61 protein-coding genes (2 of these 61 only partly in view) are annotated in these 57671 nt (G+C 39.9%); 48 read left to right on the top strand and 13 right to left on the bottom strand.

The features are described from left to right. The 3 genes from K331_RS30540 to K331_RS0125245 all read left to right on the top strand — a co-directional run. Positions 1-532 carry the 3' end of an ATP-binding protein gene (locus tag K331_RS30540; protein ID WP_051290026.1) on the top strand. It extends 1736 nt beyond the left edge of the window, so 532 of the gene's 2268 nt are visible here — the last part of the coding sequence; the start codon falls outside the window, past its left edge; its stop codon occupies positions 530-532. A 95-nt stretch (positions 533-627) separates the two neighbouring features. Further along, on the top strand, positions 628-1167 hold the full coding sequence (locus tag K331_RS0125240) for a hypothetical protein (protein ID WP_051290027.1): 540 nt from the start codon (positions 628-630) through the stop codon (positions 1165-1167). A 69-nt stretch (positions 1168-1236) separates the two neighbouring features. Next, positions 1237-1977 carry a hypothetical protein gene (locus K331_RS0125245; RefSeq protein ID WP_028592426.1) on the top strand — a complete coding sequence of 247 codons (741 nt, stop codon included), beginning with the start codon at positions 1237-1239 and terminating at the stop codon, positions 1975-1977. Positions 1978-4032: 2055 nt separating this feature from the next. Here K331_RS0125245 and K331_RS0125265 read toward each other — a convergent pair. From K331_RS0125265 to K331_RS0125285, 5 genes are all read right to left on the bottom strand, one after another. Then, positions 4033-4740, bottom strand: coding sequence for a ZIP family metal transporter (locus K331_RS0125265; protein WP_028592428.1), 708 nt, complete (start codon positions 4738-4740; stop codon positions 4033-4035). Further along, complete coding sequence (locus tag K331_RS0125270; RefSeq protein WP_051290028.1) at positions 4740-4955, bottom strand: helix-turn-helix domain-containing protein; 216 nt, start codon at positions 4953-4955, stop codon at positions 4740-4742. Before K331_RS0125270 ends, K331_RS0125265 begins: the two co-directional genes overlap by 1 nt. Next, the gene (locus tag K331_RS31730) at positions 4952-5116 is read right to left on the bottom strand and encodes a YvrJ family protein (protein WP_084165569.1); all 165 of its coding nucleotides are present in this window, start codon (positions 5114-5116) and stop codon (positions 4952-4954) included. Before K331_RS31730 ends, K331_RS0125270 begins: the two co-directional genes overlap by 4 nt. After that, complete coding sequence (locus K331_RS31225) at positions 5109-5537, bottom strand: sigma-70 family RNA polymerase sigma factor (protein WP_028592430.1); 429 nt, start codon at positions 5535-5537, stop codon at positions 5109-5111. The genes K331_RS31730 and K331_RS31225 overlap by 8 nt, the downstream gene beginning before the upstream one ends. 341 nt (positions 5538-5878) lie before the next feature. Next, on the bottom strand, positions 5879-6196 hold the full coding sequence (locus tag K331_RS0125285) for a hypothetical protein (RefSeq protein ID WP_028592431.1): 318 nt from the start codon (positions 6194-6196) through the stop codon (positions 5879-5881). 191 nt (positions 6197-6387) lie between these two features. On the opposite strand from K331_RS0125285, the gene K331_RS0125290 reads away from it, so the two are divergent. Beyond that, the gene (locus tag K331_RS0125290) at positions 6388-6996 is read left to right on the top strand and encodes a hypothetical protein (RefSeq protein WP_028592432.1); all 609 of its coding nucleotides are present in this window, start codon (positions 6388-6390) and stop codon (positions 6994-6996) included. A gap of 155 nt (positions 6997-7151) precedes the next feature. Here K331_RS0125290 and K331_RS0125295 read toward each other — a convergent pair whose 3' ends face one another. Both K331_RS0125295 and K331_RS0125300 read right to left on the bottom strand, forming a co-directional pair. Next, positions 7152-7598: a hypothetical protein gene (locus K331_RS0125295; protein ID WP_036635748.1), complete on the bottom strand. Its 447-nt coding sequence runs from the start codon at positions 7596-7598 to the stop codon at positions 7152-7154. A gap of 41 nt (positions 7599-7639) precedes the next feature. After that, the gene (locus tag K331_RS0125300; RefSeq protein ID WP_028592434.1) at positions 7640-8023 is read right to left on the bottom strand and encodes a hypothetical protein; all 384 of its coding nucleotides are present in this window, start codon (positions 8021-8023) and stop codon (positions 7640-7642) included. Positions 8024-8789: 766 nt separating this feature from the next. Here K331_RS0125300 and K331_RS0125305 point away from each other — a divergent pair. From K331_RS0125305 to K331_RS0125385, 16 genes are all read left to right on the top strand, one after another. After that, the gene (locus K331_RS0125305; RefSeq protein WP_028592435.1) at positions 8790-9740 is read left to right on the top strand and encodes a ParA family protein; all 951 of its coding nucleotides are present in this window, start codon (positions 8790-8792) and stop codon (positions 9738-9740) included. Positions 9741-9761: 21 nt separating this feature from the next. After that, positions 9762-10088 carry a hypothetical protein gene (locus K331_RS0125310; RefSeq protein ID WP_036635751.1) on the top strand — a complete coding sequence of 109 codons (327 nt, stop codon included), beginning with the start codon at positions 9762-9764 and terminating at the stop codon, positions 10086-10088. Positions 10089-10091: 3 nt separating this feature from the next. Beyond that, positions 10092-10775, top strand: a complete 684-nt coding sequence (locus tag K331_RS0125315; protein ID WP_028592437.1) for a hypothetical protein — start codon at positions 10092-10094, stop codon at positions 10773-10775. Between the two features lie 229 nt (positions 10776-11004). Then, a complete protein-coding gene (locus K331_RS0125320) occupies positions 11005-11466 on the top strand; it encodes a hypothetical protein (protein ID WP_028592438.1) in 462 nt (153 codons plus the stop codon). 69 nt (positions 11467-11535) lie between these two features. Then, positions 11536-12075: a hypothetical protein gene (locus K331_RS0125325; protein WP_028592439.1), complete on the top strand. Its 540-nt coding sequence runs from the start codon at positions 11536-11538 to the stop codon at positions 12073-12075. A gap of 71 nt (positions 12076-12146) precedes the next feature. Next, on the top strand, positions 12147-12923 hold the full coding sequence (locus K331_RS0125330) for a hypothetical protein (protein WP_028592440.1): 777 nt from the start codon (positions 12147-12149) through the stop codon (positions 12921-12923). Positions 12924-13080: 157 nt separating this feature from the next. Then, a complete protein-coding gene (locus K331_RS31230; RefSeq protein ID WP_051290029.1) occupies positions 13081-14298 on the top strand; it encodes an SIR2 family protein in 1218 nt (405 codons plus the stop codon). 158 nt (positions 14299-14456) lie between these two features. Continuing rightward, on the top strand, positions 14457-14843 hold the full coding sequence (locus K331_RS0125340) for a hypothetical protein (RefSeq protein WP_028592441.1): 387 nt from the start codon (positions 14457-14459) through the stop codon (positions 14841-14843). 168 nt (positions 14844-15011) lie between these two features. Next, on the top strand, positions 15012-15551 hold the full coding sequence (locus K331_RS0125345) for a hypothetical protein (RefSeq protein ID WP_028592442.1): 540 nt from the start codon (positions 15012-15014) through the stop codon (positions 15549-15551). Between the two features lie 412 nt (positions 15552-15963). Continuing rightward, positions 15964-16422 (top strand): hypothetical protein, encoded by a 459-nt coding sequence (locus K331_RS0125355; RefSeq protein ID WP_028592443.1) that lies wholly within the window; start codon positions 15964-15966, stop codon positions 16420-16422. Between the two features lie 88 nt (positions 16423-16510). Next, the gene (locus K331_RS0125360) at positions 16511-17410 is read left to right on the top strand and encodes a DUF6744 family protein (RefSeq protein ID WP_028592444.1); all 900 of its coding nucleotides are present in this window, start codon (positions 16511-16513) and stop codon (positions 17408-17410) included. Positions 17411-17448: 38 nt separating this feature from the next. Next, the gene (locus K331_RS0125365; RefSeq protein WP_028592445.1) at positions 17449-17808 is read left to right on the top strand and encodes a DUF4258 domain-containing protein; all 360 of its coding nucleotides are present in this window, start codon (positions 17449-17451) and stop codon (positions 17806-17808) included. Positions 17809-17879: 71 nt separating this feature from the next. Beyond that, entirely contained in the window at positions 17880-18179 is a 300-nt protein-coding gene (locus K331_RS0125370) for a hypothetical protein (RefSeq protein ID WP_156897712.1), read from the top strand. A gap of 101 nt (positions 18180-18280) precedes the next feature. Next, positions 18281-19366, top strand: coding sequence for an AAA family ATPase (locus K331_RS0125375; protein ID WP_036635902.1), 1086 nt, complete (start codon positions 18281-18283; stop codon positions 19364-19366). Positions 19367-19369: 3 nt separating this feature from the next. Continuing rightward, positions 19370-20737 carry a vWA domain-containing protein gene (locus K331_RS31735; protein ID WP_028592448.1) on the top strand — a complete coding sequence of 456 codons (1368 nt, stop codon included), beginning with the start codon at positions 19370-19372 and terminating at the stop codon, positions 20735-20737. Between the two features lie 56 nt (positions 20738-20793). After that, positions 20794-21783: a DUF262 domain-containing protein gene (locus K331_RS0125385; RefSeq protein ID WP_028592449.1), complete on the top strand. Its 990-nt coding sequence runs from the start codon at positions 20794-20796 to the stop codon at positions 21781-21783. A gap of 299 nt (positions 21784-22082) precedes the next feature. Here the strand turns inward: K331_RS0125385 and K331_RS0125390 are convergent, their stop codons facing one another. From K331_RS0125390 to K331_RS0125400, 3 genes are all read right to left on the bottom strand, one after another. Next, complete coding sequence (locus K331_RS0125390) at positions 22083-24086, bottom strand: CHAT domain-containing protein (protein WP_028592450.1); 2004 nt, start codon at positions 24084-24086, stop codon at positions 22083-22085. A gap of 654 nt (positions 24087-24740) precedes the next feature. Next, entirely contained in the window at positions 24741-25268 is a 528-nt protein-coding gene (locus K331_RS0125395; RefSeq protein WP_028592451.1) for a hypothetical protein, read from the bottom strand. Beyond that, positions 25261-26217: a hypothetical protein gene (locus K331_RS0125400; RefSeq protein ID WP_028592452.1), complete on the bottom strand. Its 957-nt coding sequence runs from the start codon at positions 26215-26217 to the stop codon at positions 25261-25263. Before K331_RS0125400 ends, K331_RS0125395 begins: the two co-directional genes overlap by 8 nt. A gap of 362 nt (positions 26218-26579) precedes the next feature. On the opposite strand from K331_RS0125400, the gene K331_RS31240 reads away from it, so the two are divergent. From K331_RS31240 to K331_RS0125500, 19 genes are all read left to right on the top strand, one after another. Next, on the top strand, positions 26580-27290 hold the full coding sequence (locus tag K331_RS31240) for a DUF1643 domain-containing protein (RefSeq protein ID WP_051290030.1): 711 nt from the start codon (positions 26580-26582) through the stop codon (positions 27288-27290). Positions 27291-27564: 274 nt separating this feature from the next. Next, positions 27565-27972 carry a hypothetical protein gene (locus tag K331_RS0125410; RefSeq protein ID WP_028592453.1) on the top strand — a complete coding sequence of 136 codons (408 nt, stop codon included), beginning with the start codon at positions 27565-27567 and terminating at the stop codon, positions 27970-27972. Positions 27973-28162: 190 nt separating this feature from the next. Continuing rightward, entirely contained in the window at positions 28163-28348 is a 186-nt protein-coding gene (locus K331_RS0125415; RefSeq protein ID WP_028592454.1) for a hypothetical protein, read from the top strand. Positions 28349-29317: 969 nt separating this feature from the next. Then, on the top strand, positions 29318-29653 hold the full coding sequence (locus K331_RS0125425; protein ID WP_028592456.1) for a YolD-like family protein: 336 nt from the start codon (positions 29318-29320) through the stop codon (positions 29651-29653). A 65-nt stretch (positions 29654-29718) separates the two neighbouring features. After that, positions 29719-30552: an imm11 family protein gene (locus K331_RS0125430; protein ID WP_028592457.1), complete on the top strand. Its 834-nt coding sequence runs from the start codon at positions 29719-29721 to the stop codon at positions 30550-30552. A gap of 545 nt (positions 30553-31097) precedes the next feature. After that, on the top strand, positions 31098-32219 hold the full coding sequence (locus tag K331_RS0125435) for a hypothetical protein (protein WP_028592458.1): 1122 nt from the start codon (positions 31098-31100) through the stop codon (positions 32217-32219). A gap of 205 nt (positions 32220-32424) precedes the next feature. After that, a complete protein-coding gene (locus tag K331_RS0125440; protein ID WP_028592459.1) occupies positions 32425-33825 on the top strand; it encodes a hypothetical protein in 1401 nt (466 codons plus the stop codon). A gap of 807 nt (positions 33826-34632) precedes the next feature. Beyond that, positions 34633-35778: a pentapeptide repeat-containing protein gene (locus tag K331_RS30560; protein WP_051290031.1), complete on the top strand. Its 1146-nt coding sequence runs from the start codon at positions 34633-34635 to the stop codon at positions 35776-35778. Then, positions 35775-36299 carry a hypothetical protein gene (locus tag K331_RS0125450; protein WP_036635757.1) on the top strand — a complete coding sequence of 175 codons (525 nt, stop codon included), beginning with the start codon at positions 35775-35777 and terminating at the stop codon, positions 36297-36299. The genes K331_RS30560 and K331_RS0125450 overlap by 4 nt, the downstream gene beginning before the upstream one ends. Before the next feature lie 43 nt (positions 36300-36342). After that, positions 36343-37032: a hypothetical protein gene (locus tag K331_RS0125455; protein WP_028592461.1), complete on the top strand. Its 690-nt coding sequence runs from the start codon at positions 36343-36345 to the stop codon at positions 37030-37032. Then, positions 37029-38462 (top strand): phage baseplate assembly protein V, encoded by a 1434-nt coding sequence (locus K331_RS0125460; protein ID WP_028592462.1) that lies wholly within the window; start codon positions 37029-37031, stop codon positions 38460-38462. Before K331_RS0125455 ends, K331_RS0125460 begins: the two co-directional genes overlap by 4 nt. Before the next feature lie 151 nt (positions 38463-38613). Beyond that, positions 38614-39057: a DUF4280 domain-containing protein gene (locus K331_RS0125465; protein WP_084165572.1), complete on the top strand. Its 444-nt coding sequence runs from the start codon at positions 38614-38616 to the stop codon at positions 39055-39057. Between the two features lie 64 nt (positions 39058-39121). Next, positions 39122-42070, top strand: coding sequence for an EndoU domain-containing protein (locus tag K331_RS31245; protein ID WP_051290032.1), 2949 nt, complete (start codon positions 39122-39124; stop codon positions 42068-42070). Between the two features lie 21 nt (positions 42071-42091). Further along, complete coding sequence (locus K331_RS0125475; protein ID WP_028592464.1) at positions 42092-42505, top strand: hypothetical protein; 414 nt, start codon at positions 42092-42094, stop codon at positions 42503-42505. 378 nt (positions 42506-42883) lie between these two features. Continuing rightward, the gene (locus K331_RS32545; protein WP_156897713.1) at positions 42884-43039 is read left to right on the top strand and encodes a hypothetical protein; all 156 of its coding nucleotides are present in this window, start codon (positions 42884-42886) and stop codon (positions 43037-43039) included. 195 nt (positions 43040-43234) lie between these two features. Next, positions 43235-43858 carry a hypothetical protein gene (locus K331_RS31250; RefSeq protein WP_051290033.1) on the top strand — a complete coding sequence of 208 codons (624 nt, stop codon included), beginning with the start codon at positions 43235-43237 and terminating at the stop codon, positions 43856-43858. 15 nt (positions 43859-43873) lie between these two features. After that, the gene (locus tag K331_RS30575; protein WP_051290034.1) at positions 43874-44239 is read left to right on the top strand and encodes a hypothetical protein; all 366 of its coding nucleotides are present in this window, start codon (positions 43874-43876) and stop codon (positions 44237-44239) included. Between the two features lie 199 nt (positions 44240-44438). Then, positions 44439-44897: a CdiA family toxin C-terminal domain-containing protein gene (locus tag K331_RS0125495; protein WP_028592466.1), complete on the top strand. Its 459-nt coding sequence runs from the start codon at positions 44439-44441 to the stop codon at positions 44895-44897. Between the two features lie 12 nt (positions 44898-44909). Beyond that, entirely contained in the window at positions 44910-45242 is a 333-nt protein-coding gene (locus K331_RS0125500) for a hypothetical protein (RefSeq protein ID WP_028592467.1), read from the top strand. Positions 45243-45631: 389 nt separating this feature from the next. Here K331_RS0125500 and K331_RS0125505 read toward each other — a convergent pair whose 3' ends face one another. Continuing rightward, positions 45632-46114, bottom strand: a complete 483-nt coding sequence (locus tag K331_RS0125505) for a helix-turn-helix domain-containing protein (protein WP_028592468.1) — start codon at positions 46112-46114, stop codon at positions 45632-45634. Positions 46115-46122: 8 nt separating this feature from the next. Between K331_RS0125505 and K331_RS0125510 the strand changes: the two genes are divergently transcribed. The 3 genes from K331_RS0125510 to K331_RS0125520 all read left to right on the top strand — a co-directional run bounded on the left by K331_RS0125510 (position 46123) and on the right by K331_RS0125520 (position 47900). Continuing rightward, positions 46123-46596, top strand: coding sequence for a magnesium chelatase subunit ChlI family protein (locus K331_RS0125510; protein ID WP_028592469.1), 474 nt, complete (start codon positions 46123-46125; stop codon positions 46594-46596). 327 nt (positions 46597-46923) lie between these two features. Next, on the top strand, positions 46924-47160 hold the full coding sequence (locus K331_RS0125515) for a hypothetical protein (protein WP_156897714.1): 237 nt from the start codon (positions 46924-46926) through the stop codon (positions 47158-47160). A 56-nt stretch (positions 47161-47216) separates the two neighbouring features. Further along, positions 47217-47900, top strand: coding sequence for a hypothetical protein (locus K331_RS0125520; protein WP_028592471.1), 684 nt, complete (start codon positions 47217-47219; stop codon positions 47898-47900). A gap of 455 nt (positions 47901-48355) precedes the next feature. On the opposite strand, the gene K331_RS0125525 is transcribed toward K331_RS0125520, so the two are convergent. Further along, positions 48356-49210, bottom strand: a complete 855-nt coding sequence (locus K331_RS0125525) for a helix-turn-helix transcriptional regulator (RefSeq protein ID WP_028592472.1) — start codon at positions 49208-49210, stop codon at positions 48356-48358. Positions 49211-49405: 195 nt separating this feature from the next. Between K331_RS0125525 and K331_RS0125530 the strand changes: the two genes are divergently transcribed. From K331_RS0125530 to K331_RS0125560, 6 genes are all read left to right on the top strand, one after another. Further along, positions 49406-49969: an NAD(P)H-dependent oxidoreductase gene (locus K331_RS0125530; RefSeq protein ID WP_025680467.1), complete on the top strand. Its 564-nt coding sequence runs from the start codon at positions 49406-49408 to the stop codon at positions 49967-49969. A gap of 772 nt (positions 49970-50741) precedes the next feature. After that, a complete protein-coding gene (locus K331_RS30580; RefSeq protein ID WP_051290035.1) occupies positions 50742-51422 on the top strand; it encodes a hypothetical protein in 681 nt (226 codons plus the stop codon). Between the two features lie 288 nt (positions 51423-51710). Continuing rightward, complete coding sequence (locus K331_RS0125540; protein ID WP_211237358.1) at positions 51711-52604, top strand: carbohydrate ABC transporter permease; 894 nt, start codon at positions 51711-51713, stop codon at positions 52602-52604. After that, positions 52604-53479 (top strand): carbohydrate ABC transporter permease, encoded by an 876-nt coding sequence (locus K331_RS0125545; protein WP_028592474.1) that lies wholly within the window; start codon positions 52604-52606, stop codon positions 53477-53479. Before K331_RS0125540 ends, K331_RS0125545 begins: the two co-directional genes overlap by 1 nt. Positions 53480-53514: 35 nt before the next feature. After that, positions 53515-54855 carry an ABC transporter substrate-binding protein gene (locus K331_RS0125550; protein ID WP_156897715.1) on the top strand — a complete coding sequence of 447 codons (1341 nt, stop codon included), beginning with the start codon at positions 53515-53517 and terminating at the stop codon, positions 54853-54855. 1336 nt (positions 54856-56191) lie between these two features. Beyond that, positions 56192-56707, top strand: coding sequence for a cysteine hydrolase family protein (locus K331_RS0125560; protein ID WP_028592477.1), 516 nt, complete (start codon positions 56192-56194; stop codon positions 56705-56707). 146 nt (positions 56708-56853) lie between these two features. Here K331_RS0125560 and K331_RS0125565 read toward each other — a convergent pair whose 3' ends face one another. Next, on the bottom strand, positions 56854-57671 hold the 3' portion of the coding sequence (locus K331_RS0125565) for an RsiV family protein (RefSeq protein ID WP_028592478.1). Its footprint extends 37 nt past the window's final position; the window shows 818 of its 855 coding nt (coding positions 38-855); its start codon lies off the right edge, out of view — the gene reads right to left on this strand; it ends in the stop codon at positions 56854-56856.

Below are 57671 nucleotides of genomic sequence, written 5' to 3' on the forward strand. Positions count from 1 at the left end.
CTACGAGACATTGCAGCATTCCACCATCTCGCGCCCAGGTCGCAAATTTAAAGTTATTAATTTGGGGCTTGATCCAGAGGAGGCAGTAGACATGGGGCTCCAGGTTGAGAGTTTCAAGCGGAGTAACCGTCATCGACCTACAGCAAGCTATGTTAATTATGAGTGGGAAGACTGGCTACAGGAAAATCGTGTTGAGCTGAATGCCATGACTACTCCTGAATTTATTCAGTGGCTTGAAAGTAAGATGGAGGAACATGGTCATAAAAAGATCGTTCCGAATGATGCTGTTCTTCAGAGCAAGCTTCAGGATGAGGCTACGGAAATTCTTCGGCAACGCTTGGCTCAAAAGCTACTTGCAGAAGCAGGCTTTGAACATCAGTTCGAGACAGCGTTAGGTGAACTGTCTGAATTGGTTGGTGAGTACGGTGAGCTGCGTAATGAAGTGGAAGAAGCATTGTCAGTGCGTCAAGATCGGCACTGGACAGCTCCTGTACAAAATCGAGCAGAGGATATTGTAAAGAAAATTTGTTAGGGTATTCAAATTAAACAATCTCATTGTACAAAGCTCCAGTCTAATCCGGCTGGGGCTTTGTCTAATTGCATGAGAATGTAAAGGAGGAAATGGAGTTGAATCATTGGTTTTATATCACGCCGGAAGAGTATGCTGAAGCCGAGAAGTTTGGGGTAAAGCCTGCCATGCTGGATCGTCGCGTTCGTGAACAAGGGTGGTCGAAGGAACGAGCAATGACAACACCACCTCGTGCCTTAACAGATCGCCGGAAGTGGCTACAATTGGCCCGAGAAAATGGTATTAGCAGGGACACCTTCTATAACCGAGTACGTCTTGGTTGGAGCATGGAACGAGCAGCAACCCAACCACGTCAGACCCTTGAAGAATTAAGGGAGCAGGGACTTAGAGGGACAGAATGTATACGTGTTCTGCCAAAAGCGTTTGTCGAGCTCGCTGAGAAGAATGGTATCCCTTATCCAACTTTCCACAATCGAGTGAGAAATAGCGGTTGGGACTTAGAGAGGGCAGCAACAGAACCGTTGTGGAGTCCACGACAATCAGGAAGACTAGGGGCGCAGCGTTTGCGAGAACGCGAGGGTGACTGGTCTGCTCTGATATTCGGCAAACCAGAATGTCGTTCAGCCCCAGGCACTTGAGAAGTGGTCATAACCAGCTCAATCGCTAAGAAAGAAGAATAGAATTCAAAATAGGAAGGAAGATCGAATATGGAAAATGAAGCAAAAGTCGTTTTAAATCCTGATCAAAAAGCAGTTGTCTTAAAAACTACAAAGGATTTGTTCTTCGCAGCAAAGCAGCTCCACGATTGGATCAGCGAGGACAATTTAACTCAGGAGATGGCTGGAATATTGCCGAATTTAATTGAAGGTCATTTCACGGATATATCTAAGCAGTTGAACTATGAGAGTGTGCTGACAAAGGAAAAGGAAGAACGACATCAGCGGCTCAGAGATGCCAACGGACGTATTCGGGAGCTTGAAAGTCAATTGGGAGAAAGTAAACCAATAAACGGTTTAAAGGAACAGCTTCAATTTCTCGCATCCACGGTTTCCAACTGGTGGAACCAATACGGATTCCATCATGTGTCAGACGAGATATTCACGGAATACGGACACTATAAAGCTCACTTTTGCTTTATGCTCGATCACTTGTATACGTTTAGCGATACACCAGAGACAGATAAGCGGGATCGTAAGCAGCGCATACAGGAACTGACAGAGGAAGGGTGGGATATTGTCTATGAAGAAGGTGGACGCAGCCCGAAGTTGGTAGAAAACGATAATAATCGTTCGAGACTGGTCAGACTGATTAAATCCAGATTTCCTTCAGCCAAGATTGTCAGAACACGAAATTGGTGCACGGATAACGAAAACGTGTTTATATACCGTGATATAGAGGTGTACATTTACGATCTGCATGAAATACCACAACAAATTAAAGCAGAATAATAGCTTGTCTTTATTAAATGATTTTGCTATGATTATAGTAATCTAATACGAAATCAAAGCGGAAGTACCGCTAACAATGCCCTACGGGGGTTGTTAGCGGTACTTTTTTTCGTTTAGATGCAAATTATTATAACAAAGGAGATATGAACTATGCCAAAGTTGTTTTCTAACATTAGTGATGGCCAGAGAGTGGAAGTGTGTCTGAAAGGTGGAGAGATTAGGGAAGGGAATTTTCGGAGATGGACTCGAACAGAAGTAGGAAACTATCTTACCTTGAAATGCGATGAGTATATAGAAGACGGACAATTATGTAAGGAGTTTTGCTTTTTGCATGAGGGGGATATTACATCAATGCGGTCACAGTTGTCCCATTAAGGGTAGGGGGATTTCTCAGTAATAACCAAATAAAAAGTACTAATATCTTTTAATCATTAGTGGACTCGCTTATAATATATCATACAGCTCGTGATAGGAATAATTCCCCTCTTTTCTTCGAAAGGGGGGATGAATATGGAAGAGACCTTAGCACTAGGAACCTTTGTTCTTGGTTGCGGAATGTTTCTGGTTGCTTTTTTGGGCCTTATCTTTCAGATAGTTCATTACATGACTTCAAAAAAACAATGACCCTACTGTCCCGCGTCGAAAACGATCAGTAGGGTCGATACCCTGAGGGGAATTCCTCCGGGCTGTATAAAAAGCGTACTTGTGCTTACGACACAAGTGCGTTTTTTTATGAGTAGATAAAGATAATACTGCACAAATATTATGTTATCTGAGGTGTTGTTTATGTTTTCGCATCTTGTCTTACTTCTAGACGTACTTCTAGACCTACTTGTAGGATTACATGTAATATTACATATTGTAATACAAGAAATACACTAAGGGCAATAGACTTGCCTATATTCATCAACATTTATCTATGTACATCTATATTCGTCTACAGATGTCTATAAAATACTGTGCATCATTTATTACAGGAATTACTACAGACGAATGTCTGATGCCAATTGAAAGTCATTTGTTGGAATATTAGATAATGCAGGATATAGGAGAAGAGTGGTGAAATTTCATTGAAGTATTTTTTGAATATACCAATATAGCTCTGAGAGACCAGTTTTAGACTATCAAATACGAATATATTTATAGCGTAAAAATTTAATGAAATGGGAGGAGGAGGCTTATGACAACCTATGACCAAAATCCTGCAGCTGGCATGGTGATCCTTACTGGTACGAGTGGACTATTGGGCAAAACTATGTAGTTGATATGCTCAACACTGATAACTAAATTGAATGTGTGATTTTACAAGTGACAGAAGCAAAGGGATTAGATGACGTTCATAAGCCCTCACGGATTGAACACTGAAGCATACATGATGTGCTGGAGAAATTGGTTTTTTTTGAATTTGTGAAGCATATGCAAGGCAAGGGGGCCGTATCCAGTATGCACAATCAAGGCAGACAAAAGTCCTTTTGTTGGACGAATCTCTTATTTCGGTGAAGAGCATAGGGTAAGAGTTGTGCAACAACCCATGAATCGTTATGCATTGCCAGAAGATGAGGCAACAGCGGTCTAAATTTTAGCAGCGAAAGAAGAGTTTGCGAAGCTAATACAGCAGAAATATGAATAAGTGATTCATTATAACTATGCTAATTTCATGCCAAGCTGTTGAAAACGCTTGGTTCTGACTACTTGGGGTGGGTACCATAATGGATCGACAGAGGAATCAACGTGCCCACTCTTGAACGGCAATTTTTTGGGAGAGCAGTCGCGGAGTGGGGTAGCCTTTGTTTATCCCAGGCATGATGCTCTCAGACTCTTTAGAGGAGGCCAAGACCTCAACGATGTATGGCCTCTTAGGTGTCCGTTGTTACTGCCTGAAGACAGTAATATCAGCCCTAGTCAAACGAAAACTGGGCTAAGAAGCATTTCCCCCTTTTGCACACTTCAATATGCTGCGGTTCTAAATATAACAACAACACTGATCATTTAGAATTCGGATTAAGCTACTTGATAGTTTCGTGGATTAAACGTGATTCTTTATGAAAGTGATTATTAATGCATAAAATAGTGCGCAGTAAAATAAATTAAACATCCAATGAGTGGATATATAGATATCAACTTCTGCTTGGAAACTTCGATCTCTTTTAAAATAGAGGTTAATGCCATATATATAAAAATCCCTGCTGAAAAAGCAATTGCTAAACCAGAAAACTCTCCTAGGAAAGTCCCAATCTTGCTTAAGAATAAAGTAGATGTAACCATCCCAGCTATAGTAAATATGCTTAAACTGAGTAGATATACAAAAAGTTTGGAGAAGCGCTTAACCAGTGGAAATAGCATCAAAGAAAAGATCATCATCTCAATAGATTTATGTATGAAAATTGACAAAAGAATGACCGTTCCTATCTTATTTTGGAGTAGTAGTCCAGTGGTCATAATTATTCCATCTACAAAGCTATGGAGACAAGCACCAGTCAGGACTAATTTTATGGAACAATGCACCTGCTGCTTCGCAGTATGGTTATGAATCTTATAATGAACTAAAAGTGGGATTAGCACCCCAAAGACAACGAAAACAAGTCCATCATGCGATAAATCTGCTGCGATTGGAATTAACTCTACGATAGTGAAACTAAGCAGAAGTCCCATATTTAACACGGAAACTTTAGAATAATTCTGTGCGATAATTCTATTATTTAGGTTTACTATTACTCCAGAAAGAACAGACAATACAATTAATCCAAAACTAATTAGTATCATCAAGGTTTACTCCTTTCTGTGCCTTCCATATCCCAACCATGTACCACCTCAATAAATTTGACGATCAGTTCTTGCTTTAAATCATCGCGATTTTGAAAATTAGTTTGCATCAGAGACTTTTTTAATTTTGGTTCAAATCTGTATATAATCTCCATCATAGCCTGTTGATTGTTTCGTTTGGCTTTCACAATTAATTCCCTAAGCGTTCCATTCACTTTCTCCCCTCCCCAGAATTCCTTTTGATAACCTCAATCAGATTAACTATTGATTCACTTAAAACATCAATTTTTTTCTCGAATCTAAGCAACAAGTATAATGTTACTCCTATTGGAAACCCCATATTAGCAATAATTTGCACCCAAGATGCGTCATCCATGTTCCTTCCCCCTTAATTTACTGATTCCCTCTCGCATTTTCGTTAAAGCGGTTCTCCTTGTTTTTGACACACTTTGCTGAGTGACTTGCAGCAGTATAGCTATCTCTTTATCCTTCAATTCTTGCATGATCCATAAATTCAACACTTGACGTTCTCTCGTTGTTAGATTCATGAAAACAGAGTACACATGAGGATCACTAAGTTCATTTTCTAATTTTCCAGAAGGATGATTCATATATTCGTCTTCAATGACTGATCCCAGGTTTGTATCATCACTGTTATCCATAATCAGTGCAAAACGTTCATTGAATTTCCGATTGCTTTTGTCGAAATTAATAGCATTGTAATGTAGCATACTAGAGATATATCCAACAAACCTTTTTTCTACCTCTTCATATTTTAGAGATTTATTGTGTGACATATACTATCCCCCCCTTAATATATAAAGAGATCTTCAATGAGGAATAAACAACCATAAATAGAACATTTGTTCTATTTATTGTACTATTTTTTGATCATTGGATGCATTAACAAATTATCGGACACTGAGGGAATGTTTCATTCGGTATACCGAGGGTTTGCCTCCAGCTTCCTTCAGATTCAACCTAGCAGTCGATACCCTTGCCTTCAACTAAAAGTTCCTACTACCAAGTCTGTAGCGGATTGACCCCGTCAAGTTATCGCCCATGCCGGGCTCACGCGCACAAAAAAAGTAGCTTGTTCTTTAGAGAACAAGCTACTTTTTAGAAAATATCAAGCTACTCAGACGAATTTAAAACCAGGTAACGAGGTGGTTTGGCTGTATCGCATCAAGTTTTTGTTGATAGTGAATACCCAGACAGAACCTTGGGCTCTACCAGAGATAATGCCACCTTGAGTAATATAGTAGCCAACGTACCATCCAGGAAAATGAGGGTAGCCGGATGTAACAATGTACTCACGGCAACCAGAGCATTGATAAAAATTACCACCAACAAGCTCCGTGACTTTGTTTCCATTTGAGTCTTCTACACGAGGTGCTTGACCTTTGATCTCCATGCGATGACCATTAGCCAATACTGGACATGGATTTTCTGCCATATCAATCTCTCCCTTTATAATTATTAAAGAGCGTTCAACTGCTGTTGTTGATCGCGCTTATGTTAGATAAAGAGATTTGGAACCATAAGAATACAACCTGTCGCAAAAACAAAATTATAAAGATCGAAACTCATTTGGATTTTAAACGTAAAATATGGTAGAGTTATCCTAAAATAGAAAGGAGTATTACAATGATGAAAAGATTATCATGGATACTGGGGTTAACTTTATTGTCAGCCGCATTAGTGGCCGGCTGTAGTCAAGATTCCAGTTCTAAACCATCTACCCCACAAACTACTGCTGAGAATCCAGGAACAGAAGCGGAGACTCCAGCCAATAATTCAAATATTGAAAATTCAATAGAAGAAGCCATCAAAGCCGCGGAGGCATATAAATTGAAAGAATATACTATTAGTGAGGTTCCAGAGACCCCCTTGGCTGAGGAGATCCTTTCTAAACGTAATGAAGAAATGGAGCCTTTTTTCGCACAAAGTTTTCAAGAAAAACCCGTTCACTTAAGTCATGTTTCATTAGTGCTACGAGTCGCTGAGAGTCAACAAGCTTTAACAAGGCCCGAAAATATGGAATTTGAGGTTTCTCAGGAGGCAGAGAATTACGTAGATTTGGATTACACAATGGATTTCTTACTTGAAAAAGAAAACGGAGATAGTGAGCGTATCCCCTTAAAAGGAGTCCTAACACTCGTAAACAAAAATGAAAAATGGCTGGTCCAAGCTGATAATTTTGACAAATTAGCTTTTAAAGACCTTGTTCCAGAAAATGTTATTCCTAAAGAATAAGTACAATGTAAATCTAATGATGTGAAGAGCCGTAGAAACTATCTACGGCTTGTTCTCTGCATCTTAGATTGAAAAATGTCAGTTAATGCTCTACTCCGTGGCCATTTGGGTAAGAGGGAGTTGATCCATTATTAGCTGGAGGAACTATTATGAAGCTACATAGCCCCAGGACTATTAATGTTGAGATAATGGCTTTTTTCATTTGCGAACTCCTCCTTTAAAATTGAAACCATCCTTTGATTATACAACTGTTTTTGTCCTTCGCTAGCGAGGTCTCGGTGTGCTTCAAACAAAGCAATGCATTTTCTAAACGCTGCTATGTCTTTAAAGCTATCAGAGGCTACTAATGCTTGTAGTGTATTATGTATGGCATCCTCGTTATTACCATGCTTAAATTTGTACAAAGCCATCATGTAATAATAGCTTGGTAAATATTTTGTTTTCCGATTCTGCTCTCTGTAGTAGCAAATTAATTCTACTATATCTGCTTGGAAATCTTCTAGTATACTATCTACGTTATGACCATGCATTAAAGCTGATTCTAGGGTGGTAATTAACCCTGGAAGGAGTTCTTCTGTTCTTGAATTTTTGAGAAATTTCACATACGAATTCAGTGATTCAAATTTACCCTCTAATAGATCGACTATGAATGTGTTACCTTTAGCAATAGCTTGAAAAAACTGATCTCTTCTGCTGCTTGCGGGCTCCCGTCATCTAGCCAACAAAGATCAGAATACTTCTCGATACATTCCCTTGCCTCCTGAAAATTCCCTTTTTTGTGGAGAGCAATACCTGTCATCATATACCCGTACCCATAGTAGTAAACGAGGTGTCTTTCCCGTTCACCATATTTATATGGTTTACCCGATTTTAAAAAACCTCTTTGTTGCCGTAATACGGTTTCTCCTGAGATTAAAAGCTTACTTGCAATTTCTAACGTTCTATCCCATTCTTCCAGAAAGTATGAAGCCCTGAGAAGATCAACTAGTGAGTCAATTCTCATACCCTCTAAATGCAGATCATCCAAATGAATACCTCCATTTAATTCCATATACTCCAATTTTATATATTAATCTTCCATAGGTCAATTACTTAATGCAACCTTACCAGCTCATTTTACAGGCCAAAATGAGCTTCCAGAATGATTAGCAAAGATTAGAGTGCAATTGTGTATCACAGTCCGCGTTTGCTCTTGTATGATGGCTTGTTGTGAGTGGGGCAATCTGGATCAGACTCTTTCCTTGATTCTGCTCAAAAAGCTCATGGGATATCTACGGCGAAATTGAAAAGCGATTACTTTTCCTGCAATACTAATTACACCTACTATGTAAAAAAAGTCCGTATTAGTGTCGCGCTTAAATTTCCGACAAAAGACGTTTTGTTGCAAATGGTAGGTGATATAGGATCGATTGAGTGTGAGCAGATGATTTGATTTCGTTATTGTAATGGGAAATTGATTTCACATTAACTGAGTTCGTGAAATATGTGCAAGGTAAAGAACTGTATCCAGTGATCACAATTAAGGTCGATAAAACTCCGTTTACTAGATTCGATTCCTATTTAAGGTAATTATAGTAGGGTGGGATCTTATGGCCGTATTGAAACACTGTTAGAAGGGCGTTAAGAACTTCCACAGGCACTATAAGTAGAATTTTGATACTTTAATACTAGATAAAGTTTCTTCATATGGTACAATTAGTGCATCTGTTCTAAGCATAACTCACTAATATAGTACAGTTACGATATCAAAACTAAAATTCAATTAATAAAATATAAAAACAGGGGTGGCAGGCATGAGTAAACAAGGAAAGGTTATCTCTTTCATAAACATGAAAGGAGGAGTTGGTAAAACAACCTTAAGTATTGGAATCGCAGATTACTTGGCTAGGTATGCCGAAAAGAAGGTTCTAATGATTGATATTGACCCTCAGTTTAATGCAACTCACTCATTGTTGGATACATATTTAGAAAATAAGAATATTGCAAAGAATAATTCTGACGAAGTTGAGATTATAGATGATCTACAAGTCGAACTATCATTTTCACAAAAAGTAGAGGAAGAAGAGAGTGATGAAGAAGAAATAGATTCTTTTTATAGTAGTGTATTAAAAGGAAATAAAACAATTTTCCAGTTATTCAAACCTCAGTTAGACGTTACTCATAGAGCTAACGTGCCTAAAGCCGAAGACATAATTATTAATGTGAAAGAGAACTTAGATATTGTATGCGGGGATTTGAATCTAGTATTAGCTAATAAAAGCAGTGACCATAGTCTAGTTAAGAGGTTACGGAATTTCATTGCCATAAATAAACTAAAGGAAGAATATGACTATATTTTGATTGACTGTCCACCCACATTAACAATATATACTGACAGTGCTTTATTAGCTTCTGATTTTTACTTAATACCAAATAGAGTTGATAGATATTCAATAATTGGAATAGACTCTTTACAGAAGGCAGTAAGTAGTTTAATAGAAGATGATCAAACCCCTTTAAAGTGCTTAGGCATTATATATACTATGATTAATAAGAAAATTAGTTCTAAACAACAAAAAATAAGAGAAGATTTTGAATCTAAAAAATCTGTAAATTCATTGGATATTTTTGACTCTGTAAGCCATACAGTGAACCATATTCAATATGGATATAGTGGTACTTTACCTACCAGATATAAATCATCTTTAGAGGATATTTCAGCTATAACTCTAGAAATGATACGAAAAATTGAGGCACTACAATAAACGCTGAAGGGAGGAGCTAATGTGGAAGAACTCATTATATATAAAAATGAATTGAAGAATTCTAATCCAGCAAGATATAAGGTTATAGGGATAGTTTCCAAAATGTTACTTTCGAGAGAGCTGTTCAATAAAAATGAAGAGATAATTGATTTTCTAAAGTATGTAATGGAAATTGAATTTAAAGAGTATGTTATTGCTTCGAGAACTTTAATTGTTGCTCGTACAGTTAGAGTAATTGAAGGTTTTTCGGATAAAGGATATTTGGATTGTAAAAAAAGATTGTACAAATACATTGATTCTAAAATCATTGATCCTAATAAAAAAAATATTTTTGATGGATGGTTATAGAATATGAAGTATGTGGGGATAGAAATTTGCAAAGAAGAAATAAATACTTTAATTCAGTATCTGGAGAATTATTCAATCAAACATAACAAAGGTACTTTTGATCAAATAACAAAGGAGTTTTATAGGCTCGTCTCTAAACAGATTATTTTTTTTAAATTTATGTTAGAAGCATATCCGAAAACCTACGCGATCAAAGTGATTATTTCTGACTTCCTTTCATTAATATTAAATGATTTAAAATCAGAAACAAGGTACTATTACTTAAACCAACGCTCTGTAATTGAAAATTATTTAAGAATGATATTAAAGAATGAAATGAAAATTACTCATATTACTAAGCAATCGTTTTTGGATTTAAAACAACAAAATGCAACGGAATTAAGTAAGATAGAATATAATAAAATTCTAAATGAGTATAAAATTGCTTGTTCATTTATTCACGGAGGCGACTATCTAAAAGTACATTTAGTAAGTAATTTTGAAGAATGCTTAGAAAGTAAAACCAAAATATCGGAAAGGCAAAGAAAAAGCCAGATATCCCAGTTCATAGATATGGTAAATATTCTGAATAAATTATTTTTAGTTAATAATACCGAAGAGATTGATAATTCTTTTCATAGGAACAAAGTGACTCTTGAATACTTAATGGGCAAAAGGTATATGGAGAAATTTTATCGAATCAAATGATATTGCAGAGACTTCAAAAGTTATAATAAACCACTCCATTTACTAGTTTAGCCTGAATATAAGTTCCCTAGGGAACTTATATTCAGGCTTTCTGTCGTAACCTAGGTAAAGGGAATTAAGGATTGGGGTGAAGTATTAATAAAGAATAGCTGGGAGTGTCTTTGACTTGACCATTAATTGATATTTATTGATACTGGAGATAAATACAGAACTAGGGGGCTGAACTCACTTGGGATTACTCGTACCATTATTATCGTCTGTTGTAGCACTAGGAGTCTTTCTTGTTCTTCACCTATTAATAGAGCCTAGAAAAGAAAGGCGTAGAGTGGCCCTTGAAAAACTAGAAAAGCTTTATGGTCCTCTCTATGCGTTAATTGCTGCGAGATATTTTGTAGCAGGAAGATTTCGCAAAGAAGTTACACTTGGTAGCATTAAGGATCATGAATTTTTGACAAAACGCTACATGGATCAATTCTTTTTAAATAATTCCGGATACGCCTCTCCTAAGCTTATTGCAATATGGTCCCAATATGCTTCAGGTGATATGGTAGATTTAGAGACTATACATGAACTGATCAGAACCATTGTAAAAGAGTACAATCATTTAAGAAAATCCTTAAAACTTGAATATGATGAAGGAGCAATGGCAACAGGTAGACCAGATTATATAGCACATGAGGACTTTAGATAGAACTTTCAAAGTGTTATTGGGTTCAGGAGTTGGAATGTTTTTGAAATCTTGATATTGGAGGGTAAACTGATGTATTTAGAATCAAGTGACTGGATAGCAGTAACAAATATGATAGCTACGTTAACATTATCAATTTTTGTGTATAAGGCAACTAAAAAGTCAGCTGATGCAACTGAGGAAACGAGAAAGCTGACAGAGGAATCAGTAAAGCTTAGTAAGCTGATACATGACATTCAGCAACAAGAGTCTTCAAAAATTAGAAATTCATTAAGAATACAATATACTGATATTCTTCAAAGAAAGACAGCGAAAATACTAAATTCAATAACTACCCATGATGCAATGAGGATTCATCAAGAAATTTCAAAAAATTTCGATTCATACCATCATGGCATTTCACCTGAAAATTTAGCTCTTAGTTTTAATGAAGAAGAAGTCGAGACTATTAACAATGCATGGACTATTCTAAACGACTACATAGACAATTACTATAGCATTACTTATAAAGGACAGGATATGGGGAAATTAGCAGAAAAGGCAGATGGGCCTATTCTGGCTTTTGAAGGAGTAAAATTCTTATTGCAAGATATAAGACGTAGAGGTATATAAAACCGCTTTGGAAAAATCATGGTTGCATATTTTATTCCGTAAATATAACAATTTAGAAGGAGCTAATTGTATTGAACAACAAATATATTATTAACTCAGTGTTGAAAATTCCCATTTCCTTAATTGAAGGCATCCCTATTGTGGGGCCTGTAATAGGATATGTAGTTGAGGATTATGCAAATCGCCAACTCTCTAGGCTAGAAGAAACAAGAGTAGGTGATGCTGCAAAGTATTGCATTGATAAAATTCAAAGGAAACAAATGCTCGGTTTAAAGCTAAGAAGAGATGATCGTTTCTTTGCCAATAATGAAAATTACCGTTCTGATGCTGCTGAGGTATTTGAAGGTGTACTTACAAAATGCAAAATAGAACATGAGCAAAGAAAGTCAAATTTCATAAGCAATATTTTTGTTAATGCTGCCTTTGAAGAAGTGAGTATAGGTCAGGCCAATTATATTTTAAAATTAGCCGCTGCTATGACATTTAGACAATTTTGTTTGCTTAAACTAATATTTGAAAATAGCGATAACAAGTATATGCTTCAATCAAAAGAAGTTGATAAAACTTATAGCTCCGAAGAGGCCTCACTAATGCAAGAAATATATGATCTTACTCAAATGGGACTTGTTCTTAAACTCATGCCAGAAGAGAATAAAAATGGTATTACCTATGATGAGTTAGAAAGAATAAAGGAAAACACTTTTAATGCCATGTTTGGATTGGGTGATATTGTACCAGGAAAAATGGTTGTTTCTCCTTTAGGAGAAGCTGCTTATAGATTGTTAGATCTTGAAGAAATTGATTATGTTGAAATAGAGCGATTTGTACTTCTTTTACAAAATAAATAACAAAATAATAACTATATGTGATTTCAGTTTGGGAAATAGTTGAATAGCTTTATCTCCAAACTCTGAAAAATGCTTTCTAAAAACATGTTAATGAGATTGAAATGAGTAGAAAAATAGATTTCAGAAAATGGCTACTATAATCCAGGAGGATTAAACAATGAGAGTAACGGCTTTACTTGGTGCAGGAGCAAGTGTTGATCTTGGGGGACCGCTATCAACACAATTAACGAGTATTGTTAGAGAGAAAAAACAAAATATACTAGACCAAAACAATAATTTTATTGATATTCCATTTATTGAAGAGATTGCAAAGGAACTTGACCAATATTTTGAGAAGGAAACTGCAAACTTTGAGGATATTTTTGCTACTTTAGAAGGACTTTATTCATATTGTACTGCTTGGAAATCTAGAACAGTTAAAAAGTTCAAACCCCATTTAGGAGCCTTTTTAAAAATTGATAAGCAAGCTTTTTTTAATGCTCCCCTTATATATAGGGCTAAAATAGATTTAATTCAAGAGGTTGGGGACTGTATAAACAACTATGAAGCTATGTTTGAGCCCGAAGAAAAGCATAGTTGGTTTTCCTCATTTTGGAGAAAATCGAATGAAATGTTTAAGTGGGATGTAGCAACTCTTAATTATGATAACTGTATTGAAAAATCTATTATTAATTATCAGGATGGTTTTGAATCAATTGATAGCAGTACAGTATATAAACGTTTTAATCCAAGTATTTTTAATTCTAGCTCTAATGAGAATAAAATATATCATTTGCACGGCAATATACTATATGGTTATCCCAGAGATACAAGTAATCGATTTGCTTTTGAAGACCAGCATGAAGATCTTTTTTTGTTTCCCGATTATAAGGATTCTTGTTCTACTTGGTTTAACCGTTCAAACTATGTTACTCAGTCACATGAGCAGATTACGATGGGGCCAATAATTACTGGACTAAGAAAAACGGATAAACTATTAACTTATCCGTATAGTAGTTATTATTCTGAATTTCAAAACTCTTTATTTAAAAATAATAACCTAATAATAATAGGGTATTCTTTTAGTGATGCACATATTAATTCTATTTTGGATAGAATGGTACGTTTCCATGGTGACAGCAGAAGAATTGTAGTTGTTGATTATTTTCCATATCGATCTGAAGAATGGATTCCAGAGCCAGGGGTACTGGGTTGGCCGACTCAAGGGATGAATAGCTTTTTTAGCAGATCATCAAAAGATTATAACTATTTAAAAAACTATAGCTATCAAGAAAGGATTATTTCTTCTGACCAATGTTTGCGCATCTATTTAGGCGGTGTAAAAAAGACATTTGAAGAGTACGGGGATGAGATTATTGAATTTCTATCGAGTTAAAAAATATTAGTTATAACTTATTAATTGGGAGTATCTCAATTACAGGAGCCGAGCAAGCGATCAAATGCAATGGTACAGAATAAAGAAGTTTTGTCTTATGAACAGAAAGGGAAAACCTTTCTGTTGTCGAAATATGATGTTGAAAGGAGGTGCAGGCTTTGGATAGAGATTCCATACTAGTTCTTGAAATTGTTAATAGCTACAAGTATAATAGTCAATTAAAAAGATATTCAGACAGACACTTTTTTAATGATAACAGTATCTTTTCTAGTATAAAATCTAAGGAAGATATTAAGAGGTATGAAAATCATGTTGTTACATGCTTAAGTCAATGCAATAAGATATATCCCCTGGAAAAAGAAGATATCATTGATTTAGAACAAGCTATGGGAAGGTATGAAATAGCTGTTAGAAAAGCGTTACAACTTTACAATAATGAAGCTTTTAAATCTTCTGCTGAAGAGCTCCAGGCACTTATTGATAAATTATTCTCTTATCATGAAGAAGTCCAGAATATTAGTTTCCGTAAAATGATCCAAGACTAAAAGCACCTCAAAGGGTGCTTTTCCTTGTCAATGATGAGAATCATCTCTTAGGATATATAATCTATCAATGAGAGAAAGCAGCAGTGAAACTGAAATGTATGGTCGGATTGATTTTTTTTGGAAATATGAAATAAAAGGGAAATGAAAATATAAAGGGAGAGAAAATATTTGAGTACAGAAATAGTAGGGAATTTAGTATCAGCTTTTGTAGGAGTTCTAGGAGTCTTAATTGGATCAACTTTAACGTATAAATTAAATCATCGTTCTGAAATGGTCCTAATAAGAAAAAAGATTATAATAGAGAAAATTCAAGAGACACAACATGGACTCTACGTCATGGCTAGACAATTTGGGAAGTTGACATTAGGGTTAGGACAAATTGAACATGAAAAAATAAGCAAAGAAGAATTTCTAAAAATTTCTGATCAGGTTCAAGAAGAATGCGGTACAATAATTCGTGCTATACGTGTAAATGAAGTCTTTCTTAAGGAATTTATATCTAAAATAAACCAACTAATTGATCAGACAAATGTATTCCATGATCTAATTTACGATGCTTATACTTTTCCTAATAGCCCAAGTAATAGAAACTATTCACATGATCAACTTTCATATGAACATATTGAATATTTGATTAATAAGGCAATTGAAACTGTCTTTGAAATTAAAAATGATTTGGATCAAAAAATTGAAATCGAGTTGCAATAATTTGACTGAGGTAGGCCTATTTTTTTGGACTTCTATAATTCAATTAACAATCAGAAATTATCGTTTTAAAGAACATATACTTGTATACCTGATGGGAAAAAGCTATAATATATACATATTTATTTCAACCTAAAACTCCCATTCGCTGGAGACAAAGGCATGTGTATTACCCTCGATCCTGCTGACTTTCTTTGGAAAGGAAGAGTGAGGTTAAAGCAGGCTAAAGTGATTGTATTCCCCACACTCTCGTTTGCTAGAGAAAAGGGAGAGAGTACCGAAAGGACTCTGGAAAAGATTTGTTAGGTAACTTGGTTACATGAGTAACGCGTATTTTAAAGCCGATTTTTGCATGGAGATTCCATGTAGAAATCGGATTTTTTGCGTTCATTTAAAAATTGAGAGGATGATAGCAATGTTCAATCTATTTAAAAAAACAGAAAAAACAGTTCAAGAGGAAGTTACTTCGTTTCTCCAGCAAGAGAAAGAACGTCGTAAAAAAGCAGAAGCCTTCTTGAAGATGATGCTGGATGTCATCCCTTATGTGATGGAAGAAGTGTGGGGATTGTCCGATAATAAAATTGCCATTGGTGATACAGTACAGTTCAGGTTAGATACGAAAGTGTTTTATGTTATGAAAAATAAAAGCACAGATTTGGATGTGCTTGATTTGCGTGGGCAAGCATTTTGGCAAAGCGTACAGGAAGTTATGAACTTTTCTCATGATCTGCTGGAAGATATTCAGCAGCGTGAAGCTGGCCGGAATCAACTGCTCTCTAGTATGGATCAATTGACCCAGCGCATGAAGGAAAGCTCTGTGGGCGTTCAAAAGCCATTTGCTCGAATGGAGCCTCAATTCTTGAGAACAAACTGATGTTACTTTGAAAGACTGATTTCTTCTGATGAGGAGATCAGTCTTTTTCTATGTTGTAGAGACGATTTGAATAAAGGAGGAATTTTAAATGGAATCCATTTTAAAAGATGCAGTCGCCGTCAGTGAACAAACAGCAGCAGATATTATTGGGCATTTAACCTGGGGTGGACTAGGAGAAATGCTCATCACACCTGATGATCTCAAACAAAAGCTCATTGCTTCTGGGTTGGGGGAAGGCTGGATGCCAAAAGAGATTCGGCTGCCGGATGCCTTTCGTCGGGCCACATCTGCTAAGTTCCGCAGACAAGTTTCTGATGGTGTCTATGAGAACTATCTGTTTCGTGAGGTTGCTTCAGATAAACTTGGCGTGCAGCGGAATCTTGTTCGTGAAACGGTGGATACACGAGGCAAACGCTTGGACTATGAGGGAGCTGCCGGAACTGTTCTGCTGGATAAAAAACAGGGCGTTGCGAGTTCAAGTCATACCTCAGCGATGGCAGAGCAGCTTGTGCAAAATGCAGTTATTCGGTTCGACATCTATAAGAATAGCTATGGCAGCAATACTCTTCGGACCGTCATGATGAATATCTTGAAAAGCATGTCTCCTACACCTGTTCGGGTTGCTGGAGGCGTGTATTTTATTCCTCGAAAATTTGAAGAACAATTGAGGTTCTACATCTCTTTCGTCAGGTCTTTAGAGAAAGGGGAGGCAGAAATCATTCCTCTCATTAATACCAAAGACATGAAGGGAATGGTTACGCGCAAGCTGTCCGAACACCTTCAGGACACCCTTGAGGCGTGTGAGGCTGGCGTAATTAACCAACTTAAGAAGAGTGAGTTGAAGGCCATTCTGCAAGATGCCAAGCGCGTAGTGGAGGACTATAAGCATTATGAATCCATTGTAACGGGTGATCTGCGAGATATGGAGAGCAAATGCCAATTAATTCGTTTCAAGGTGGCTGCTGCACTTAAGAATATGGCTGAGTAAAAATCAAACCGTTATTTCAATAACAGAAAGGATACAGGATGGAAGGACAAGCCTATTTGCAGTATTGGTCCTTAATTAGACAGGTGCTTCAGGATCACATTGATTTAGATAAGGTACGATACAGCCAGCATGCAGGTGAGCGCATGGAAGAGCGGGAAATCACGAAGAAGATGGTAGAATCCATCTTGTATCATCATGACCCGAAAGAAATGCATGAAGCTGGTAAATACCCATTTGGTGAACAGCCCTTTACGAACGTTGATCCAGTCCTGACCGTAGTAGGAACGTATAAAAATCGGACAATTGCAATTGGATTGGCTGTGAAGAAAAGAAATCAGAGTATTTTGTTTACGATTGTGACGGCTATGTTTCCCGAATACGGGCGACATGTAGAGTAGCCTTCAAATGCTTTCCTGCTTCGTTTTGGTGTATAATAGTTACAATCTAAAACGGGCGGTGAATTTCAAAAATGAAAGGAAAAAGAGACATGGTTATTAATAATGTCAGAACCCAAAATTTCCCCTATGAAGTGATTGATGGGGAAGAACACTACCCTTTACATTCAGCCGCAGTAGTTGAGAGTATTACAGGACAAATCCCAGATGAGGTGAAGGCTTCTGTAACCATCGACTATGAACAGATTCCTGAATCCTACTTTAAAAAGATCAAGCGTGAGTTGGGAATCCGTTCAGTTGATCCCGAGCAAGCTGCTGATCTTGAAAAGAAGCTACTGGAAGGGTTGAACAAAGAGGGAGCTTTTACAAATTAACATGATCCATATCATACAAACACAGAGCTGATGACTTCCACTACGGGAAGCGTCGGCTTTTTTTTAATTACTTAAAACTTGGAGGGATTCTTGTGAAAATCATGGATATTCAAAAAGAGTTGACGGTTCAGTTTGCAGAACGTGAGGAAGTCATTGAGGGTCTGTTGATAGCGATGATTGCTCGTCAACATGCTTTGTTGATCGGACCGCCCGGAACAGGAAAGAGCGCACTTGTTAGTGACTTGACCAAACGCATCACGGGAGCCAATTACTTTCAATGGCTGCTGACCAGGTTCAGTACACCAGAGGAGTTGTTTGGCCCTGTTTCTCTCAAGGAGCTTGAACAGGGGGTATACAAGCGGAATACGAATGGCAAGCTGCCAGAAGCTCATACTTCATTCTTGGATGAGATTTTCAAGGCCAACAGTGCCATTCTGAATGCGCTGCTGACGCTCATTAACGAACGAATATTCTACAATGATGGTGCACCCATGCCAGCTCCGTTGATGTGCCTGATTGGTTCATCCAATGAGTACCCGGAGGAGGGCGAAGGACTGGAGGCGTTGTTTGATCGCTTCTTACTTCGGTATGAGGTCAATTATATCGGAGAAGATCAAACCTTCATTTCTATGCTGAAGGGCTCCACATCCAATGCTGTCAGCATGACCATTGAGGAACTGTATGAGCTGCAATTTTTCAGTGACACCGTGACCATTCCAGATGATGTGTATGAAGTGCTGAGTAAAATTCGCCGGGATCTTCGTGACCAGGGCATTCGGCCTTCAGATCGTCGTTTCAAGCAGGCTCTTTCAGTAATCCGGGCGAAGGCTGTATTGCATGGTAGAAATCAGGCCGTCATAGAAGACCTGATGATTCTGAAAAACAGTCTGTGGGAGCAGCCGGAACAGCGAGATAAAGTAGCGAAGATCGTCAGAAATCATGCTCAGGATGCAGTGAAAACACGTCTGGAAGAGGTCGGAGCGGAAGTGACCGAAATTTTGGATAACCTGAAGAAGTCCAACAATTCTACGGACGAAGCCGTTGAAGCCACGAAGAAGATTAAAACACTGATTTCTGAGCTGCAAAAGCTTAAAAAGGATAATCCTAAGCGCACAGAGATTGATCAAATCATCGCTTCAACTCAGCAATCACTTAATGACATCGCCTCTCAAGTTCTGGGAGTGTAGTCTATGAGTGAGTTAATGAAAACCGTTTTAAATACAGACTCATATGACCGTAGGCGTTTTGGGCAGTTATTGGAGATGTCCGACAAACTTAAGAAGGTAGAAGAAGAGGGAAACAAGCTGTTTCCTTCTTTTCAGCCATTAATGGGTGACCTCTGGGCAGGGTTGTTTAAAATGAAGCCTGAGCTGCTAGAAGATGTCGGTGAAGACCTGACGATGAATCGGCAGCTTATGGAGAAGGTCATGTCAGATGAAGGATATACCGATTTTCGGGAATTCACTCGTTTGGATGACTTTGCTGCAGCTCTTGGAACCACGATATATAGCGAGACGGTTTTGAATTGGGTAGAAGAACAGACTCAGCAAGATCAGAATTTAGCAGATGCATTACAGCAGCTTATAAATGGAGAACAGGGCACTTCTCAGCAGGCCGCAGACGCGATGTCCGCAGCCCTAAGTCAGAATGGTAAATCACTATCCCGTAATCTCTCCAGAGCAGCACAGGAAGCTATGGAAGCTAAAGAGAACGTGAAGTCTCTTTTGGGTGGGATACAGGCAGGTAGTGGTGACGGGGATATAAAGAAGGTTCCATTGAAAGACCAACTGTTCCTAGCTGAAAAACTGAGCATGGATAAAAAACTCCGGGAGATTGCAGCTTGGTCCGGACGGATGAAGGTCATCGCAAATCGGAAGCAACGTTCGAAGCATAAGGATGCGATCAGTCGAAACGGGATTCGGCAAGGAAATGAGATTGAGCAATTACTGCCCATGGAGCTTGGAAGTTACGCCAGCCCTATTAGCAGAATGGACTTCCTACGCCGATATGCGGAAGGTCAAACTCTTCAGTATGATACGAAGGGGCACGAGCAACTTGGGAAAGGGCCTATCATTCTTTGTCTGGACCAATCAGGTAGTATGGAGAATCAAGACACGATCTCTAAAGGATTTGCTTTAGCGCTTATGAGTATTGCTCGGAAGCAAAGAAGAGATTTTGCTTGGATTCCGTTTTCTACACAAGCCAAAGAACCCACGATCTATGAACGCGGAAAAAGTAGTGTCCAGGATATGATTCGACTCGCTACAGTCTTTTTGAGCGGAGGAACAAGCTTCACAGCCCCGTTGACGAAATCTGCTGAGGTCATTAAACAGAGCCGATTCCAGCAAGCGGACATTATCTTTGTTACAGATGGTGAAGCTCATGTGAATGATGAGTACCTTCGCTACTGGAATGAGTTGAAAAAGGAAAAGGGATTCTCAGTTCTTTCCCTATTACTCGGTACGGAGTCAATCCAGGGAGTACAGGGGTTTTCAGACAGAGTTGTTAAAGCTTCTTCTTTTGAAGATGAATCTGTATATGAAGCTTTTGAAATTTGATGAGGAACAGGACAGAATCTTGCTGTCCTGTTTCTTTATTTTGAGGAGGACTATTCATGAAAAGATCCAGTATTCAGCGTACAACAAAAAGCCTTTTGAATATGCGGGAGCGTATTCGCTTTGATCTCCCGTTTCAGCGCAATAGCGTGTGGAAGAATGATCGTCGTTCCTATCTCGTAGATTCAGTTATTCGAGACCGTTATATCCCCAACATTCTTGTTTGGGATAACGGGGATGGTTACATCTGGGTCATTGATGGAAGGCAGCGTTGGGAGTCTATTTTCTTCTTTAACGATGGTGATTATAAGCTGAGTAAGGGGACAGCGGATTTCAATGGTGAAACCATTGCTGGTAAGCGATACGATGAATTGTCTTCTGAATCACAATTTGAATTCCTTACCTACAACTTTACGGTGACCGAATTCCGTGAGTGCAGCTTTGAAGAAGTGGAGGAGATGTTCTACAGGGTAAATCAATCCGTTCCGTTGACTTCTACGGAGAAGACGAGAGTCAAAGTAAGTCCTGCTGTTCGTGAGGCAGTGCAGGAGTTAGGGCAGCATTTGTTCTTTGAGAAGATCGCCTTTACCAAGGCAGATCGCAATCGGTATGTGGATGAGCAACTGATCTGGCAGTTCATTGCTTCAGCTTCCAAACAAGACATTGATTTTGGGGGAGCGAGTCTGAATCAGTTCATATCAAACTTGGATGAGGTCCCAGCTCCAGTAACAGGGCTAATTGAACACAAGATTGACTTTATGGACGCTGCATTCCGCAATTGGGATCATGTCCAACGTAAGGTGCTAAAAAAGGTTCATGTGGGTAGCTTATTTCAAGTGGTGGATTTTGCACTTAAACATTCGTGGTCTGAGGATCAATTTGGATCATGGGCAGAATCATTCCTAATTGACCGATATTCCGTCGATAGCTCATATGGTCAGCTTTGCCAAAAGGGAGCTACTAGCAAAGGATTTGTTGCTAAGCGCTTGAGTCTGATGTCAAAGGATATGGAGCAGTTTCCTTTGCAGATGGAATTGCCGAATCCATGATTTAGGGGAAGGATAATGGGAGAGTGGAGAGTCGTTGCACGGTGACGTGTACGACTCTTTTTTTCATACAACGAACGGAAATGTAACGAATACTGAAATACGGAGGAAATTCTAATTGAGGTCATCTACTATAAATCCCGGACATAGCAAGGTGCTCTATTAACGGCAGATCAAGTCAGTATTTATTAAGGCGTGTTCTGCCGCTGCTATTGTTCAACTAACGTTCTCCTACAGTTAAAAGAATAGTTACGATCCATTAAATCGATAATGGAACTATGTTCTAATTCTACAAAGAGAACTCAGTGCTTTCTCATTATTATTTTCTCAGGAAATCCGCTAAATATATAAAAAAAGGACTCTGAAACATAGCCGTGCGATCGTAGTACTTCTTCAAAATATTCAGCTTTTCCAACTTCTCGAGCAATCTGCATGATGATTTCTATTATTCGCTCATGAACATGACCAGGAAAAATATGCATTTTTTTTGTGCGTTCTAAGTACTCCTCAAAAATTATACGATTGTTTATTTTTTGGGTCATTCCCCAATTGTACAATTCTTTAGAAGATTTCATTATTTCGGCAGCTGCATTTCGTAATACTACTCGCTTCCATACCTCTGCAAGATCATTACAAGTTTCTTTTCCCTTTAAAACTTCTAAAATGTATTCAAAAAAATTATACATTAATTCAGCATTTTCTTTCACGTTCACAGGAATCAACGTTCCTAACACTGCGTGTGCCCCAGCTTGTAAGAACGCATCGCTAATAGTGTAATCTCCTTTTCCCTTTGGAGCAACATGGCAAGCACTAAGAATAACAATGGGAGGTACATTTTGAGTCCAGAGAGGCATCCAGAATTCATCACCAACGCATATTCCTGCTATTCCTTCGGCTCCATACATTCCATGAGCCGAAATTATTAAACAATCAATTTCGGTTGTTTGCATAAGTATAGAGTTTAATTTGTCGATTGAATCACATTCTTTGTATATAACTGATGTCAAATCACTATTTTGTAATAAATGATGAAGGGTCATCCAGCCTAAGTTAGAAGCATTTCGAATTCGGTCTTTTATAGGTAGACATTCAATGATTAATACCTTAAACGGTCTGCTAGTATTGATATAGTGCTCATCTACTCTTCGAAGACCGTGCTGGAAAGCCATTGTTAATGGTGTTATGGGTCTGTAAGAAATTGATACCATACAACATAGAGGATCGCTATATCCGGGCAAGATAGCTAATCCTATGGGAAAGTCTGTGAAAGCTATAATTTTTGTGCTATTAGCAATGAATGTTTCAATATCATTAGAGCCCATAACTTTCATAATTTCTCTACCAAATCGTTTCATAATTCTTCTTATATAAAAAGAATTTTGCTTATCATAGTGAAAATGTTGTTCAAGAGTAGCTAGATCTATGAATAATTCTTCAGATAATTTTTCACCTTTTAACCAAACTCCTCTAGAAGCAATAGCACTATAAATGCCAAAAAAATCAATTAATTTCTCTTCATCCTCATTTATATACTTAGCATGTGTACCATAGGTTAACCTTTTATTCGGTCCTCCTGGTAAAGTTAATACCATTTCATAGCCTAAAATATTTGAAAGTTTATGTATCCATTTATTTATCTCTTCGTCTGAAAGTCCACCTAAATCGTGTCCCAATTGATTGTAATAAAAAAACTTAGCCATAAGGATTCGTATTGTTTGAGCTCTAGCACTAAAAGAATAGTTTGATTCTCTCAAATGCTCTTTTAAACCTTTTGTATCATTCAACTGGTTTGATAGAAAAATATTTGGAAGTAAAGAAAGCTCATCTCCATTAAAGAGTTCAGTTTCAACGTTAAGATGCTTTTGAGTCGGGATTGAGAATTCATTCACAGCTTGATTTTTCAATGTTCCCCAGTGATAAATAAGAAGTTCATTAGATAAGTCTTCAAAATTCACACAGCCTAGAGTAGAAGGATAGTTTTGGTTAACTAAACAGGCGTCTTCATAACAAGATGCCTCAGTTATATAGAGTGTAGGAGTCTGCTTACCAAGTTGCACAATATCAAGCGCAGTAGGTTTTGAAGGAATAATTCTAATATCATGCTGTAAAAGTACACTACCCTCAAAAAAAATACTTTCTTCTGTCTCAAAAAGATCAAATCCTGTTCTGGGCAAGTGAATGCAATAATTTAATGCACTTGTGAGATCAGCTAATACTGATGCATACAGGTGCTTAGTAGCTTTTGAATCCCTTTCCTTGGTTGCGTCATATACAATTGCATAGTTGTATAATAAGTCTTCTATCATTTAGTAGACCCCCAAAAATATTTGGATTTTAAGTTTAATCGTTGGCCAATGTATCCATTACTCTTCACCACGAGTCACTGATATGGTTATTTATTGTTTAAGAACTTCCTCAAGCATCGGTAATCGCATATGGCCGGTTATTGTTCCACAGGTGGAATAGGAGTGCTTCTTATTGATCGCCTCAACATAAGCATAGCTCCGCTCCCCTGATATTTCCTATTACAGGTCTCTCAGCTCGTATTGCTTGCCGTAATTAAGCGCAAATGGTAGATGAGAGTTGCAGACGACGACTTATATTTTTCCTAATTTAGTGTAAGTAGGAACTGTATAAGATATAGTTGTCCCTCATTACTTAAGGTCTAAGTTAATTTTACAAATAAATCAATCTGGGGTTTCAGTGTCGAACGCTGCTGGAGCCTGTTAATAGTTATATACACCAACATAATAGAAAAATAGTGTCTTTCTATCAGACGTTCTAATATTTCTTTTAGCCACTTTTTCAAACTCAACGTTACTTTCATCCGTTTCCACAAGAATACAAATTATATTGAATAATTTGTGGAAAATAATAAAATCGTTCCAATATTTTTTTGTAATTGCTATTTGAAGGAGTATACATCACAGAGGTTTTACTAGAAAAATAATTTGTAAAACCTATCTGTTTTTAGTATCTAACTTCTTCTCAGCTTCCAAAATCCAGAGATATGAGCCTTCAGTTTTTTTCTTTTTTACTATGCTGTAAACAATACCACTTGGGATGAAATTAAGCTGCAATTTAGATTCGTTAAAATCAATTTCGTAAGCTTCTATCTGTTCATTACAAGCTAAAAAATTGATATCTTTTTGTTTGCTATTCTCAATTTTAATATAAAAAGTTCTGAATTCACTTAGCAATCTATCAAATTTCTTTCTAACATCAATTAGATTCTGTTTTCTTTCACTTAGGAATTCTAAAATAAATGAAATTAATGAAAAGACGACTAGGCCGTATCCAAATATAATTTGTAGCTTTAAATCAAGTTTATATAATGGTGTTAACTGAAAAATGCTGATCAATAATATTATTGCACTTATTACACGTGGGGCATTTAAAATTAGAACATAAAGTTTATATTTTTCAGATTCCATTGCAACCTGTTTACATAATTGAATAAGCCTTAATAATGCTTGTCTATTATTCATTAGATATTTCCTCTTGATTACTTAAAGATTCATTCTCTACATTCTCAATATATCCTTTCAATTGCATTGATATTATTTGGCTGTCTTCAAATAAATCATCGTTATTAAGTAAATATTGCTCTATATTTTTCAGGAATTCATAATATTCTATGCAATATTTATTGCTTTCCATATCTCTACTATAGAAAAGTCGTAAGGATTCAAGAGAAAGTTCTACTGTTTTATCACGAAGCGGATCTTCTAGTACTTTTAAGAAGTAGGGCAAATGTTCTTTGCCTATAGTTCTCCAATCGACTTTAAAATACCTGATTTCATTTTGAATTTCGTCAATTTTTTTTGCGAATATTTGCTTGATTTCCGCATTAGGTCCAATGAGCTCTATTGAACTGATTTCTCCAATATAATTATCTCGAATTCTTAGAACGTTCCATCCTCGATTGAGGAAAATATAAAGAAATTGGTTTTCTTCTCGTTTTTTGTTTGTTTCCATAATTGTAAGAAATGTCACTAAGAAAGGAATAATGATTCCTAAAAAGCGTTGAGCAATTACGACTATTTGGGCTAATCCTGTGAAATTAAGATTTGATGAAAACTGAAAGTAAATTGATGCACTATAAAGGAAAAGTTCTAGAAATAGTAGATTTCTATTTTGAAGATATTGACTTGGATTTTCGAGAGTAACATTTTTGAATTGAATATTTTCAAATTTTAAAATGTTTGCATTTTGGCTGGCAGATGCCACCGCTGCTTGGAAATCAATTGCAAATAAAAATGAATAGATGAAAAAAAATAATATACATGTTATTAGAGAGAGGAGGAAATAGCGAATTAAAATACTATTCAAAATTTTACGATTTTTTTTAAACAATAGTCTAGAGAACATGTAAATGAAAAGTAGAAATAAAGGCAGAAATATTATGATGATATCTAATAATTGATTGTTCGTCATTCAGTTTCATCCTTTGATATTATTTTTTTAATAGACGGATTTTATGTGCGTTAATTTTTGTAGAAAGAACTATTACAAAAAACAAAATTAAGTGGAGTGTGAAAATTACACATGGTATATTTATCCTAATACTTTTTTCCTAATTTGAGAAGGCTTTAATCTCTACAAGATGTTCTACACATTCATTTTTGAACAGGTGAGACTGAGCTATTTCTAGAATACAACAAGCGATTCAGTACATTTGAATACTTTCTACTATGAGTTAGACTCTGAGCCAGAAAATAAAGGGGGTTAAGAAGCTTCTTCCGTTTATCAAGGAGTGAGTATTTACATAACAAGAATTGCTATTAGGAGTGAGATATTTGACAAGGTACATAGCTAGTTACATCAATGGGAATCCAATCTGCCAAAGAGACGTAATTGTTCAGACTGATGATAAATTGATTGAGAAGCGTGAAATACTACGAGTTGAGTTGAACAAATTGGGGGATAAATCAGTATCCGTAATAATGATGAATCCTTCAGAGGCTGATTCAACTCAATCTGATGTAACAGTTAATAAAGTTATAGAGTTTTTTGTTAAGCCATTTCAGCGCCCATTAAATGAACGGAACAAAAGGATAGCTGGTGTTAGGTACGTAAACATCCTGAACCTACTGCCTATATATAATCCAAATTCGAAGGATTTAAATAACCATCTCGAAATAATTATCGATGAGCATTCTGATGAATTTTTGCAATTATTACTCGAGTCTAATATCCAGTTAACGCTAGAAACAATAAGAGCATCAGATTATGTTGTATTAGCGTGGGGTATGCCTGAAAAGTTCCCTCTGCCGTTGTATTTTAGTTTAGCAGCGAAGGTACTGGAAGAAGTTATTGATTCACCTAAGGAGTTTTTTGTATTCAGAGTAAGAAATCCTAAGAAATCAAGATACCATTTAACTGGGTACTTGAATCCACCGCATCCATCCCGTTGTAAACTGCTCAGATTAGTACGAGTAGATGTCGATGGGTTTCTTCGGATAATTCCACGAGCTTTAAATATCTCGAATGAAAGCGAGGTGCGATGATTAAATTTATGGGATAATATAAATACCCTGTTGAAACATAGGCAATTCATCTCGATCATGATACTTGACCAAATGTAACTGACGTGAACAAAAGTCGAAACAGGGGATGTAAGAAGCTGTAAGAAACCGGAGAAGGATAGTTATTTCGCTCATAAGAAGAAGCGTTGGATATTTATCAAATAGGTTATATACACGAAATAGCATTAATAGATTGTGGTCACTTCAAATAGTAGCAGTATTGGCATATAATTTCGTTTTCAGGGAGGCGCTAACATTGTCGAAGCTCGACTACATAATTAAGCTTGTCTATCCAGACTGGGTAATTGATGAACATAGGTCTAAACGAATGGGGTTCAATGGCAAGTACAAAAAATTCAGTTTTCCAATTGGGGCTAGAATGTTTGTTTATTTAACTGATCAACAGTTGATCATGGGCATTAATACAGTGACAGGGACTTGGAAAGACGGTGAGGTCTTTGAGTCCAGACCGGGCTATCCAATAAAGCTTCCGGTTAATATGGACTACGAAGTACCTAAAGAGGGGCAAGGACTTCATATCAAAGAGATACAAAGAATCGTTCCATTATTTCAGCCGCATAGGGATATGAGCTTCTTTCCATTGACGGAGGATCAGTATATTTCACTAGAGAAGATGCTAAAGATAAAAATCAGGACACTGTAGAAATTGGTGGATAAGAATAAAAAAGGATAAATGAGGTATGAATACTAATATTTACTGTTTTACATGTACCAAGTAGGGGATTTTCAATCATTCTTTGATCACTAAATAACAACTGCTTAATTACATATCTTCAAATACTTGTGTTTAGTAAAACTGTATAATATCTAATTCTGGGGGGGGGGGGAAGTGAATGAAAGCATCGGAGGACTTCATCAAGCAATTAGAATTATTATATGAACAATACGAACAGGAAGTAACGGAGAAACTGAAATCTGGTACTCTTAAAGGCACTACCGCAAAGACTTATTTGACCCACTCCATTAATTTTGTCAGATGGTGTCGCGATGACTTCGTACCAGGGGATAGAAACAAGTAATGCAACCATGTTTAACCGCGCCTCGGCTAACAACATTTTGTTAGCCTTTCGAAATCATCTGCAGGCTGCAAAACCATATGCTAGAATGGAAAAAATACAACATATGAAGGTTTTGATATGTCTGTTTCTGATAGGAAAATCGTTTTCAAGTTAACGCAAACAAATGGGTGTTCCTTCTCTACGATCAAGGGAAAGCAAATAATGTTTCAAGGAGTGCGAGGCGAAAAGCGGATCGTTGTTTACACACTGTACTCCAAGATCCGTACAGTCGGTAAGGGTTGGTTCGACATACAACAAGACAGGTCGAGCTCTTGGACGATGCGGACATAGCAGTATTATCAGTTTGATTGGAAGGCGGAAACATCTATTACGTATATTTCAAAGAACTACGTAAAATAATGATTTTCGATCTTCAGATTGTGAACTCAAATGAAGGTCAGCATTGGAAATTAATTATAAATTGGGGGAAATAACATTCAGGTAAGAGATTGCTGGGATAAGTTTCAAGCAGTACCTGAACGACTGATATCATAACTATTTTAGGTAATGGGTTGATCAATTTGTTCTTTGCATAGTGGTGAAATGAAGAGCGCATTTCAACTCTTGGGTGAGCATGGGAACGATATTAGTTGTAGTGTCATCTTGAGAGTGACGCAGTGTCTCTCATTCCAAATCAATCTAGGGCTTCATTGGCTAACGCTGGTGGAGCTTTTTTCTTATTGATAAGGAACAAGCGTTTAGATATACAAACGTTCGTGTAAGGGGGGTGAAAATTACTGCAGGTCTAAGTGTTGAAATAATCTATGAAGACGGGTCCGGCAACATCACGCAGCGCAAGATTGCTGTTCGTGGGGTTTGTGATGGTTTTATCCAAGCGACTGACCTTAGCAGCAACCAACCCCGGACATTTCGAACAGAGAACATACTCGCCTGGTCACCAATCAGTCAGACAGCTTAGGAGTTGATATCATGGGGAAGAAGCTTCAGGGGAATGGGTTATTCGAAAGCTCACGATTTATGTTGCCGGAGCATGCAGAACGAATGAGACAGCATTATATAGAAGAAACTCGGAAATCTAAGCCGATCTTGGATGCTCAAGAGATTGAGCAAATTGAACAAGCGCTTGTGAATTCGTACAACCGGCGTGTGCCTGTCGAACTGAAGGTATTTGATCCGTTTGAGGACGTTCGATTGAGTGGAGTGGTGACAGCTTTAAATACGTCCATTAGGGAAATTAAGCTTAGGCAGGGTGAGGAGGATTACAAGTGGATCAAGCTTAGCCACATCATGGCAGCGTACATATAGTAAAGGCGAGGAATATATCTGGGCTCTTTCATGTTATAATTTGGCATATACGAGGAGGGTTATATATGAGGATTTGGCAAGTAAGTGCTGGTGAAAATACTTTGAATATTGATATTCAGGATGAATTAGATCCAGAGATAGATTCTTTAATACGTAGTATCTCTTTTGGTGAACAAATCAAATATAAATGGGGGCCCCTTAAAGTTCTATATAAAAAAGATAAAGGAAAATACACCGATTTTCCTAGGTACGCCCCTGGCAGATTTGTTATGAATGATAAAGCTTTATCTGTACTGAAGCCCTTGATTGCTGATTTGGTGGAGATACTTCCTTTAAGAGATGATAAGTATAACTTTTACTTTTGCAATGTAATTAATATATTGGATTGTGTTGATAAAGAAAAGTCTGTCCCTGTAATTAGTTCCGTCACGAATAAAGTGTCTTCATACGAAAGTATGTATCTCTACAAAGAAATGGTTGTAGGAAGCGAAAAGAGACATATCTTTAAAATCCCGGAGTTAATAAGAACTAGAATTTATGTATCCGACGAATTCCGTGATGCTGTGTTGAAGGCTGGTCTAAAAGGGCTAAACTTTGACATAGTGTGGGATTCAGAGTTCACGAAAGAAGATGAAATTGCCCAGCAGGAGAGATATGATAATTATTTGGCTGAACTTGAGAAGAGCAAGGGAGTCGAAATGGATTGGAACACAGCTATGGAGCTTCTTAACGAAGGTAAAGCGGTAGCTAGTGCTCATTGGAAATTGAAAAAAGATGAAAACAAGGAGCTTCTGGTAGGGCGATTAACCTATGACCTTGATTATGAATTTGCAAAGCTAATCTATATTCCTCCTATTCTTTTGGATTTGAAGTGGCATGAAGTCGAACGGGGCGTTTAGACGCTCTAATCAGTCGCGTAGCAGTGATAACTTTATTTTTCTGCTTTTTATTAAAATAGCAGTGTTTTTCCATAAAGAAATGAGCCGTCCTGCTAAAGATAACGGCTCATTTCTAATGACCTAAGTCTGACTGACCGCTCTATTAGCGGTAGTTGTACACAGGGATCGGTTGCAGCCGATTCCTTTTTCTATTTATGCGGTAATCATACAGGCAACGTGACTGCCAATACAAATAATGTGTTCATAAACTTAGTAAGCAGCAGTTATTTTGTCATATTTCTGTGGAATATGGAAATAACACATGGTATATTTATCCTATTACTATTTACCTATGAAATAATATGCAAGGATTGCTAAAGTCCTGTTATGATGTTGCAAGGTTTGCTTTATTTAGACTTGCGACAATAGTTTGGGGGCTATGAAGAAATGATCAATGGTGCCTACTATTTTAGTAAACAGATAGGATTTAATGCAGTCTAAAAATTTTTGTTAGCTTTAGTTGGCTGGGTTCAAAATAAATAAAAATATCAGCAGGAGTGAATAGAATGAAAAAAAAGTTAATGCTTATCTTTGTGTCATTCGTATTTTTGACAATTTGTTCCCCACATTCAAAAGTGGAAGCCAAGTCAAACATTGTTCCCGATGACGCCTATGTCTCATTTGAGGTAGCGGTTTTTATAAATGGTAAACTTCAAATTATGCCTGAAAAAGCATATGTCATAGAGTCTGGCGTGAAATATCCTGATTTGTATCTGCCTTTTAAACTATTAACGAAAATTAATGATATCACTGTTAATTATTCTAAGCCTATAACAATTCAATCGAGTGCAGGTGTTTTTCCTATAGATCAGACGAATTCCGTTTTGTATGAAAATAAGACTTATTTGAGTCTTGAACAATTTTATAAGATGACTGGCTTTCAAGGTAAGCGTGATTTTTGGGCAAATTCAGTATTTTTGTGGAACAACGAAGAAGGAGAACTGAAATCCAAGGAATTAATGAGTGAGCTGGATAAAATATCAAGTGATAATATAAAGTCTTATATGGGACAAAAAGTTTATCTCTATGATGGAGAAAGAGTTGGTTGGGTTACTGAGATCAATTATGGCTCTGAATATGTTACCAATATGACGATCGTTCTCAACAATGGGAAATATGTAAAGAGTAAGGTTATTAATGAGCATTTTAATGATTTTTGTAGTTATTTTGAATTTGAAATAATTGACGGCCTCTACGCTGGAAAGTATTATTGGGCTGATAAAATTGAATTACCATCATCTAACCCGTTACAACACCTTGAAAAGGTATATTTCAAATCAGTGAAAATTAAAGGTAAGAGTTTAATTATTGAAGCGAAACGTGCAAATGGAGCGAATCAAACATTCAAGCTGCCATTTATATATGAACCTTCAGATCCAATTAAAAGCGGCTTTTATATTTCCAATCCCAAGGCTCCATATCCCGGATGGTCATCTGCGATATGGAGCAAGATTTCACAGCAGAAGATTTCTACAGGTATGAATAAAGACCAAGTTTATCTTTCATGGGGAGAACCTGATGATGTAAATTCATATACAAGCAGCTCGCTAAAAATAGAACAATGGGTGTATGGAAGAACGTATTTACACTTTTATAATGGCAAACTTGAATCGTGGACAGAATTATAGGATGAATTAGTGGCAAAGCAAAAGACTCGGCTATCAATCAGATGGCTGAGTCTTTTGTTATGTACACCACCCTGATAAAGATACACTCTTATACCATAAAGTGGTATTATTGCATAGAGAAATAATAACAGGGACTAACTTATTGATTATTTGTCTACCTTCATGCTTTCCCTGATAGTTGTCAACATTTGAAGGGGTGGTTATCTTGAATCTTACAACCACGATACGCTCAGAAGTAGAACAATTTATGGAACGTGAACAATTGAAACTTAGTGATTTGGGTCGGCTGACAGGGTTGAATGTTGGAACACTCAGCTCTGTAATTACGGGTGGTAAAATCATGGCGATTAACCAATTGGACAGAATTACTAGCGCGATGGGGCTCCCAGAAGGACATTTTTACGATACTTACATACAAGATAACTTAACAGCTAACCAGCCCAATTGGAGACGAATAAAACCATTTATATTCAGATGCGCCCAGTTAGACAAAATGGAGTACATTCGGCAGGTTGTTAGTTGGATGTTGGAGAATCCGATATACTGCACCGTTTTGTTTGATGGAGCAGAGGAGCTTCTGCAGGAAGGGCAAAAAGACGCAGCGGCTTTGGTCTATGAAGCTGTTGCAGTAACGGAGCGTTCCCAGCATTCTGAACGTCTTGCACTCTGCCAATATCGTTTATTTACGATTAGGATTAGTGACGATCAAATGCAAAACCTTCGTATTGCCGCACAGTTCGAGCCATACGTAGAAAGATTGGATGAAATTTTACAGCTTGATGCACTAAAGGATTTAGCCAATTTATATCGCTCTCTACGTAAATGGGACAAGTTAGATGATTTCGCAGAACGTATGGGAACCAAAGCGAGAACGAATTACTTCTCAGAACGAAGAAAAGTCGTTAGTGACGAAGATTCGCATCATAAACTAAGCAGACCGCTATTTGTATATATTGCATACAGCGACTTACTTCGCGGTGAAGTATGCCACGAGCTAGGAGACTATCAGCAAGCTCTGCAATTCATTTCAGGTTACGCTGATCTGGACTGGGTTAAGGAGAGCGATGAAGAAACACTTCATTGGAAGGGGTTATTCAAGGAATGGGCAAAAACCAATGCCTACGTCACAAAACTGTTTTCTGGAGATTTAAGTGTTCTAATGGAATATGTATCTTATATAGATACTCAAAAAGATGACATTTTGCTGTCATTACTTAATATTGCCGAACTAGCCAATCATTTTAATATTGATGCAGCATACATTTTCAAACACTTTGCACCTGAAATTAACTTGTTAATGGATAGTGAAAATATACCAGGAATGAATAATACAAGATTAAAGTCGGAACGGCTTGCACGTCTATTCTATGAACTGTCTGAATACTATCTACATAAAGGCGAATATGAGATTGGTTATATGTATTTATTAAAAAGTTTGGCAAAATCAACTACGATTAACTATGACACAATTGTTGTTAAATGTGTGGGGTTATTTGAAACGTTTAGGAAGTATGCCAGTACTGATACGCAGTCAGACTATCAAAAACTATTTAAAGAGGTGCATCAAAGTGAAAAAAAGAATCGTGTTACTTCTAACCGTCTTTAGTTTAATATTTACGTGTGGAGTTTATGTGCCAGGAACAGGGTACCAAGTGCAAGATCATAAGGGTGAAGCTTAACAATCAAGATCACAATCAAAGTATTTGAGTTTGCTCTACATAGTATAAGTGATTAAAGTTTCTTACAAGTTGAGGTAACCAGTCGAAGGAGTTGAAAACCGCCGACTGGTTATTTAAGCTGATACAAATTGAGCCGACTGTGTCAGTTCTCAGTGTGTTGTACCAACGGACAAAGGGTACTCTGCATACAGAGGGCTCCTGCTATCATTCCTAAATATGTTCTATAAGAGTCGTTATATAATCATCTGTCATTATAAATTTGTGTAACAATGAATAATAGCATTTTTCTGTCGTTCAGCTTGTTGGTAGCATTCCTCTGCTTAATCTACATGCCCGTTCCTCATCAATAATCCCTTGGTTTCTGTCTTCAGTCACATTTCATAGGCGCTTGAATAATACGCACGATCCCATGGATCACTTGCTAAACGTTACAGATTCCCCAGCAGACCTTCGAGACTATACATTTACCCATTTTAATCTCATGCCTAACAATCCTTATAGCTATCCATATCATACTGAAAAGCCTGCAAAAATGCGTATGGGTATTTCACGAATGTGAAGGCACAACAGACTAATTTCAAACATTAGCCTTATAGTAAAAATTAACTATTATAATGTAAAATTACATTGTATTTAAAATAGAACAATTCATAGGATTTGTTCACTTGATTCCAATTTTTATAATATGATTGCATCTTCACATATCAATCTGGAAAAGGCAGTGAGAGGCAGCAATGAACAGATCACAAGCCATCGAGCATTTTGAACAGAATACGGTGATCCCACAAGTGCAAGATATGCTTCAACGGCTTGAATCTTACTATCAGCTACATAAGTTCCAGCTAGCCCAGTCATTCTGGGTTTCCATAGAACAGATCATTGCAGGATATGAAGCTTTGCAGGAACAAGGGCAGCAAGATGCGCTTGGTTATATTACATTCTCTCTTCTACGAACATCCATGCTCAGGGGGCAGAGTCTCTACTTGGTAGAAGCCTCGAACAGGCTCTGGTTCCTTGACGAACAGGCGTACTCTGCGTGCTATGACGGGGCCTGGGCCTATAGCTTCTTGAAGCCATTAGAGACAGAGCTGTTGCAGACGGCCAAAAAGTATGCTGGAGCGATTGACCCGACAGATGTGCAGCGATGGATCATGAATACAGCAGCATTCGTCCATCAGTACGTGCTTGCATTAGCCCGCTATACCTTGCGACATCATGAAGATCAACTGATGTACAGATTGGACCGTGTCCGACTTGAGCGTGAATGTGAAATTCGCGTTGGTGAATATCGGGATCTGAGCGAGATTGTGTATAAGCTAGATCGCAGAGAGCGCTCTGCAGAAGAGCTAGGGAATGAGCTGTCAGGCAGACATGAATTTGCGTATTCCGGTGAGGTGTTCCGTGATGCCGAGCTGTCGCAAGGAGATTACACAGGAATTCATTTGTACTATAGCGATCTGCGTGGAAGCTCATGCAGGGGGAGTCAATTCACGAATGGCTATTTAGTAGGGTCTCGCTGGGATGAAGCGGACTTATGTGATGCGGATTTCAGTCAGGCATTTCTGGCAGAGGCGAGCTTTAAAGGGGCAGACCTGCGTGGTGCGTCTTTTCGAGGTTGCATAGGAACGGCAGGCTTATTGGCGGAGAAGCACTGGGAACGACCTGGCTATGAGCCGGTATGCTTCACAGGTGCTAATCTGGCGGGGGCAGATTTTACGGGCGCTTGGTTGCCCGGTGCTGATTTTCGGGGAGCCTTGCATGTGGATGAGGCTATGCTTCAAGGGGCCTGGCTGGAAGGAGCACAATTCTCTTCAGATGTATCTGAGGGATTCGAGCTGCCCAGCAAGACAGCAACGAATAGGAAGCTGGTGGAATCATGAAATATTGGATTGGCAAGCCGGAGCACAGCATTGTGTATCCGGCCATCCCTGTATGGGATGAAGAGGCGAATGGAGAGGACTTGAGTCTCGCGGATTGGACACAATGGCCAGAGTCCAGTGCAGCCCAGTTCCGCGTGCGAGGCCATGATCTTACGGTCTACCCTGATCTGATGCTTGGAGAGCTGCTGCTCGTGTCCGATTCCGTGCATGAACTGCTGCGCATCTATATGCCACAGCTATTCAGCCGGATGGCGCTGCTGCGTGATCTGGATCGAATGGAGCAGCGGCTCTACTGGCTTGTCCAGCCTCCACTTGTCGATGGTATGGGTACGCGGAGCGAGTGGCAGCTTGGAGGTGGGCTACAAAAGCTCGTCGTGAATCAGCAGGGGATGCAACAGCAGCCTTTGGCGCGATTGCGGGGATTGCGTGAACCTTACCTCATCCTGGAGCTTGCGCTTGCAGAAAGTATGCTGCGTAGAGGATATGTTGGTATGCAACTGGAAGAGGCTGAACTGCAGTAGAAGCCAATGACGAATAGCCAATCAACAAGAAGGAGGAGTATCCATGGAACATCTGGAGAAGAAGCACCTGGATGAAATGATGGTTAGCCTGCGCCAAATCCAACAGGAGGAGCCAGCGGAAGACGTTGAGGGCCTTGAGGATCTGGAGATCGCAGAGGCAGAAACATTAGAGGAAGTTATCGCACTCGGGGAAGCTTCAGAGCAGTCGCTGAAGGGAATGCGTCGTGTAGACGGAGAGATTCTGATGTTCGCAGAACGTCTGCTGCTGGATGGACGAGTAGGGATGACGATGCCAGTTACATTTCATGAGATGGCACCGGAGCTCAAGCAAATGAAGTATCCGTCCGCCCATCGCCCATCTCTGATCCTGACGAATCAGGAGGGGAGCATCAATCTGGCTTTGAACTGGATCGACAGCGATGTCGGCTCCCAGGATGTAGAGCAGCTCACGACGGACATGACAGCCGTTATCAAGCAGACACAGCGCATTCAGGAATGGCAGAGCGAGGGCTTGGTGGACCTTCACGGTCAACAGCTCGGCTATTGTGAATTCACGACGCCTGTATGGAATGACTTGCTGTATCATCTGATGTTCTTCACGGAGCTGGAGGGCCAGGCCTTCATCGGCACCTTTAACTGTACCGCTGAGCATCTACTGATCTGGAGGCCATTCGCCTACCGAATGTTATCCACCCTGAAGCTGAATCCTGCGAGAGGAGAAGAGACACTATGACGACAGCACGAACGACGTATGATTCACTACACATCACCCCCTACGAGCAGGTGCGCATTCAGGAGCTTCATATTCGCAAGCAGATGAATGAGCACACACGGCTGTCGTTTACCGCCATGGTGCCTGAGGAATGGAAGGACAGCTATGTGCAGATGACGGCGGCGGATTCCCCAGTGGGGGTATTCCAGCTCAAGGAGGACGGCAGCCAGGCTGCTTTGTTTCACGGCACGGTACTGAACATTGAGATCAAGGTCGTACGGGATGTGTACTATCTGGAGGTGGATGCGGTGTCGTACAGCTATCAGCTGGATATTCGCCCCAGAAGTCGATCCTTCCAGGACAAGAATATGACAGTCGAGACGATGCTGCACATCGTAGGAAAGGACTATCCTGGCTTTGACCTGATCGACTCTGCCACGGGTGGTGCGGCTTTGAGAAGACTTACGGTCCAATATGCTGAGACGGATTGGGCATTCCTGAAGCGGATCGCTTCGCGCTATCGGACCTCACTCAGTCCTGCATCGTCCTTTGAGACGCCCAAATTATATTTTGGCGTGGAGGAAACACCCTCTGGCCTGAATCTGTCGAACTATCATTATACGGTCAGCAAACGTATCGAGACGTATCGCCATTTTGACGGGAATGATACGACCCCGGTGAATGAACAGGATTTCGTGGATTATGGGCTGGAGACCGAGCAAGTGCTGGATCTGGGCAGCCAGGTGGCCTTTCAAGGTAAAAGTCTGTACGTATACAAGGTCCATACCCGCATGAAGCAAGGAATCTTAACACACGAATACACCATGACGACGCATAAAGGTCTCAGACACCGCGAGCTGTTCAATGAACAGCTGACAGGTTTGTCATTACTGGGCAGCGTCATTCAGGTGGAGCGAGATCGGGTGCGTGTACATCTGGATATCGATCAGACTCAGGAGGCAACTGTAGCCTATTGGTTCCCTTATGCTTCTCCCTATACCGCTGAAGGTCATAGCGGCTGGTATGTGATGCCGGAACTGGGGGATCGCGTACGCATTACCTTTCCGGCGCATCTGGAGGACGGGGCCTTCGCCAGCAGCTCAGCACGGGAGGGACGGAGTGAAGAGGGCCAGCAGGGACATAACCGTTTTAGCAATCCGCAGGTGAAGATTTTTCGTACCCCACACGGTAAAGAGATTCGGCTGACACCGGATGAGATCGTCATTTCCAGCAAGGACGGGGCCATCTTCATCCGTCTGAATGAGCAGGAGGGCATTCATATCACGAGTGATCAGGAAATCAGCCTTAGTGCAGGCGGGAGTATCTCGCTGAGTGCAGGAGACAAGGTCAAGATCACGGCAGGACAGGAAATCCAGCTCTCTAGTCAGGGCAGTACGGTGTCTCTGGGCGGTCAGACGACGGTCATGGGTAGTGAGGTGAAGACGAATTAGAAGGATAGAATCTACAGAGTGAGACCCTAGGCAGGCTCCAATTGATCTGTAGACAGGCTGAAGTAGAAGTAGAAGTAGGCAAGAGCAGTTTGAGAGACAAATGTTAGGAGATAAGGATGCGGTGGCATGATGCTGCAAAGGAGTGAAGATATTGTCACAGTCAGGGAACAGTGCTTCTGCTGGGAAGGAAGATCTGCGGCCAGGGAAGGGAAGTAAGCTGGGATATGTCGTAGCCGGGGCCATTCTAAGCTGTAGCTTCGGCACACAGCCCACTCGGCTGAAGCGCCCGCTAAGCCATGGTGTATATATCAAAGGCAAGGCGCAAATGAATGTCGGCGATTGTGAGCCGGGAGTGAACATATCTGGCTTTGGCAGGTGCTGGTGTAAGGCCAACCCTGCGGTGAAGGCGAGCAAGCTGGTGGATATTTACGGGGTTCCCAAAGCACCGTGTGTCCCGGTCATCACGGGAGCATGGATTGGAGGCAAGAAGGATGTGCTGATCGAAGGTCAGCCCGCTCTGCTACAAAGCTGTTCTAACGCCTGCATGTATGGAGGCATGATTCGAATTGACGATGATGGACAGAATCTCGACTGAGCGGACGTTCATCACACAAGGAAGGGAAGACAGGGGAGGAACAACGAGATGAGGAAGAATGGTAATGAGTGAGATCCCAACCAATCAGAGCACAACAGTAGAGCCTAGCCACATTCCACTGCATCGACTGGAGCTGTCAGCGCCATTTGCGCTGCAAAGGATTTCAGACATGCGAATGAGCCGCCCGCTGCACGATCACGCCAGACTGTTCCTGACAGGTATTGTAGACGAGGAGCAACAGGAGCGCGTGCTGGAGCAGGCCCGAGCGGATCAGCCGCTCATACTTACGCTCCGAGGGGAGGAGGGTCAGCCTGCCCGTACGCTGTTTCATGGGGAGCTCCAGCAGGTGCGCATGAGCATGGTTCGAGGGGTACACACCGTTGAACTGGAGGCGGTGTCTCATACCTATCAACTGGACGTCAGACCACGGACGCGTTCTTTTCAGGACTCGAAGATGACGTACGCTGAGCTTATTCGGCAGGTGCTAGAGCTTTATCCCGATGCAGACTGCATCCAGATGGTTGGCGATGAAGTCAAGCTCGGTGAGCTTCTCGTCCAGTATCAGGAGACCGACTGGGCATTCCTGCAACGGATGGCATCTCGTTTTGGAACGGTGCTGGTTCCTGAGGTGACGCTTCCTGGTCCGAAGCTCTGGTTCGGTGTACCCGAGGGACGCTCCGTCAGCTTGGACAACGCCCATTATCGGCTGAGACGGAGCTTTGATAAGGACGCCACGGCGGAATTTAACCATATAATAGAGAGCGAAACACAGGCCCAGCCGGGAGATGAGGTAGAGTGGGCGGGCACGAACTGGACCATTGGCGAGATCACAACGAGCATTCAAAGAGAACTGTTGCTCCATGAGTACCGCCTGATGCCTGAAGGCAGCATTCATAAGCCGCTGCGGCATAATGCAAGATTGACAGGGGCCATATTGGAGGGCAAGGTGCTAGAGGTCAAGGAGGATCACCTGCGCGTACATCTGGAGGTGGACGAGCAGCAGGACCCTGCGAAGGCGTGGTGGTTCCCATACGGAACGCTTTATAGTGCCGAGGGGCATAGCGGCTGGTATGTCATGCCGGAGGTCGGGGATCAGATTCAGGTCTACTTCCCGAATGTGCGGGAGGCGGAGGCTGTGGCAACGGCCTCGATCCGCCGGGCCAAGTCAGCGTCAGCGAAGCTGGCTGATCCCCAGGTGAAGGTGTGGGGTACAGCGGCAGGGAAGTCGATTGAGCTCACCCCATCTGAATTGACGCTGACGGCGAGCAGTGGAAAGGTAGACATCCGACTTCACTCTGGTGGCGTGCAGGTGAGTAGTGACAGCAGCCTGTCGGTCTCTGCCAAGAGTCGTCTGTCCCTGCATGCAGATGGGCGTGTACAAGTGGATGCAGGTAGCGCGATCTATCTGCATGCCGGAGGCAGCAGCCTCGTGCTGGATGGTGAGACGGATCTGCGCTCAGCACAGGTGAAGCTGGAGGGAACGGTGAAGCGCCCCGTCTTCGTAGCGGATCTGGAGCCGATCTGGGAGCCGCCTATTGCCGGAGCCCCGACTCCCGGAGACTCGTCCAATGCTTCCGGGGGAGAGGGTGGAGACTCTTCTTCAGGAGGGAGTTCCGCGAACTCAAAGGGAAGTGAAGGGGGCCAAGCTGCGACAGCTCCTACGGCCAATCTGATGGGGGCGCAATTAAACTTGTTGAAGCTGGGTCAGGCAGTGGCGGGTATGATCCCAGTCTTGGGTGCAAGCCCGGTGGCTGCTGCTGTTGGTGCCGTTGTCGCTGTGGCAATTGCTGGTGCGATGCCGTTCATGGGCCATTTATCATCAGGAGGAGCCAGAGGACGTTCCAGTTCGAGCATGTTCGGTCAGCATCTATTGTCGATCGTGGGTGGTCCGCTACTGGGCAAGGCGTATACCGCCGCCAGATTGTTCGGCAGAACGCCGATGGCTGAAGAGCTCATTAAGGCCATGAAGGATGAGATGAAGCGGAAGCAGCAATATAGTACGTATATGGCGCTGCATATGGAGAGGGATATGCTGCGTCCATCAGCACCCACTCCGGCCTATGATTTCAGCCAATACAGTAAGAAGTTTGTTGGAAGCATGTGGGTATTGAGTAAGAACGGTAATGTAGATCAGGAAGCGGCAAAAGCGACTTTAGCGTATAATGAAGCAATTAAGCGTGGAGAAATCAAGTTAGAAGTTCCAGAGGACGACTCGCTGGAGAAATTCATCATTGATCAGAATAAGGCATTATTGGCCGGGTATAACCCATATACGGGAGAGCCTGTGTCAAAAGCTTATGCGTATTCGGTGGTAGTTAGTAGTGGACTTTCACTGGTTGCTGGTATTGCAGCGATTCGACCAGGTAAACTAAATGGACCCGTTAAAATCCCTAAACATGATTTCGAGAAGTATAAACCTAAGCCTAAACCGAAGCAACCCAATAAAGGCGGGCCGGGTGTCAACCAACCGATTGATGAATTTGACGACAGGCTGCATTATCAGGGAGCTGCAGATGGTAGGAAGGCTGAGGGGACGGGGAGTAATGGTTCAGGTGGTAGTGTAGTTGAAATTAAAACTATAATTAGCCCGGAAATGGAACAGAAGATACTCTATGGGAGAAGAAACAATCCAACATCAAAAAAACCCAATGGTCTTGTAGGAGGTCATTCACCTAATATAAATAACTCGCATTCTGATTTCGCAGTAGAGGAGATAAAAATTAATCCTGATGGAACAAAAGACATAAAATTCTATACGCAATTTCCAGATGGGAAACTTTCGAATATTAAGTCGAGTACTACTTTTCCAGATACATGGACTGATGCAGATGCAATTAATGCTGTTAAAAAAATTGGCAATACACCAAGCGTTGGTTCTCGTGTAGATATAGAAGGTGTGAAAACACTTCACAGTGGAACTGTCAATGGAGTAAAAATTGATGTTATTAAAATAGGTGATGATGTGATTTCAGCTTATCCAGTAGGAACAAAGCCTACACCAGGTTTTAACTAAATCATAGAAGGTGGTACTGTAATGTATAAAGAGCTGGATACACTTTTAACAGATTTTCAAGATGCAGATAATTATTGGTATGACATTGGTTGTTTAACCGCTGAAAAGTTAATTACAATGTTTAAACAGGAAGATTGGAGTGAGTTATCGGATAACGTATTGACAAAATCTTTAGGTTGGCAAAAAAAATTAGCTTATTGTTTAGGTGATGACTCAAATTTGGAAGAGTTGAAACTTCTACTAACTTTAGCAAGTCTAGAGGATACTGATTTATTTGAAGTCTGTATTGATTCGCTAAGGAGTTTTACCAGTGTAGAAAATAAACGAATAATACTTGAAAACCGAATCATTATTGAAAAAGTAAAGGCAGTTATTCCTAGTACTGGAGGAGTATCGAAAAAAATATTTCAAGACTTTCTTGACAATGTAGAGTAAATAAAAATCAATAAAAAAATGGACATAGTGTTTGTCATATATTTATGTAAACAGATGATATTTAAACGGCTGCTACTGAGATTATCCACTTAGTGATGAATAAACCCATTACTCAACCTGTATAGAAGAGGACTTTTCAAGATAGAAGTCAGTAAACATGTTCCACAGTTCTGATAAAAGGATCGTATAACACAACCGACAGTGCCACAATGCGAGCTTGCCGCCCGTGTTGTGGTTTTTTTGATTCGCTAATATTGAACTGCGATAGAAGAAGTAGACCCATTCAGCGCAGAATGAACTTATCATTCAACTAATAACACATATAAGCTATGTGACCTTTCAAGGTAAAAGTCTGTGCGTATACAAGGTCCATACCGTATGAAGCAAGAAATCTTAACGCACGAATACACCATGATGACGCATAAAGTTCTCAGACATTGTGAGCTGCTGGGCAGCGTCATTCAGATGGAGCGAGACTGGGTGCGTGTGCATCTGGATATCGATAAGGCTCAGGAGGCAACGGCAGCATATTGATTCCCTTATGCTTCTCCCTACATAAATGAAACAATTAAGCGTGGAGAAATCAAGCTGGAGGTTCCAGAGGACAACTCGCTGGAGAAATTCATCATTGATCAGAACAAGGCGCTACTGGCTGGGTATAATCCGTATACGGGAGAGCCTGTATCCAAAGCTTATGCGTATTCGTTAGTTGCTGGGACAAGCCTTTCTATGTTCGTAGGCATTGCATCGATTCGACCGGGCAAAGTAAGTGGGTCCGTCAAGATCCCTAAAATTGATTTCGAGAAATTCAAACCTAAGCCTAAACCAACGAAAACAATTCAAGAGGGGACGGTTAAAAATGTACCACCACCGCCACCGCCACCGCCACCACCGCCACCAAAAGTTTTCAAACATAAGGGATATGATCCACAGCCTGGTGAAAGGACAACAACAAGAGAAGAATGGAAAGCACAGGATAGAGAAGCGAGAATACGCTCAAATCTCTCTCAATCTTCCCCAATAAGTATTCCTCCTACTGCATCAGTAAAAATACAGTCAAAGACTGGGTATGAGCAGATACAGTTTAAATGGTCCGACGGGTATTACAAGTATGAAGGACGCTGGCATACGCGAACACCTGGAGCGCCTCAAGATCAAGGTAATACTTGGGTTGTTGAACGAACCACACCAGGAAATACTACTGGACAGCAGAAGACGTATCATATTTTAACTGGTGATAATCAATGGACTCCAAGACATGAATGGCAAGCTGCTATTACCGCTAGAAAGAATGGTACTGCGACAGCAGAACAAAATAAAATGTTGGAAAGTGGGCACTGGCCAGCGCCATAACAAGGAGATGCGATCATGGAAATAATAAATAGTAAATACTATGAAGGTTATGAGGGCGAAGGAGAAATACAATTTATAAGGCATCTCTCTAATGGTGATAAGTATGTAATAAGAATCTGGGATGGTTATTTTGATGAAATAATGAGGGGAATACAGCCCGAGGAAAACGGTTGGACAGGTCTGGCTTATTACTACAATGTTGAAGAGCCTTGGTGGGAAAAACCATGGAAGATTCCAGATATATCAATTGTACTAAAACAACTACAAGAAATAAAAACAGAGCTTTTAAATGTGGAGGCAAAGGAACTGCTTGTAGAGCTTTGCGATATATTGTCCAACTCTTGGATATTAAACGAATCTGTATGGATTGCTGATGAGTAGTACGCAATGTAATTGACTAGTGTAGTTTTGTGGTTTACAAACCCAAGAGTAGGTCGTACAATACAACCAACAAACCAAACACTAAACAATTCAAACACTTGATAAACTTTCAAAGCTCTTTCCAACTTGTTTTATGAGTAGGAATGAGCTTTTTTGTGTGCAGAAAATAAACGAAGGAGCTGAATGACATGAGCAAAAGATGGTCTTAATTGCTGAGGTACAAGCAGCATGCGGGGAGCTAATCAGAACTGGTGTTGTAGGTGGGCATAATCAAAGTGGATTTTTTGGATATCTTGATACGAAGGGAATACCTTACAGAGTAGAAGAGGTAATTCAGCATCCAAGTATTGAAGGGATTTATGACGTAAAATATAAAATAGGAAAACAAGAAAAAGGCCAGTATCTTGATAATGGTGAGTTCAAAGCTTCAACTCATAAAAAAACACTGTATGATTCAAACTCTTTTAGTGACGCAGATATTAAATTCCGTGGGAAGGAAGCTATGGAAACTGGCTCCTTGATAACTACAAAGGGAGGTCAAAAAGTTATACAGGGAACAGCGCCCAATGGTTTGGAATTTGAAGGTTGGGTGAATCCAAAGACGGGTGAAATTGATAGTTACTACCCCGTATTAAAATTTAATAATTATGGTAATTAGGAGGTCCTCAAAATGCTGCAAAATGAATCGGCAATTATCCAAGATTATTTTTCTTTTTTGAAAGGTGTACTTATTGAAGTGTTAGAGTGTTTATCGAAAGGCGATCCTTGGCAGGATCATATGATGGGATATGAACTACCCGAGCATTCTGATGGCATTGATTCAAATAAGGACCAGATAGTGCTTTTTATGCAAACTCATGAGTATATTGAGTTTAATCTTGAAAAATCAAAATTTTACACATATTTACTTGAGGTTTGTGGTGAATACACTTTCGAAAATCCTCATTCTAAAGAAATGGTTGATTCATTAATGGTGAAGATTGAAAGTATATTATGGAAATAGTAAACTGCACTAGGTTTCAATTAAGGAGCAATTTTCTGAAATAGCAGTAATTACAGAAATAACAGAAATAACAAGGTATTTTTTGATTGATGACCATGAAGGTGAATAAATACTATTTTAGCAAGTACTTGATGGACATTTTGTAGAAATTGAGCAGGTAAATATTCTGTGTTTACAGTACCAACAAAAAGGTCGTCAATAAACTAATACTAAAAAATTACAGATGCTTGATAAACATCCAAAGCTCATTCCAACTTGTTTTATGAGTAGGAATGAGCTTTTTTATGCGCAGAAAACAAACTAAGGACTGAATGACATGGCAAAATATTTATAGGCAACAGAACAAAAGATGGTCTTAATTGCTGAGGTATAACCAGTAATACTAATAATCACACTGTATCATACTCCTTAAGGATTTCTATGACAGTTTGAACCCTATCTAGATACTTAGTAGAAGGCTTGGTCTTTCCAAGCTCCCAGTTATGAATTGTCTTTGCGTCAACTTTCATTCTTGCACTTAATTCACGCTTGGTCAGACCATGATAATGTCTGGCCTTCTTTATTTTCTCTCCCAAGGTATTTTCATGCATTTCATCGTAGCAGCCAAGGTATGAAACAGTCTGGCTAAGTAACTTAGATAGAGTTTGGATCGTTTGAATCTTGGCGGGGTTAATGTTCCTTTCAATTCTGCTGAGTGCTACTTCTGATATACCTGCTTTAGCTGCCAACTCTGAAATTGTGAGACTCCGAAGTATCCGATGATAACGGATTCGAGCTCCAGATGTATTAAGCTCCTCAGGAGGTTCATTCGGAAAAAGCCTTGTCTCTTTGGTGATGTATAGTCCCAAGGTGTTAACTACACGGTTGTCCATGCGGTCGGTTGCTGAGCGGAGAAGCTCATGGTGAGGTCTGTAGCTGCAGTCCAGCCAGAATCGCGCAATATCGCTCGCGGATCTCGGGCCCCCTTCTGGACCGGATCGATGTGCAGGTAGAGGTACCACGTCCAAAGGAGTGGCGTAAGGAAACGCAAAATCTATCATCCCACGATATGCGACAGCAGGTATTACAAGCGCAGGCTGTGCAGGCTCATAGATATGCCAAGCTGCCGATTGCCTGGAATAGTGAGCTATCTGGAAGGCTGCTGCGCAAGTATACGGAGTTGAACCGCGAGGCGGAGCAATTGCTGGAGCATACGGTGGAGGCGATTGGGCTGAGCATGCGTTCTTATGACCGTATCTTGAAGATGGCGCGGACGATAGCGGATCTGACTGGAGAGGAGCAAATTGAAGTGGCTCATGTTGCGGAGGCAATTCAGTACAGGAATCTGGATGTGAAGCAGATGTATACGAGCTGATAGAAATTATTTACTGGTGTTTGATGTGGGACGAACATTAGCATACTTTCATGTCGTAAAAAGTGAAGGTAAACTTGAAGGTGTTTTGCATCAGTGGCAAGATAAGCCATCACTTGGAAGGAGTTTCTATGAAGTAATTCCATAGGGGAATAAGGTGTGTTGAATCCTGTACAGCTTAAAACCTTAATGAGAAAGTATCGGAACGGTTTTAGTATGATACAAGAGGCATGAGCAACTTGGGAAAAGGCCAATCATTCTTTTTCTGGACCAAACAAGTAGTATGAAGGAACAACAAGCTTCACAGCCCCATTGACGAAATCTGCTGAGGTGATTGAACAGAGACGATTCCAGCAAGCGGACATTATCTTTGTTACAGATGGTGAAGCTCATGTGAATGATGAATACCTTCGCTACTGGAATGAGTTGAAAAAGGAAAAGGGGTTCTCAGTCCTTTCTTTATTACTTGGTACGGAGTCAATCAATGGTGTACAGGACTTCTCAGATCGAGTTGTTAAAGCTTCTTCGTTTGAAGATGAATCTGTATATGAAGCTTTTGATATTTGATGAGGAACAGGACAGAGTTTTGCTGTCCTGTTTCTTTATTTTGAGGAGGATTATTCATGAAAAGATCCAGTATTCAGCGTACAACAAAAAGCCTTTTGAATATGCGAGACCGTATTCGCTTTGATCTCCTATTTCAGCGCAACAGCGTGTGGAAGAATGATCGCCAGTCCTACTCGTGGATTCAGTCATACGGGATCGTTGTATCCCTAACATTCTTGTTTGGGATAACGGTGATGGTTACATTTGGGTCATTGATGGGAGGCAGCGTTGGGAGTCTAACCAAGGCAGATCGCAATCGGTATGTGGATGAGCAACTGATCTGGCAGTTCATTGCTCCGGCTTCCAAACACGACATTGATTTTGGAGGAGCAAGTTTGAATCAGTTCATATCAAACTTGGACGAGGTCCCAGCTCCAGTAACAGAACTAATTGAACACAAGATTGACTTTATGGACGCTGCATTCCGCAATTGGGATCATGCCCAACGTAAAGTGCTAAGAAAGGTTCATGTTGGTAGCTTATTTCAAGTGGTAGACTATGCTCTCGAAAATAGCTGGTCTGAAGATCAGTTTGGATCATGGGCAGAATCGTTCCTAATTGACCAATATTCCGTCGATAATCCATATGGTCAGCTTTGCCAAAAAGGAACTACTAACAAAGGATTTGTGGCTAAGCGCTTGGCTTTGATGTCGAAGGATATGGAGCAGTTTCCTTTGCAGATGGAATTGCCCAATCTATGATTTAGGGGGAGGTGATACGGAGGGGAGTAAGTCCATGGGATGTATGCGAATCTTTTTTTCTGCAAGATCAAGGGATTTACTACTATGGACAAAGTTTATGTTTGACTTGGTTTAAATAGCCACTAAATAGGGTAGCTGATCAGAAGAGTGTATTATGATAAGGACTGAATCAAATTCTTGAAAATTGTATCATTTGTAATGAAGAAAATGCGAAAGCATTTGGAGTAAAGATGTGCGTTGTCATAATTAGCGATAATGTTTTCGTAATTTATGAGAAATGTATGTTTATGCATAGTTATTCACCGATAACCCGTAATATAACTCTGGGCTAGAATAATGTTGTAGTTGGTGAGTTAAGTAACAACTACAACATAAAATTAAAAACAATTCAAAAAATTGCTATACGAAAAAAAGCACCGGCCGTCTATAGGCCGGTGTTTATACAACTTTGCCCCCTATTGCTTAACCGTCGTTTCCTCCGCGAGTTGGGCTAGGCGTTCAGCCGAGCCGTCCTGCAGATCTGGTGTATAAGCATGCAGGAACTGCCCGCTTCCGTTCTGAACTGGAAATACAAGCGTTGACAGGTTCAGCAATCCAGCCCGCGGATGCGTAATCGCTTGCGGGTGCTTGCTCGTGCAACGAACTTCGTAGTTCTCCCACATGGTTGCAAACTCGGGGCAGCTCTCCGCCATTTCCGCGATGAATTCCGGATACCAAGTATCTTCGAGATTCTGGCTGTACATCACGCGAAAGTGGCCAAGCAGAGATGCAGCCAAGTCTCCCCAGTCGATGAACATCGTTCTGTAGGACGACAGCATGAATATGCGCCAGATCATGTTGCGTTCGCGACTGTCGGCCGTGCCGAAAGGGCCGAACACGGAGAGAGCCAGATGATTCCAAGCCAGTACATTCATTTTTGCGTCAGTAATGTAAGCGGGGCAGAGCGGCATCTGATCCAATAAATAGTTCAGCGGAGAAGACACCGCCGGTTCCTCTTCCTTCGGAATGAAGGCGTTTTGGCGAGGGTTTGCAAGGAAATGGAGATGGTGATGCTCGTCTTGGTCAAGGCGAAGAACGCGGGCCAGACTGTCCAGCACCTGGTCGGAAACGTTGATATCACGTCCCTGCTCCAAAGAGGTATACCACGGCAGCGAAATCCCGGCAAGCGCTGAAACTTCTTCGCGCCTCAGTCCTTTCGTTCGTCTTCTCGTAAATTCGCTGTGCGGCAGGCCCGCTTCTTCCGGCGATAGCCGAAGCCGCCGCGTACGAAGAAAGTGCCCGAGTTCCTGACGGCGTTGATCGTCGCTCATAGCAGAATGCTCCTTTCAAGCTGATACTCTCAGTATCAGGATTGCGAAATATAGAATCGCGAATACCGTTAGGGGGAATAATGATATAAACACAGTTCTTCTTGGATGATCCGAATCGAGTTAGGATAAAGCCATCACTTATTATGCTTCAATTTTAACACATTCGCAAATCCAAAGGGATTAAAGGAGAAAATCATGAATAATATCTTGATTATTAACGGTCATCAGTTCTACCCCTATTCGCAAGGAAGATTGAATAAAACGTTGTTTGACGAGATGATTTCCAACTTGTCAGAAAAATACAACATAAAAACGACGGTTGTTCAAGACGGCTACGATATCAAAGAAGAACAAGAGAAATTCAAGTGGGCCGACACGATTATTTTTCAAACTCCAATTTACTGGTTCTCTTTACCTACGCTGTTCAAAAAGTATATCGATGAAGTCTATGAATATGGCGTGATGTTTCAAGGAGCCGAAAAGTATGGGCAAGGCGGCCTGTTGAAAGGGAAGAAGTACATGATCTCCACGACTTGGAATGCTCCGGAGAGCGAATATAACAACCCGGAAGGCTTCTTCAAAGGGCTGGATTTGGAAGGGACATTGGAGCACATTCACGCTACTCAACGTTTCGTTGGCATGGAGCCGTTGGAAAGTTTCAGCATTCACGATGTGATCACGAATCCGGATATCGAAAAACATATCGCCAAGCTTCGCGGACATTTGAATCAAGTTTTCGCACTTGAACTTAAAGTTTAAGGTCGGCATATACAAACGATTCTGATCGAATACAAACGCAAAAAGGCAACCTCTTCTCGATTCGAAGGGTTTGCCTTTTTTTCTATCGAACCACTAACTTACAACACACGTTAAAAGCGATACAAACAACCAGATAAGAGAATGATTCTGGCTAAATAAATATGAATGAAAATACATGAACTTGCAAGCAAAGGTTAAGATTCTACGATAGCAATAATCCGAGCTAAGCATACCCTTTGCGGATTAATCCTTCAACAAATAAGCAGTAGAAAGTTATGATGAAATTTCGCCCTTTAAAGGTTACGTTGAACCGTACCATAGGAAAGAAACATTGGTTACACTAACGGGAAACTTTAGCTTAATGATATCAAGGGATTTTATTGAATTTCAGCTGTCGGAGGACATAAAAACTGTTCATTTCCGAAACTCATTATTTTTATCGAGTGACAAGAACAAATTCCTTTTGAAGTCGCTGTTTTTAGCGGCTTTTTATTTTCGAACTTGTCCCAAGCCAAGGACAAAAGCATAGTCAGATTGCCGATTTTATAATACCTAAAGAAAGTGTAGATTACTTTGATGAGCTCCCAGTTGAATAAGTTCTACAACCTATTTCATTTTACTTTTGAAATTAGGTGAAACTATACTATCATGGAGAGAACATCAACGAAATTGATTATTGTTAAACAAATCTTAAGGTATTACCAGAACAGCTACAACGTCAGAGTTATTCTCGATTAAAGACAAGAGAAAGACAGAGGTAGACACGTTCAGCATGAAATCGGAGAAGTACTTTCAGAATATGTCTTGGTCGGAAAATAGCCAGTTTATAAGTTATCTCATTTTGGACACAGTTGCGACAAAAGAGAGTATCCTGCGAATCTATGATATATCATCTAATACAGCTCGATCCTACACATTGAACGACTTTAATAATGGTGACACGCTACTTGATGTTAAAGTATCCAATGATGTTCGACGTTCGTTGGTTAAGTTATATGACTCTACAGGCAAAGCAACGATTGTCCTTGGAAGACTGACTGATGGGAACTTTGAGTCGAAATATAGACGCCAAATTGCAAACTATCAGATGGTCTGGATCAGCAACGATCAGCTTGCTTTTCTCGGAAGGGACGGTAACCTGTACGAATACGATCAACGGAATGGTGAGCTTTCTGTCGTTCTGGAACGCGTGGCTGCATTTGAGTTTTCCGCAGACAAAAGGTTTATCGCATACAAATTGCAGGACGAAGACATCATTTATGTGGGCAAAATGCAAGGCAGAAATGTACTGTACAATGAGCCAGTGTATCACGGTATACTTCCTTTAAACATGAAATGGAGCCCCGATAATACAAGTTTGTTTATACAAGACTCTAAAATATATGCTAATCCAAATATTGTGCCTAATGATGTTTCAGTTGAAGAACCCGCGTTTATTATCGAATTCGAATAACCTAACTTCAGCCAGTCCCTTTTAGTACGAATGGTATTCGTATTAAAAGGGGCTTTCATTGTTCAGTTTTAAATCCTTGTATGCTTATGCAATGTAGCTGCAACTTCACTAATCCAATATAGAAGGGACATGTCGCTAAAGTGTGATCAAGTTGTAAACAGAATGTTACAACTGAACATCTGAATAATAACTGTTTACAAATCGTAATTATTACGATATTATGATTTTTGGTCTTTATCGTAATAATTACTGTTATTAAAGAGGTTTGAGCTTTTCAGGAGGATGGTTATGAGACAACGTGGGATGATCAGAAAAGATATCAATCGACGGATACATAAATGGAATGGTTGGCATTGGATCTTGCCAAGCCTAATTGGAGTAATGATTTTTTCGCTTATTCCGTTCGGTCTTGTTTTTTATTTCAGTAGTATTCGCAATATTTTCACCAAGCAGTTTGTCGGATTACAGAACTATGTAGATGTACTTACCAATGATGCATTCAGGTTAGCTGTTAAGAATACGCTGGTCTTCACAATAACTGCCATTCCGGCTTCGATGCTTATTGCTCTTTTATTGGCGGCGATATTGGATTGGGCCATTCCAGGGAAGAACTGGATTCGCGCATTTTTCTTAACACCGATGATGGTGCCGACCGCTTCCGTTGTATTGATCTGGCAAGCATTGTTCCATGACCGGGGTTACATTAACTCCATCTTGCAACTTGGTGGAGACCAGGTGCTTCATTGGCTCCATTCCGGGTACGGCATGGTTGTTATTGTACTGATATTCGTATGGAAAACGATGGGGTATAACATGATTTTGTTCACGGCCGGCCTTTCCAGCGTTCCAGAGAATCTTGTGGAAGCAGCCAGATTGGACGGCGCCTCGGAACGGTATATTTTTCTTCGTATTAAACTGCGATATTTATCACCAGTCATATTCTTCGTCGTGCTATACGCCGTGATCTGTTCATTCAAAATATTTCGTGAAGTGTACATGCTTGTGGGGAACTACCCTGCAGACGGTCTGTATATGTTGCAGAACTTTATTAACAACACCTTCCAAAGTGGAGCATATCCGAAGCTGTCCTCCGCAGCGGTGTGGCAAGCTACGGGTATGATCGTCGTCATCGGCTTATTGTTTGGACTGGAACGAAAATTCGGAAAGGAGGTTGAAGATTAATGAAGCGAAAACACACTCGGAATATCAAAAGAGTAGTCCTGTTTGCATGCCTGGGTTTCATGTCCATCTTATTTCTGATGCCGATGATCTTGACCATCAGCAGTTCCTTTATGACCGATCGTGAGATTACATATCACTACTATGCCATGTTGAATCCGGGAAGCAATAAAGAAAATGTGTCTGATGCTATCTCGCTGCCACTGATCCCCCAAAGTGCGACTATGCATCAGTATAGAGAGACCATTACAGATTCTACGTTTTTAAAACGGTTTTGGAATTCAGTGATTTTAGTCGTACCAATCACGATTATTCAGATCATTATTTCATTGTTTGCAGCGTATGGCTTTGCAAGGTTTAAAGGTAAAATCAAACGAATTGTATTTTTCTTCTTCGTCATTCTGATGTTGATGCCAAATCAAGTAATGCTGGTTCCCAACTATCTTATCGGCCAATCGATCGGAATAGATGGAAGTCGCTGGATGGTAATTTTGCCGGGGATTTTCTCCGTATTCCCGATCTATCTGCTTACTCGAACGATAAAACGGATTCCCCATTCGTATTTTGAAGCCGCGAAGCTGGATGGAGCAGGAGAATTGCAAGTCTTTCGCTATGTTGTCATTCCCTTATGCAAAAGCATGATCGTATCCGTACTGCTGCTTGTATTTATCGATTATTGGAATATGGTAGAACAGCCGCTGCTATTCTTGGAGCCAGAGCAGCAGCCGCTATCCTTGTTTCTCTCCAAAACGGGCAATCAACACTTAGGCCAGACGTTCGCAGCAGCAGTTTTATATATGATTCCACCCTTACTGCTGTTTCTATTTGGCAGAAAAGACTTGTCTAAAGGAATTTCGTACGCAGGAACCAAAGAGTAGTACACGACTAAACAAATTGAAAGTAGGCAAAGTAAATGAAAAAAATAGCTTCACTACTATTAATTACGATGATCATGGTTGCAACAACCGTCGCATGTTCGTCCTCTCAAAATGCAGAAGAAAAAGGTCCACAGACACTAACCATGGCGACTTGGCATGCAAGTGATGGTCTGTCCAAAGCAGTAGAGGGATTTAATGCATCTCAAAATAAATACCGGATTGAAGTTAAAGATTACGGACAATATGATAATTTAGAAAGTGATGATCCGGAAGATTATATTAAAGGGCAAACCATGCTGAATGTGGATATCGCTGCAGGAAATATTCCGGATATTATTAATCTACATGGCATAGACCGAACAGTTTATGCGAAAAATGGTGCATTTATGAATTTATACGATTTTATCAAATCGGATGAGAAATATAGTGAGCAGGCATTCTTAACGAATTATTTGCAAGCCAATGAAGTGGACGGTGAACTCTATTGGATTTCTCCAACGTTTTTTGTTGACAGTCTATTCGCTAATGCCAAATTAACCAGTGGAAAGACCAAGTGGAGTATGGAAGAATTCCTGAAAGTCATCCAAACTGTACACGAAGATCATATCGAAATTATGGAACATCAAAGTCCTACTGAATTTATGACATTTGTTGGCGCTGGGAATCAATTCATGAATCAAGTTAAAGAAACCGTTCGTTATGATAATCCCGTATTTGCTCAATTGTTGGACTTTTCAGCAAAACTAAATGAACACTCGCATGGCCATGATCACGGGCATTCACATGATGATATATCACCAGACGAAGATGCCAAGAAGTTTCAGAGTGGTCAGCGATTACTGGCGAGAGGAACCTTTGGTGATTTCTATGAATATTTAAGTTATTTTGCACTCTATGGCGAACAGTCTGCGACAATGATTGGTTATCCAACCTTGGACGGAAGCAGTGGAACTTATTTTGGCATGGGACATGATCTATATGCTATCAGTGCAGCTTCCAAAGCTTCAGAAGGCGCATGGGAATATATCAAATTTGCACTGGGTATCGATTTAGATCAAGTAGATCAAGTACCACAGTTCTCTGTCGTCTTGGATCAGTTGGAAGACCAGATTCAAAAGAGAGTGGAAACCTATACGGATGGACAGTATACCCGGCGAGATGGAGTTCAGCTCCATCTGAAAAAGCCTGATCAAAAAGATGTCGATGAATTTATGTCAACGCTTAAGAATATTGAATCATTTGCCAATTATGAATCTATGTTCTCTAAAGAAGTCTATACCCTGTATGATGACTTCTATGCAGGCACCAAAACATCAGCTGAGGTTGCCCAGCTTCTACAGGATAAATACACGCTGTTCTTCAAAGAAAATCAATAACCGGCTAAATCACTTTAAACTATGGAGAGGATTTTTTTAAAGGTCCCTCCATAGTTTTTTTATTTTCGGCTCCATACCTGTAAGCAAATGATTACGTTTTCTGATAGCAAGGAGTATACAGGATGAAATATCATTTGTTCATCCGCAGTTTTAAGAAAAGCAGGTGTTATCCTGAAATGAACAGCACAAAAAAGGAGTTCTTTAATGTATGAATATTTGTATACTTATTTTATTGAGGGAAAGCGAATAAGATTTAATGAGGAACCTTATGTTGCCGAAAGTTCGTATTTTTGTAGATAGTATTTCAGATGTCCCTCAGGATTGAACTGACGTACCCTAAGCTGATTCATACTAGTGTGCGATATCGCTCAGCAGAATAGCCTCTGTAGGTAGTCTGACGTCCAAACAGATCATCGGAAACATGATAGAGTCGAACCAGATGTTTATAGGACAGCAGCTCAGGTACCGACTCATCAGTGAACACACGATATTTAAAGGCTGCTTTCTTAAATTTATGTGTATCTGGTTCCTCAAAGGAGGAGGAAAATGTCACAGGACAAGAACATTGTGTCATTTCGGATTAGGTAGTTATCTAACCAGGCTGGATTCTAAGCAGCTATATAGCTTCGCGGTGCGAGCCAAGGATTCGGCTGGTAACCTCTCAGAGTTCAGTAACACGGTTACAAGCGGAATATCGAAGAACTATAAGTACCGTTATGATACTGATGGCAGACTTCTCTATGTGGAGAAGGATGGTCAGGTCATCCTTCAATATGAATATGATTCGAATGGGAATCTACTAAGAAGGTTATGAGGGCGAAGGAGAAATACAATTTATAAGGCATCTCTCTATGGTGATAAGTATGTAATAAGAATCTGGGATGGATATTTTGATGAAATAATGAGGGAAATACAGCCCGAGGAAAACGGTTGGACAGGTATGGCTTATTACTACAATGTTGACGAGCCTTGGTGGGATATATTGTCCAACTCATGGATATTAAACGAATCTGTATGGATTGCTGATGAGTAGTAAGCAATGTAATTTTCTAGTGTAGTTTTGTGGTTTACAAACCCAATAGTAGGTCATACAATACAACCAACAAACCAAACACTAAACATTTCAAACACCTGATAAACTTCCCAAAGCTCTTTCCCGCTTGAACCATGAGTAGGAATGAGCTTTTTTGTGTGTGGATTACAAACGAAGGGATTAAACGACATACTTTCAATTTCTCAAAATTTCTTTTGATCAGTATTAGAATACTGCCATACTGTTGTCAATAATTGAATAGTATGATGGAAATCAAACAAGCCAATACGAGGAGGAAGCCTAATGGTGAAGAAAGCTTTGGTAATAATAGATATTCAAAACGACATAACAAAGAATTACAAGGAAATAATTGATAATATCAATAGAGCAATAAAATGGGCAGTGGATAAGGATATTCATGTGATCTACGTTAGGCATGAAAACTTATCAGACGGCACGAGGACTTTTAAACCCCATACTCGCGGATCTGAATTAGCTCCAGATTTAAACATGGTATCCGAAAATATATTTACAAAATACAAAGGAAACGCATTGAGCAGTGAAGAGTTCACAGGCTTTATTAGCAAAAATCAAATAAGTGACTTCTACATAACAGGAGCAGATGCTGCTGCTTGTGTGAAATCAACCTGCTACAACTTACGCAAAGCAAATTATAGCGTTAATGTATTATCAGATTGCATTACAAGCTATGATAAAAGGAAGATTGACGAAATGCTGTGCTATTATGAAAGTAAAGGAAGTAAAATCATTAGTTTAAATGACTTGGTACCTAATTACATCTTTGAAGAAACTACCTAGGGCTCTTTTATGTTAAGGCACCTTAATGAATGATAGCGCTCGGTTATCATAAAAAACTCTGCTAGCGATAGCCAGCAGAGTTCGTAAGGTGTGTCCTACATGCATAAAGTTGTTCTCAGTCACTTCATATAAATAAATCCTAAGCTTTATTTCGTAATTTCAAAATCTTGAATTCCCAACGGGGGAGGAGATATTTCACCCTTGTCAAAGGATATCACCACGTTGCCAGCTTCGTTAATATAGAATTTTAGACTATCTACCGTCTCTTTGAGTTCCCTACCTGTCACATTATAGACCCAATCAGGATTGGCTTGAACTCGCTGCTCCATCTGCTTTTGTATGCTATCCGTAATGATATCTGCATAGTTTTCGCCCAGCATACCAGACAGCGTTATATCCTTGCCCGTTTTTAGATCAATGTTGAAGAAGGTCTGATAGGTATAAGAGGTTACAGCGGAATCAATATTATTGACTACAAAAGAAAGTGTATCCTCGTTGTTGGATTTTATATCATACGTAATGATGATATGAAAAGGAGCGATATTATCTTTTGTGCTGCCTGCCGCTAACTGATCATCAATGATTTGCTTTCCACGCAGCTTGGCATTTTCTACAATATAGTCAATTTTGTTCTGGATCTGTCCATTTACTCGTTTCTCTAATTCTGTATTCCCCGTGTTTCGGATAGATGGCATCTCAACTTGAATATCATAAGTGGTATCAGATACCTGGTATTCTTTGAAAGTAAACACGCGAGCAATGTCGCCCACTACTGGAATCTCATAAGTAGCCATGGCAAAGGCGGGACTTGTATTCAGCAAAATGACACAGGTTGCAAATACAGATCCGACTCCAACCAGTACAGGCTTATACCATGTAATGTGTCTGCGTCTGTTCTTTACAGAATCTGTTTGGTTGACAGCACGTTGAACCATGTGGTTATAGGACGAAGGGGGCTCAATCG

It is taken from the genome of Paenibacillus massiliensis subsp. panacisoli DSM 21345 (genome assembly GCF_000426545.1).
GTDB classification, from domain to species: domain Bacteria; phylum Bacillota; class Bacilli; order Paenibacillales; family Paenibacillaceae; genus Paenibacillus; species Paenibacillus panacisoli.

What these genes read in the sequence shown, in the direction of transcription:
- K331_RS0125500 (WP_028592467.1), top strand. Translation starts at nt 44,910, where the DNA reads ATGCTGCAAAATGAATCGGCAATTATCCAAGATTATTTTTCTTTTTTG.
- K331_RS0125550 (WP_156897715.1), top strand. Translation starts at nt 53,515, where the DNA reads ATGAAAAAAATAGCTTCACTACTATTAATTACGATGATCATGGTTGCA.
- K331_RS0125415 (WP_028592454.1), top strand. Translation starts at nt 28,163, where the DNA reads ATGAAAGCATCGGAGGACTTCATCAAGCAATTAGAATTATTATATGAA.
- K331_RS0125305 (WP_028592435.1), top strand. Translation starts at nt 8,790, where the DNA reads ATGAGTAAACAAGGAAAGGTTATCTCTTTCATAAACATGAAAGGAGGA.
- K331_RS0125395 (WP_028592451.1), bottom strand. Translation starts at nt 25,268, where the DNA reads ATGAATAATAGACAAGCATTATTAAGGCTTATTCAATTATGTAAACAG.
- K331_RS0125450 (WP_036635757.1), top strand. Translation starts at nt 35,775, where the DNA reads ATGAAATATTGGATTGGCAAGCCGGAGCACAGCATTGTGTATCCGGCC.
- K331_RS0125460 (WP_028592462.1), top strand. Translation starts at nt 37,029, where the DNA reads ATGACGACAGCACGAACGACGTATGATTCACTACACATCACCCCCTAC.
- K331_RS0125430 (WP_028592457.1), top strand. Translation starts at nt 29,719, where the DNA reads ATGAGGATTTGGCAAGTAAGTGCTGGTGAAAATACTTTGAATATTGAT.
- K331_RS0125530 (WP_025680467.1), top strand. Translation starts at nt 49,406, where the DNA reads ATGAATAATATCTTGATTATTAACGGTCATCAGTTCTACCCCTATTCG.
- K331_RS30580 (WP_051290035.1), top strand. Translation starts at nt 50,742, where the DNA reads ATGAAATCGGAGAAGTACTTTCAGAATATGTCTTGGTCGGAAAATAGC.
- K331_RS31735 (WP_028592448.1), top strand. Translation starts at nt 19,370, where the DNA reads ATGAGTGAGTTAATGAAAACCGTTTTAAATACAGACTCATATGACCGT.
- K331_RS0125425 (WP_028592456.1), top strand. Translation starts at nt 29,318, where the DNA reads ATGGGGAAGAAGCTTCAGGGGAATGGGTTATTCGAAAGCTCACGATTT.
- K331_RS0125435 (WP_028592458.1), top strand. Translation starts at nt 31,098, where the DNA reads ATGAAAAAAAAGTTAATGCTTATCTTTGTGTCATTCGTATTTTTGACA.
- K331_RS31250 (WP_051290033.1), top strand. Translation starts at nt 43,235, where the DNA reads ATGTTCGTAGGCATTGCATCGATTCGACCGGGCAAAGTAAGTGGGTCC.
- K331_RS0125525 (WP_028592472.1), bottom strand. Translation starts at nt 49,210, where the DNA reads ATGAGCGACGATCAACGCCGTCAGGAACTCGGGCACTTTCTTCGTACG.
- K331_RS0125245 (WP_028592426.1), top strand. Translation starts at nt 1,237, where the DNA reads ATGGAAAATGAAGCAAAAGTCGTTTTAAATCCTGATCAAAAAGCAGTT.
- K331_RS0125360 (WP_028592444.1), top strand. Translation starts at nt 16,511, where the DNA reads ATGGAATCCATTTTAAAAGATGCAGTCGCCGTCAGTGAACAAACAGCA.
- K331_RS31225 (WP_028592430.1), bottom strand. Translation starts at nt 5,537, where the DNA reads ATGTCACACAATAAATCTCTAAAATATGAAGAGGTAGAAAAAAGGTTT.
- K331_RS0125375 (WP_036635902.1), top strand. Translation starts at nt 18,281, where the DNA reads ATGGATATTCAAAAAGAGTTGACGGTTCAGTTTGCAGAACGTGAGGAA.
- K331_RS0125545 (WP_028592474.1), top strand. Translation starts at nt 52,604, where the DNA reads ATGAAGCGAAAACACACTCGGAATATCAAAAGAGTAGTCCTGTTTGCA.
- K331_RS0125560 (WP_028592477.1), top strand. Translation starts at nt 56,192, where the DNA reads ATGGTGAAGAAAGCTTTGGTAATAATAGATATTCAAAACGACATAACA.
- K331_RS0125290 (WP_028592432.1), top strand. Translation starts at nt 6,388, where the DNA reads ATGATGAAAAGATTATCATGGATACTGGGGTTAACTTTATTGTCAGCC.
- K331_RS32545 (WP_156897713.1), top strand. Translation starts at nt 42,884, where the DNA reads ATGAAGCAAGAAATCTTAACGCACGAATACACCATGATGACGCATAAA.
- K331_RS31245 (WP_051290032.1), top strand. Translation starts at nt 39,122, where the DNA reads ATGAGTGAGATCCCAACCAATCAGAGCACAACAGTAGAGCCTAGCCAC.
- K331_RS0125505 (WP_028592468.1), bottom strand. Translation starts at nt 46,114, where the DNA reads ATGGACAACCGTGTAGTTAACACCTTGGGACTATACATCACCAAAGAG.
- K331_RS31230 (WP_051290029.1), top strand. Translation starts at nt 13,081, where the DNA reads ATGAGAGTAACGGCTTTACTTGGTGCAGGAGCAAGTGTTGATCTTGGG.
- K331_RS0125455 (WP_028592461.1), top strand. Translation starts at nt 36,343, where the DNA reads ATGGAACATCTGGAGAAGAAGCACCTGGATGAAATGATGGTTAGCCTG.
- K331_RS0125365 (WP_028592445.1), top strand. Translation starts at nt 17,449, where the DNA reads ATGGAAGGACAAGCCTATTTGCAGTATTGGTCCTTAATTAGACAGGTG.
- K331_RS0125265 (WP_028592428.1), bottom strand. Translation starts at nt 4,740, where the DNA reads ATGATACTAATTAGTTTTGGATTAATTGTATTGTCTGTTCTTTCTGGA.
- K331_RS0125520 (WP_028592471.1), top strand. Translation starts at nt 47,217, where the DNA reads ATGAAAAGATCCAGTATTCAGCGTACAACAAAAAGCCTTTTGAATATG.
- K331_RS0125325 (WP_028592439.1), top strand. Translation starts at nt 11,536, where the DNA reads ATGTATTTAGAATCAAGTGACTGGATAGCAGTAACAAATATGATAGCT.
- K331_RS30575 (WP_051290034.1), top strand. Translation starts at nt 43,874, where the DNA reads ATGGAAATAATAAATAGTAAATACTATGAAGGTTATGAGGGCGAAGGA.
- K331_RS0125495 (WP_028592466.1), top strand. Translation starts at nt 44,439, where the DNA reads ATGGTCTTAATTGCTGAGGTACAAGCAGCATGCGGGGAGCTAATCAGA.
- K331_RS0125390 (WP_028592450.1), bottom strand. Translation starts at nt 24,086, where the DNA reads ATGATAGAAGACTTATTATACAACTATGCAATTGTATATGACGCAACC.
- K331_RS0125540 (WP_211237358.1), top strand. Translation starts at nt 51,711, where the DNA reads ATGAGACAACGTGGGATGATCAGAAAAGATATCAATCGACGGATACAT.
- K331_RS0125370 (WP_156897712.1), top strand. Translation starts at nt 17,880, where the DNA reads ATGAAAGGAAAAAGAGACATGGTTATTAATAATGTCAGAACCCAAAAT.
- K331_RS30560 (WP_051290031.1), top strand. Translation starts at nt 34,633, where the DNA reads ATGAACAGATCACAAGCCATCGAGCATTTTGAACAGAATACGGTGATC.
- K331_RS0125475 (WP_028592464.1), top strand. Translation starts at nt 42,092, where the DNA reads ATGTATAAAGAGCTGGATACACTTTTAACAGATTTTCAAGATGCAGAT.
- K331_RS0125285 (WP_028592431.1), bottom strand. Translation starts at nt 6,196, where the DNA reads ATGGCAGAAAATCCATGTCCAGTATTGGCTAATGGTCATCGCATGGAG.
- K331_RS0125385 (WP_028592449.1), top strand. Translation starts at nt 20,794, where the DNA reads ATGAAAAGATCCAGTATTCAGCGTACAACAAAAAGCCTTTTGAATATG.
- K331_RS31730 (WP_084165569.1), bottom strand. Translation starts at nt 5,116, where the DNA reads ATGGATGACGCATCTTGGGTGCAAATTATTGCTAATATGGGGTTTCCA.
- K331_RS0125400 (WP_028592452.1), bottom strand. Translation starts at nt 26,217, where the DNA reads ATGACGAACAATCAATTATTAGATATCATCATAATATTTCTGCCTTTA.
- K331_RS0125355 (WP_028592443.1), top strand. Translation starts at nt 15,964, where the DNA reads ATGTTCAATCTATTTAAAAAAACAGAAAAAACAGTTCAAGAGGAAGTT.
- K331_RS0125315 (WP_028592437.1), top strand. Translation starts at nt 10,092, where the DNA reads ATGAAGTATGTGGGGATAGAAATTTGCAAAGAAGAAATAAATACTTTA.